The sequence below is a fragment of the Streptomyces antioxidans genome (assembly GCF_000968685.2).
In the GTDB taxonomy this organism is placed as follows: domain Bacteria; phylum Actinomycetota; class Actinomycetes; order Streptomycetales; family Streptomycetaceae; genus Streptomyces; species Streptomyces antioxidans.
This window is the reverse complement of sequence record NZ_LAKD02000005.1, coordinates 110782-167554: the sequence shown is the minus strand read 5'-3', so window position 1 is coordinate 167554 and position 56773 is coordinate 110782. Positions and strand designations below refer to the sequence as shown.

Annotated in this window: 52 protein-coding genes (2 of these 52 running past the window's edge); 34 read left to right on the top strand and 18 right to left on the bottom strand. The window is 71.3% G+C overall.

Annotated features, from left to right (window positions below):
* From mqnE to VT50_RS04670, 5 genes are all read left to right on the top strand, one after another.
* Positions 1-17 carry the 3' end of an aminofutalosine synthase MqnE gene (mqnE, locus tag VT50_RS04690; RefSeq protein ID WP_046084248.1) on the top strand. It extends 1162 nt beyond the left edge of the window, so only the last 17 of its 1179 coding nucleotides appear in the window; its start codon lies beyond the left edge, outside the window; it ends in the stop codon at positions 15-17.
* Positions 18-161: 144 nt separating this feature from the next.
* Positions 162-821: a UdgX family uracil-DNA binding protein gene (locus VT50_RS04685; RefSeq protein ID WP_046084247.1), complete on the top strand. Its 660-nt coding sequence runs from the start codon at positions 162-164 to the stop codon at positions 819-821.
* 74 nt (positions 822-895) lie between these two features.
* Positions 896-1420, top strand: a complete 525-nt coding sequence (locus VT50_RS04680; RefSeq protein WP_046084246.1) for a GNAT family N-acetyltransferase — start codon at positions 896-898, stop codon at positions 1418-1420.
* A 99-nt stretch (positions 1421-1519) separates the two neighbouring features.
* Positions 1520-1807, top strand: coding sequence for a DUF4229 domain-containing protein (locus tag VT50_RS04675; RefSeq protein ID WP_206269339.1), 288 nt, complete (start codon positions 1520-1522; stop codon positions 1805-1807).
* A 388-nt stretch (positions 1808-2195) separates the two neighbouring features.
* Positions 2196-3521: a dicarboxylate/amino acid:cation symporter gene (locus tag VT50_RS04670; RefSeq protein ID WP_107424723.1), complete on the top strand. Its 1326-nt coding sequence runs from the start codon at positions 2196-2198 to the stop codon at positions 3519-3521.
* A gap of 81 nt (positions 3522-3602) precedes the next feature.
* On the opposite strand, the gene VT50_RS04665 is transcribed toward VT50_RS04670, so the two are convergent.
* Entirely contained in the window at positions 3603-4649 is a 1047-nt protein-coding gene (locus tag VT50_RS04665; RefSeq protein WP_046084244.1) for an alpha/beta hydrolase, read from the bottom strand.
* Positions 4650-4781: 132 nt separating this feature from the next.
* On the opposite strand from VT50_RS04665, the gene VT50_RS04660 reads away from it, so the two are divergent.
* Entirely contained in the window at positions 4782-5486 is a 705-nt protein-coding gene (locus VT50_RS04660) for a TetR/AcrR family transcriptional regulator (RefSeq protein ID WP_075200246.1), read from the top strand.
* An 86-nt stretch (positions 5487-5572) separates the two neighbouring features.
* Here the strand turns inward: VT50_RS04660 and VT50_RS04655 are convergent, their stop codons facing one another.
* Both VT50_RS04655 and VT50_RS04650 read right to left on the bottom strand, forming a co-directional pair.
* Positions 5573-6742 carry a lipase family protein gene (locus VT50_RS04655; protein WP_046084242.1) on the bottom strand — a complete coding sequence of 390 codons (1170 nt, stop codon included), beginning with the start codon at positions 6740-6742 and terminating at the stop codon, positions 5573-5575.
* Between the two features lie 99 nt (positions 6743-6841).
* The gene (locus VT50_RS04650; RefSeq protein ID WP_046084241.1) at positions 6842-7933 is read right to left on the bottom strand and encodes an AraC family transcriptional regulator; all 1092 of its coding nucleotides are present in this window, start codon (positions 7931-7933) and stop codon (positions 6842-6844) included.
* 245 nt (positions 7934-8178) lie between these two features.
* On the opposite strand from VT50_RS04650, the gene VT50_RS04645 reads away from it, so the two are divergent.
* Positions 8179-8625, top strand: a complete 447-nt coding sequence (locus VT50_RS04645) for a cupin domain-containing protein (protein ID WP_046084240.1) — start codon at positions 8179-8181, stop codon at positions 8623-8625.
* A gap of 113 nt (positions 8626-8738) precedes the next feature.
* Here VT50_RS04645 and VT50_RS04640 read toward each other — a convergent pair whose 3' ends face one another.
* On the bottom strand, positions 8739-8942 hold the full coding sequence (locus tag VT50_RS04640) for a cold-shock protein (RefSeq protein WP_030834854.1): 204 nt from the start codon (positions 8940-8942) through the stop codon (positions 8739-8741).
* 302 nt (positions 8943-9244) lie between these two features.
* On the opposite strand from VT50_RS04640, the gene VT50_RS04635 reads away from it, so the two are divergent.
* From VT50_RS04635 to VT50_RS04610, 6 genes are all read left to right on the top strand, one after another.
* The gene (locus VT50_RS04635; protein ID WP_046084239.1) at positions 9245-10156 is read left to right on the top strand and encodes a menaquinone biosynthetic enzyme MqnA/MqnD family protein; all 912 of its coding nucleotides are present in this window, start codon (positions 9245-9247) and stop codon (positions 10154-10156) included.
* Positions 10157-10236: 80 nt separating this feature from the next.
* Positions 10237-12060, top strand: a complete 1824-nt coding sequence (locus VT50_RS04630) for a serine/threonine-protein kinase (RefSeq protein WP_046084238.1) — start codon at positions 10237-10239, stop codon at positions 12058-12060.
* 157 nt (positions 12061-12217) lie between these two features.
* Positions 12218-13417, top strand: coding sequence for a cyclic dehypoxanthinyl futalosine synthase (gene mqnC / locus VT50_RS04625; RefSeq protein WP_046084237.1), 1200 nt, complete (start codon positions 12218-12220; stop codon positions 13415-13417).
* Positions 13417-13866, top strand: coding sequence for an imidazolonepropionase-like domain-containing protein (locus VT50_RS04620; protein WP_046084236.1), 450 nt, complete (start codon positions 13417-13419; stop codon positions 13864-13866). Before mqnC ends, VT50_RS04620 begins: the two co-directional genes overlap by 1 nt.
* Positions 13867-13920: 54 nt before the next feature.
* Positions 13921-14613: a demethylmenaquinone methyltransferase gene (locus VT50_RS04615; protein WP_046084235.1), complete on the top strand. Its 693-nt coding sequence runs from the start codon at positions 13921-13923 to the stop codon at positions 14611-14613.
* 202 nt (positions 14614-14815) lie between these two features.
* The gene (locus tag VT50_RS04610) at positions 14816-16126 is read left to right on the top strand and encodes a geranylgeranyl reductase family protein (protein ID WP_240529038.1); all 1311 of its coding nucleotides are present in this window, start codon (positions 14816-14818) and stop codon (positions 16124-16126) included.
* 157 nt (positions 16127-16283) lie between these two features.
* Here VT50_RS04610 and VT50_RS04605 read toward each other — a convergent pair whose 3' ends face one another.
* A complete protein-coding gene (locus VT50_RS04605) occupies positions 16284-17066 on the bottom strand; it encodes a VOC family protein (protein ID WP_046084234.1) in 783 nt (260 codons plus the stop codon).
* A 274-nt stretch (positions 17067-17340) separates the two neighbouring features.
* On the opposite strand from VT50_RS04605, the gene VT50_RS04600 reads away from it, so the two are divergent.
* Complete coding sequence (locus tag VT50_RS04600; protein ID WP_046084233.1) at positions 17341-17760, top strand: CBS domain-containing protein; 420 nt, start codon at positions 17341-17343, stop codon at positions 17758-17760.
* Between the two features lie 166 nt (positions 17761-17926).
* Here VT50_RS04600 and VT50_RS04595 read toward each other — a convergent pair whose 3' ends face one another.
* Positions 17927-18742 (bottom strand): C40 family peptidase, encoded by an 816-nt coding sequence (locus VT50_RS04595; protein ID WP_046084232.1) that lies wholly within the window; start codon positions 18740-18742, stop codon positions 17927-17929.
* A gap of 755 nt (positions 18743-19497) precedes the next feature.
* Here VT50_RS04595 and VT50_RS04590 point away from each other — a divergent pair.
* The 14 genes from VT50_RS04590 (at position 19498) to nuoN (ending at position 35799) form a co-directional block, all read left to right on the top strand.
* Complete coding sequence (locus VT50_RS04590) at positions 19498-19857, top strand: NADH-quinone oxidoreductase subunit A (protein WP_046084231.1); 360 nt, start codon at positions 19498-19500, stop codon at positions 19855-19857.
* Positions 19858-19889: 32 nt separating this feature from the next.
* A complete protein-coding gene (locus VT50_RS04585; protein ID WP_020869380.1) occupies positions 19890-20444 on the top strand; it encodes a NuoB/complex I 20 kDa subunit family protein in 555 nt (184 codons plus the stop codon).
* On the top strand, positions 20441-21184 hold the full coding sequence (locus VT50_RS04580) for an NADH-quinone oxidoreductase subunit C (protein WP_046084230.1): 744 nt from the start codon (positions 20441-20443) through the stop codon (positions 21182-21184). Before VT50_RS04585 ends, VT50_RS04580 begins: the two co-directional genes overlap by 4 nt.
* Entirely contained in the window at positions 21184-22518 is a 1335-nt protein-coding gene (locus VT50_RS04575; RefSeq protein WP_046084229.1) for an NADH-quinone oxidoreductase subunit D, read from the top strand. Before VT50_RS04580 ends, VT50_RS04575 begins: the two co-directional genes overlap by 1 nt.
* Before the next feature lie 109 nt (positions 22519-22627).
* Positions 22628-23437 carry an NADH-quinone oxidoreductase subunit NuoE gene (gene nuoE, locus VT50_RS04570; RefSeq protein ID WP_046084291.1) on the top strand — a complete coding sequence of 270 codons (810 nt, stop codon included), beginning with the start codon at positions 22628-22630 and terminating at the stop codon, positions 23435-23437.
* Positions 23437-24819, top strand: coding sequence for an NADH-quinone oxidoreductase subunit NuoF (gene nuoF, locus VT50_RS04565; RefSeq protein ID WP_046084228.1), 1383 nt, complete (start codon positions 23437-23439; stop codon positions 24817-24819). Before nuoE ends, nuoF begins: the two co-directional genes overlap by 1 nt.
* On the top strand, positions 24816-27305 hold the full coding sequence (locus tag VT50_RS04560) for an NADH-quinone oxidoreductase subunit G (protein WP_046084227.1): 2490 nt from the start codon (positions 24816-24818) through the stop codon (positions 27303-27305). Before nuoF ends, VT50_RS04560 begins: the two co-directional genes overlap by 4 nt.
* A gap of 26 nt (positions 27306-27331) precedes the next feature.
* On the top strand, positions 27332-28660 hold the full coding sequence (gene nuoH / locus VT50_RS04555; protein ID WP_240529041.1) for an NADH-quinone oxidoreductase subunit NuoH: 1329 nt from the start codon (positions 27332-27334) through the stop codon (positions 28658-28660).
* Positions 28653-29306 (top strand): NADH-quinone oxidoreductase subunit NuoI, encoded by a 654-nt coding sequence (gene nuoI / locus VT50_RS04550; protein WP_075200245.1) that lies wholly within the window; start codon positions 28653-28655, stop codon positions 29304-29306. The genes nuoH and nuoI overlap by 8 nt, the downstream gene beginning before the upstream one ends.
* Positions 29303-30229 carry an NADH-quinone oxidoreductase subunit J gene (locus VT50_RS04545; RefSeq protein WP_046084224.1) on the top strand — a complete coding sequence of 309 codons (927 nt, stop codon included), beginning with the start codon at positions 29303-29305 and terminating at the stop codon, positions 30227-30229. The genes nuoI and VT50_RS04545 overlap by 4 nt, the downstream gene beginning before the upstream one ends.
* On the top strand, positions 30226-30525 hold the full coding sequence (gene nuoK / locus VT50_RS04540) for an NADH-quinone oxidoreductase subunit NuoK (protein ID WP_046084223.1): 300 nt from the start codon (positions 30226-30228) through the stop codon (positions 30523-30525). Before VT50_RS04545 ends, nuoK begins: the two co-directional genes overlap by 4 nt.
* 16 nt (positions 30526-30541) lie before the next feature.
* Positions 30542-32437, top strand: coding sequence for an NADH-quinone oxidoreductase subunit L (gene nuoL, locus VT50_RS04535; protein WP_046084222.1), 1896 nt, complete (start codon positions 30542-30544; stop codon positions 32435-32437).
* A 3-nt stretch (positions 32438-32440) separates the two neighbouring features.
* On the top strand, positions 32441-34150 hold the full coding sequence (locus tag VT50_RS04530) for an NADH-quinone oxidoreductase subunit M (protein WP_046084221.1): 1710 nt from the start codon (positions 32441-32443) through the stop codon (positions 34148-34150).
* On the top strand, positions 34147-35799 hold the full coding sequence (gene nuoN / locus VT50_RS04525; RefSeq protein WP_046084220.1) for an NADH-quinone oxidoreductase subunit NuoN: 1653 nt from the start codon (positions 34147-34149) through the stop codon (positions 35797-35799). The genes VT50_RS04530 and nuoN overlap by 4 nt, the downstream gene beginning before the upstream one ends.
* Positions 35800-36164: 365 nt before the next feature.
* Here the strand turns inward: nuoN and VT50_RS04520 are convergent, their stop codons facing one another.
* The 8 genes from VT50_RS04520 to fahA form a co-directional block, all read right to left on the bottom strand.
* A complete protein-coding gene (locus VT50_RS04520) occupies positions 36165-39020 on the bottom strand; it encodes a fumarate reductase/succinate dehydrogenase flavoprotein subunit (RefSeq protein WP_240529037.1) in 2856 nt (951 codons plus the stop codon).
* Positions 39021-39061: 41 nt separating this feature from the next.
* A complete protein-coding gene (locus tag VT50_RS04515) occupies positions 39062-39856 on the bottom strand; it encodes an ABC transporter ATP-binding protein (RefSeq protein WP_107424722.1) in 795 nt (264 codons plus the stop codon).
* Positions 39853-40806, bottom strand: coding sequence for an ABC transporter permease (locus tag VT50_RS04510; RefSeq protein ID WP_240529036.1), 954 nt, complete (start codon positions 40804-40806; stop codon positions 39853-39855). Before VT50_RS04510 ends, VT50_RS04515 begins: the two co-directional genes overlap by 4 nt.
* The gene (locus VT50_RS04505) at positions 40803-42161 is read right to left on the bottom strand and encodes an ABC transporter substrate-binding protein (RefSeq protein ID WP_046090765.1); all 1359 of its coding nucleotides are present in this window, start codon (positions 42159-42161) and stop codon (positions 40803-40805) included. Before VT50_RS04505 ends, VT50_RS04510 begins: the two co-directional genes overlap by 4 nt.
* 11 nt (positions 42162-42172) lie before the next feature.
* Positions 42173-42400, bottom strand: coding sequence for a 4Fe-4S dicluster domain-containing protein (locus VT50_RS04500; RefSeq protein WP_014054080.1), 228 nt, complete (start codon positions 42398-42400; stop codon positions 42173-42175).
* Between the two features lie 53 nt (positions 42401-42453).
* The gene (locus tag VT50_RS04495; protein ID WP_046090766.1) at positions 42454-43224 is read right to left on the bottom strand and encodes a GntR family transcriptional regulator; all 771 of its coding nucleotides are present in this window, start codon (positions 43222-43224) and stop codon (positions 42454-42456) included.
* Positions 43225-43451: 227 nt separating this feature from the next.
* A complete protein-coding gene (locus tag VT50_RS04490) occupies positions 43452-43952 on the bottom strand; it encodes a hypothetical protein (RefSeq protein ID WP_046090767.1) in 501 nt (166 codons plus the stop codon).
* Positions 43953-44012: 60 nt separating this feature from the next.
* Entirely contained in the window at positions 44013-45263 is a 1251-nt protein-coding gene (gene fahA / locus VT50_RS04485; RefSeq protein ID WP_046090768.1) for a fumarylacetoacetase, read from the bottom strand.
* 294 nt (positions 45264-45557) lie between these two features.
* On the opposite strand from fahA, the gene VT50_RS04480 reads away from it, so the two are divergent.
* The 6 genes from VT50_RS04480 (at position 45558) to VT50_RS04455 (ending at position 52945) form a co-directional block, all read left to right on the top strand.
* Complete coding sequence (locus tag VT50_RS04480; protein ID WP_240529035.1) at positions 45558-46796, top strand: carboxylate--amine ligase; 1239 nt, start codon at positions 45558-45560, stop codon at positions 46794-46796.
* Positions 46797-46818: 22 nt separating this feature from the next.
* Positions 46819-48021 carry an FAD-dependent oxidoreductase gene (locus VT50_RS04475; protein ID WP_046090770.1) on the top strand — a complete coding sequence of 401 codons (1203 nt, stop codon included), beginning with the start codon at positions 46819-46821 and terminating at the stop codon, positions 48019-48021.
* A gap of 352 nt (positions 48022-48373) precedes the next feature.
* On the top strand, positions 48374-49384 hold the full coding sequence (locus VT50_RS04470; RefSeq protein ID WP_046085964.1) for a polyprenyl synthetase family protein: 1011 nt from the start codon (positions 48374-48376) through the stop codon (positions 49382-49384).
* Positions 49385-49680: 296 nt separating this feature from the next.
* Positions 49681-50916 (top strand): LolA family protein, encoded by a 1236-nt coding sequence (locus VT50_RS04465; protein ID WP_046085963.1) that lies wholly within the window; start codon positions 49681-49683, stop codon positions 50914-50916.
* A gap of 111 nt (positions 50917-51027) precedes the next feature.
* A complete protein-coding gene (locus VT50_RS04460; RefSeq protein WP_046085968.1) occupies positions 51028-52011 on the top strand; it encodes an ABC transporter ATP-binding protein in 984 nt (327 codons plus the stop codon).
* Entirely contained in the window at positions 51998-52945 is a 948-nt protein-coding gene (locus tag VT50_RS04455; protein WP_046085962.1) for an ABC transporter permease, read from the top strand. Before VT50_RS04460 ends, VT50_RS04455 begins: the two co-directional genes overlap by 14 nt.
* A gap of 52 nt (positions 52946-52997) precedes the next feature.
* Here VT50_RS04455 and VT50_RS04450 read toward each other — a convergent pair whose 3' ends face one another.
* The 4 genes from VT50_RS04450 to VT50_RS04435 all read right to left on the bottom strand — a co-directional run.
* On the bottom strand, positions 52998-53939 hold the full coding sequence (locus tag VT50_RS04450) for a M28 family metallopeptidase (protein WP_046085961.1): 942 nt from the start codon (positions 53937-53939) through the stop codon (positions 52998-53000).
* A 196-nt stretch (positions 53940-54135) separates the two neighbouring features.
* Complete coding sequence (gene rarD, locus VT50_RS04445) at positions 54136-55257, bottom strand: EamA family transporter RarD (protein ID WP_046085960.1); 1122 nt, start codon at positions 55255-55257, stop codon at positions 54136-54138.
* A 137-nt stretch (positions 55258-55394) separates the two neighbouring features.
* A complete protein-coding gene (locus tag VT50_RS04440) occupies positions 55395-56252 on the bottom strand; it encodes an SDR family oxidoreductase (protein WP_046085959.1) in 858 nt (285 codons plus the stop codon).
* 89 nt (positions 56253-56341) lie between these two features.
* Positions 56342-56773, bottom strand: the final stretch of a protein-coding gene (locus tag VT50_RS04435; protein WP_046085958.1) for an APC family permease. 1578 nt of this gene lie beyond the right edge of the window; the window shows 432 of its 2010 coding nt (coding positions 1579-2010); its start codon lies off the right edge, out of view — the gene reads right to left on this strand; it ends in the stop codon at positions 56342-56344.

Sequence of the window (56773 nt, the reverse complement as noted above, 5' to 3'; positions counted from 1 at the left end):
AGCCGATGAGGGTGTGATCCGTACGGCGGGTGTGACCGGTACGGGGATGGTGATCCGTACGGTGGATGTGACCCCTATCGCGGGCGTACCGCCGGTGTGACCCGTACCGCCCTTCGCCCGGCGGCCTGTCTGACGGCAGCCGGGCGGGGCACTCGGGGGCCATGGCCGGTACGAAGAGCCCCGAGGACGCGTACACCGCGGCCCCCTTCGTCCCGGAGGGTGCCGACCTGAGCGCGCTCAGGGACGCCGCGGCCGGATGCCACGGCTGCCCGCTGCACCGCGACACCACGCAGACCGTCTTCGGCGCCGGGGATCCGGACGCCCGGGTCATGCTCGTCGGGGAGCAGCCGGGCGACCAGGAGGACCGGCAGGGCAAGCCCTTCGTGGGCCCTGCGGGCAAGGTCCTCGACCGGGCCCTGGACGAGGCCGGGATCGACCCGGACGAGACATACATCACCAACGCGGTCAAGCACTTCAAGTTCACCCACGTCCCCGAGCGCGGCAAGCGGCGCATCCACAAGCCGCCGAGCCTGCGCGAGCTCTCCGCGTGCGGCCCCTGGCTGGAGGCGGAGCTTGAGCTGATCGAACCCGAGGTGGTCGTGGCGCTCGGCGCCACGGCGGGGAAGGCGCTGCTGGGCTCGTCGTTCCGGGTGACCAAGCAGCGCGGCACGCGGCTGGAGGGCGCCCCGTCAGGACCCGCGCACGGCGCCCTGATCGTCCCCACGATCCACCCCTCCGCGGTGCTGCGGGCCGATGACCGGGAGGCGGTGTACGGGGGGCTGGTGGCCGATCTGAGGGTCGTGGTGGAGGCGCTGGGCTGAGCCGCCGTACCGCGGTCGGGTGCGGACCCGGGGCGTCCGGCGGCGCTGGCGGCCCCCTGGGTATCGTCGATCGCATGCCCCTGCGCTGTGAACTCGACCCCGAGATCACCCCCGCACTGCTCGACTCGGTCTGCGCCCTCTGGACCGACGTCTCGAACGCGGGGGGCGCCGTCGGTTTCGTACCGCCCGTGGTCAAGGACGACATCCGCCCCGAGCTGCTTAAGCACCTCGCCGCGATGACGGAGGGCCGGACCCGGCTCCTCCTCGGCCGTGACGAGGGGGGCGCGGTGGCCGCCACCGCCTTCTTCACCTTCAACACCCACCGGCTGATGCGCCACTGGTGCTGGCTCTACACCGTGATGGTGCACCCCTCCCACCAGGGCAAGGGATACGGCCGAGCCCTTATGGCCGCCGCCGAGGACGCCGCGCGCCATATGGACGGCATCCGGGGCATACGGCTCACCTGCCGCGGCGGCATCGGGGCGGACCTCTTCTACGAGCGGTGCGGCTACAAGGAGGTCGGACGGGTGCCCGGCGCGATCAAGGTCGCGAATGACGACTTCCGGGACGACGTCACCATGTGGCTGCCGCTGAATTGATCAGAAACCGGCCGTGGTTCACTGGGAGGACAGGTTCAGAGCTCCCCACGGAGTCCCCACAGAGCTCCCCGACAGAACTCCCAGGAGAGAGGACGAGTCGTGTCCTTCACGCCGAGCGCCGCGTTCCGCTACACCCTCATGCGCCTGGGAATCTTCGTCGGCTCGTTCCTGGCCATCTGGGCCCTGGTCTACTTCCGGGTGCTGCCCTCCGGCCTCGGCGCCTCCAACCTCTTCTGGGTGGCGCTGCTCGCACTGGTCGTCTCCGCGCCGCTCAGCTGGGTGATGCTGCGCAAGCAGCGGGACGCCATGGCCGTCGAGGTCGCCGAGAGGGTGGACCGCGCCAAGGAGCGGCTGGCGGCGAACCAGAGCCAGGAGGACGGCGCCTGACCGGCGCTGGGCTGTAACCCTCCTCACACCCTCCGCACGCGACCCCACACGCCCCACCGACGCCCCTTGGGCCAGTTTCCGTTGGCGCGAGGGGCGTTGGGGTCCTTCCGCCCCTCAGACGCCCTCACATGCCCTCAGGCACCCTCAGAAGTCAAAGATTTCCTTTGGGTTCCCCAAAGCGGCGGTGTTAACGTACTTGTCATGAAGACAGCAGCCGCGCCCCACATCGCAGCGAGCGTTCCGCTCGTGGCGCGCCTGCACATCGATCTTTGCCGCTGCCTTTCCGCGGCCTGTCGTCGCCGCTGATCCACCTCGCGCACGGCGGCCGGAGATCCCGTACGGACTCCTGGCTTTCTCCCGACCTCTTACCTCCACCGGAGTGTGTCCGTTGTCGTCCGCCCTCAAGGCGTCCCCCCAGGGGCCGTCGTCCTTCCGCCTGCCCAAGGTGCCCTTCTGGGCGCAGATCCTGCTGGGCCTCGTCCTCGGTGTGGTGCTCGGCTGGATCGCCCGCAGCGGCGATGTCGCCTGGCTGGTCACCACGCTCGACAAGATCGGCACCATCTTCGTCCAGCTGCTGAAGCTGGCCGTCGCCCCGCTGGTGTTCTTCGCGATCCTGATCTCGATCACCAATCTGCGGAACGTCAACAACGCCGCCCGGCTGGCGACCCGGACCCTGCTGTGGTTCATGGCCACCTCGCTGATCGCCGTCGCCATCGGCCTGGTGATCGGCCTGGTCACCAACCCGGGCACCGGTACCGACCTGACCCCCAAGGACGGCGCCAAGCCCGACCACGCGGGCTCCTGGCTGGACTTCCTCACCGGCATCGTGCCGACCGACGTCATCACTCCGTTCACCGAGCTGAACGTCCTCCAGATCGTCTTCCTCGCCGCCGTCGCGGGCGTCGCCGCCCTCCAGCTCGGCGAGAGGGCCCAGCCGATCCTCACCCTGAGCCAGTCGGTGCTCGAACTGCTCCAGAAGGCCCTGTGGTGGGTCATCCGCCTCGCCCCGCTGGGCACCCTGGGCCTCATCGGCACCGCCATCGCCGACTACGGCTGGAACCTGATCGGCAAGTACGCGACCTTCACCGCCGACATCTACATCGGCTGCGCGCTGGTGATGTTCGGCGTCTACCCGCTGCTGCTGGCGACGGTCGCCAAGATCAACCCCCTGAACTTCTTCAAGGGCGCCTGGCCCGCCATCCAGCTCGCCTTCGTCTCCCGCTCCTCGGTCGGCACCATGCCGCTGACCCAGAAGGTCACCGAGCGGCTTGGCGTCCCCAAGGAGTACGCCTCCTTCGCGGTGCCCTTCGGTTCGACGACGAAGATGGACGGCTGCGCCTCGATCTACCCGGCGATCGCGGCGATCTTCATCGCCCAGATCTTCGATGTGCACCTCGGCGTCGGCGACTACCTCCTGATCGCCTTCGTCTCGGTGATCGGCTCCGCCGCCACCGCCGGCCTTACGGGCGCCACGGTCATGCTGACCCTGACCCTCTCCACCCTGGGGCTCCCCCTGGAGGGCGTCGGCCTGCTGATGGCCATCGACCCGGTCCTGGACATGATGAGGACCGCCACCAACGTGGCCGGACAGTCGCTGATACCGGTGATCGTCTCGGCCCGCGAGAAGATCCTCGACCACGAGGCGTACGCCCACGCCAGCGCCTCCCCGCTGGACGACCGCGACGGACCGGAACCCCAACTGGCCGCCGCGTAACACCTGTCGGCGACAAGCGGTGCCCCCGGACCCTCCGCGGTCCGGGGGCACCGTGCTGCTCGCGCGGCGAACCTCCCCGGGTCAGCCGAGCCGGGCCGTGAGCAGGGGGAGGGCGCGGGTGAGTTCGCGCTCCCAGTAGGGCCAGGCGTGGGTGCCGGGCCCGTAGAGGCGGGCGGTGACGGCCAGGCCGTGGGCGCGGGCGCGGTCCGCGTAGCGCTGGGCCATCTCGGCGAAGCCGCGCTCCAGAGCGTCCTCGGGGCGGCCCGGCGGGTCGAGGGGGCCAGGGGCGCCGTTGCCGCAGGCGACGTAGAGCGGGTAGCCGCGGGGGAGCCGGGGGATGAGGACGTACGGGTTGTGGGCGTCCCAGAGCGCGGACTGGGCGGTGGGGTCTCCCCAGAGGGCCGTCGGGTCGGCGCCTTGGCCCGTAAGGATGTCCTGAACGCCGACGGGGTCCAGGGTGGTGTGGATGACGCCGCTGAAGGACGCCGCCGCGCGGAAGAGGCGGGGGTGGCGGGCGGCGTAGGAGAGGGCGCCGAAGCCGCCCATGGACAGACCGGCGATCGCCCGGCGGCCGTTGGCCCGCAGGGCGCGCTCCAGCAGGGGGCGCAGCTCGGCCAGGTGGAAGGTCTCCCAGGCGGGCGGGCCGTAGTGGCCGCCGTTCCACCAGTTGGAGTAGAAGCCCGCGGGACCGCCCTCGGGCGAGACGATCAGCGCCGGGGTGGCGGCCGTGATGGCCTCGACATCGGTGTTGCGGGTCCACGCCTCCCAGCCGGGGCCCGGGTCGCAGCAGCCGTGGAGCAGGTAGAGGACGGGCCAGCGGCGGTGGGGTCCGCGGTCGTAGCCGGTGGGGAGGAGGACACGGGCGTGGCCCTCGCGGCCCAGGGCGGGCGAGTCGATCGTCAGGTCCAGGACGCGCTCGTCGACGCGCTCCGCGGCGACGAGGCGTGCCCGGGTGGACGCCGCGCGTCCGGTAAGGGCTTCCGGGGAACGGGACGTCGCGGAGCGGGGCTCCGGGGAACTGGCCTCCGCGGGACCCGGCTCCGGGGCACGGGCCACCGCGCGGGCGGGGAGGAGCGGTGCGGCGGCCAGTGCGGTCAGCGCGGTGAGCGTGCGACGGCGGTTCGGCATCGTTCGTTCTCCTTCGCGGCACTGCGGTGCGGAGCTGAACGGGGCACGGTGCGTGGTCAGTTGAAACTTTGATGTCGTCGGGCGGCGGTGGCAAGAGCGCTGACGGCGGTCCCACGTAGGCTTGTCCGCGATATGTGTGCGGGGGCACGATCGAAGGGGGCGGCCTGCGTGGGCGGGGCGACGCGGAGCAAGCGCGTACCACGGGCGGTGCGGGAGCAGCAGATGCTGGACGCGGGGGTACGGGCCTTCGCGCGCAGCGGCTATCAGAACGCTTCCATGGACGACATCGCCGAGCTGGCGGGGGTCTCCAAGCCGCTGGTCTATCTCTATCTCAACTCCAAGGACGAGCTGTTCACGGCGTGCCTACGGCGGGAGGCCGCGGCGCTGGTGACCGCGATCCGGGCCGCAGTGGAGCGGGGCGCGCCCGCCGACCGGCAGTTGTGGAGCGGGCTGAGCGGCTTCTTCGCGCACACCGCCGCACACCCCGACGGCTGGACGCTGTTGCATGTGCAGGCCCGCACCCAGGGGCGGTCCTTCGCCCGTGAAGTGGTCGCCATGCGGGCCGAGATCGTGGAGTTCGTGACGCAGCTGATCGGCGCGGCGGCGCGGGAGCAGGCGCGCGGGGCGGCGCGCGCCCGGACCCTCGCGGGCCCCGAGGTGTCCGGGCTGGCGCACGCGCTGGTGGGCGCGGCCGAATCGCTCGCGGACTGGACGGCGGACCCGCGAGCGGGCGGGCCGTCGGCCAAGGAGGCCACGGCCACCCTGATGAACTTCGCCTGGGCCGGGCTGGGGAACCTGCTCCGGGGGCAGGGGTGGTCGCCCGAGCGGGTCGGCTGACGGGTGGGGCGGCGCCCTGCGGTGTCAGCCCGGCCGGTGTCGTACGGGTGTCAGCCCGGTCGGCGTCGTGCGGTGTCAGCCCGGCCTCACGCGGCGCAGTTGCCCCGCGTCGGCTCGTCCGCCAGCCGTCCGGCCATCCACTCCAGGGCCGTCGGTATCCCGGCGACCGCCGTGGTGACGTGGTCCAGCGGATAGTCCTTCCACTCCACCGCCACGCCCCGGGCGCACCAGCGGTCCCGCAGCGCCGCGCCGACCCGGTAGGGGATCAGCTCGTCCACCACGCCCTGGTAGAGGTAGACGGGGTGGTCGGGGGCGCGGGTGCCCAAGAGGGAGCCGCGCAGCGCGAGTCGCCAGGCCGGGCTGGCCAGCGGGTCCCTCACGGTCACCTCCGACCGGTGGAGGAAGAGCCCGCCGATGGTGCTGAGGGACGCGCAGTTCCGCTTCATGAAGTCCACGTAGCCGCGGCCCCGGTCGTTGAGGTACGAGTCGAGCCGCAGCGCGGGGAAGGCCGCGTCCTGTCCGGTGAGCGCCATAAGGGCGAGCCCGGCGCCCGGTCCGCCGTCGTTGTACTCCAGCGTCGTGGGGAGGTCGGCGGGCACGCCTCCGGCGACCGTGCCCTTCAGCCGCAGCTCGGGGGCGTACGAGGCGTGCAGTTCGGCGGCCCAGCCCGCCGCCTGGCCGCCCTGGGAGTAGCCCATGACGCCCACGGGCGCCTCCGGTGAGAGCCCGGCCTCCGGAAGCCGCTGGGCGGCGCGCGCCGCGTCCAGGACGGCGTGGCCCTCGGACCGGCCGGCCGTATAGGTGTGGTCGTCCGGGGTGCCCAGACCCTCGTAGTCGGTGACGGCCACGGCCCAGCCGCGACCCAGTGCGAGGGCGATCAGCTGGGCCTCGCTCGAGGTGCCCTGCGGGAACCGGCCGGACACCGCGCAGTCGTCGGCGAGGCCCACGGCGCCGATGCCCCAGGCGAGGAGCGGCCGGGGGCCCCGCGTGCCGTCGTCGGGGACGAGGACCGTGCCGGAGACGACGTCGGGGCGGCCGGTGGCGGTGGTGGAGCGGTAGGTGATGTGCCACGCCTTGGCGGCGGTCGGCACCCCGGGCTGGGTGTGGAAGGCGGTGGGGGCGGAGGTGACGATGTCGCCGGGTCTGCTGGTGCGGGCGGTCGGGGCGCCCGGCGCGGCGGCGGCCGGGGCGGCGGGCAGCGCCGAGGTCAGGGCGAAGGCGGCGAGGCTGGCGAGCACGGTGGTGCGGACGCGCATACGGCTCTCCCAACGGTGCGGGCGGTGCGCCTTGGTGGTGCTGAGTCGTTTTGTGAGGACCGTAAGGACGGGCGGGAAGACTGTGGCTGACCTCGGCGCTCAGATGCGCTGACTCCACGTCTCATGTCGGTATGCGCCCGGTGTTGTCCCGGTCCAGCGCCGGAACGCCCGGTGGAACGCCGTGTTCTCGGAGAACCCCAGCCGTAAGGCCAGCTCGGCGATGGGCTCGGCCCCCTCGGCCAGGCTGCTGACCGCCTCGTCACGCCGTACGGTGTCCTTCAGCTCCTGGAAGGACGTGCCCTCCTCGCGCAGCCGCCGCCGCAGCGTCGCCGGGCTGGCCGCCAGCCGGGCGGCGACCTCGGGCAGCTCCGGGAGCCTGGCGGTGCGCCGGGCCCGTGAGCCGTCGGCCGGGCCGCCGCGCGTCCGCAGCGCGCCGGTGAGCACGTGCCGCACCCGCTCGGCGACGGTCGTGGCGTAGTCGCGGCGGCTGAGCAGCCCGGCGGGCGCGTGCCGCAGCAGCGTCTGGAGCGTGGACTCGTCCTGGACGACGGGGGCGGTCAGCCAGCGGTGGTCAAAACCGGCCGCGGTGCGCGGTGCCCCGAAGCGGGGCGGACAGCCGAACAGCGGCTCGTAGTCCTCGGCGTACGGCGGCGGGGGATACGCGAACTGGGCCCACAGCAGCGGTATCCGACGCCCGATCAGCCAGCCCGCGACCCGGTGCCAGACGAGCATGAGCCATTCGGCGACGATATGGCTCTCGGCCGCCGTCAGGGCGTCCTTGTGCGGGCCCAGCCCGCCGCGCAGGGCGAACACGGCCTCTCGGCTCCGGCCCGCGCCGCGCTCCAGGGCCAGATTGGGGCCGCCGGGGAAGAGCCGGTAGAAGCGGGCGCCGCGCTCCACCGCCGTGCCGAGGTCGGGGCAGCCCAGCGAGGCGTAGCACATCATCGCGAAGGTGCCGGGCCGGCTGCGGATGGTGCCCAGCCCCAGGAACTCGTCGCCCGTGGCCCGGTGCAGGGCGCGCACCAGCCGGGCGAACTGCTCGGGGGAGACGCGGGCGCGGTCGTCGGTGAGCAGCAGCGGGGGTATTCGGGCCCGCTGGAGCAGGGGGACGGTGTCGAGGCCGAGCCGCTGCGCACCGCGCAGCGCGCCCCGTACATGGTGCACCGTCACCGTTCGCCGCCCGTGCCCCATGGTCAAAACGGTAGCCCCAGCGGGTGCGCCGCGTCAGCGGTGCGTCGCAGGGCCCCTACGCGGAGTGAGCACCGTGGGACGGCATGGGCACCGCACGGACGGCATGGGCACCGTAAGGCCAACACGAGCGCCGTAAGGGCGACATGAGCGCTTCAGGGGTGGTGTGAACGCCTTGAGGAGGGCGCGAGATCCCGACGGGCTATCCTCGACGGGCCTCAACCGGACGTGTGAGAGCGGGGAGCGACATGGCCACGACCCGACGGCCCGCGACGGCCGAATGGCTCGGTCTCGAGCCCCATCCGGAGGGCGGCTGGTACCGGGAGACCTGGCGCAGCGATGTCACGGTGCGGCCGCCGGGGTACGACGGCGAACGCGCGACCGCCACGGCGATCTACTTCCTGCTGACTCCCGGTGAGGAGTCCCGCTGGCATGTGGTGCGCTCGGCCGAGCTGTGGCTGTGGCACAGCGGTGGCCCGCTGCGGCTCCGGCTGGGCGGTACGGGCGACGCCCCGGAAGCGGCCCCCACGGAGGTGCTTTTGGGCCCCGATGTCGCCTCCGGCCAGCGCCCCCAGGTCGTCATCCCGCCGGGCGTCTGGCAGGCGGCCCGTCCGGAGGCGGACGAGGAGGCCCTGGTGAGCTGTGTGGTCTCCCCGGGCTTCGACTTCGCCGACTTCCGGCTGCTGGAGGACTGACCCCCCGCGGGGCGGGGTCCGAAGGAGCGCGGGCCGTGCGGCCCCAAAAGGCAGGAGCCCCGCCCCCCGCCAGGCGGGGAGCAGGGCTCCTTGGGTGGTGCGTGCTGCTGTGATCAGACGGCGCTGACGTTCTCCGCCTGCGGACCCTTCGGGCCCTGAGTGACGTCGAAGGTCACGGCCTGGTTCTCCTCGAGAGAACGGAAGCCGGTCGCATTGATCGCGGAGTAGTGAACGAAGACATCGGGGCCGCCGCCGTCCTGGGCGATGAAGCCGAAGCCCTTCTCGGCGTTGAACCACTTGACGGTTCCGGTAGCCATAAGCCCTCCTTGGGCCAAAGGGTTGCCCTGCTCCAGAACCTGCAAGAAGTCTGAAAACTACAAAAGCCTGCGGTTACATGCTCCGCAGGCTCTGTACTGCAAGGAAACCAAACTGCAACTTGCGGCGAGCCTAGCACGCTCCGTGTGCGCGAGGAAAGAGCCGAAGATCACGAAAACGAGGGGTTTCCCGGGCCTCAGACATGGATAAGATCGCAGGTCGAGCGGTTACGGGTCAGTCAGCACAAGGCTACCGGAGCACCCCGCCGCCGTTACCCGGGGCGAGCGGGGCTAGCCTCCGAGACGTGGACAATTCACCGAGTTCCCCCTCGCGGAGTACACAGGACGCCTCTGAAACCCTCAGATCGCCCGGCGCTCATCGGCTGAGTCGGCCAAAAGTGGGCCACATCCAGTACCTGAATTGCATGCCGTTGTACTGGGGCCTCGCCAGGACCGGATCCCTCCTGGATTTCGACCTCACCAAGGCGTCTCCCGACGCCCTGAACGACCTGCTGGTCCGTGGCGATCTCGACATCGGCCCGATCAGCCTGGTGGAGTACCTGCGCAACGCCGACGATCTCGTCGCGCTCCCCGACATCGCGGTGGGCTGCGACGGGCCCGTCATGTCCTGCGTGATCGTCTCGCAGCTGCCGCTGGAGCAGCTGGACGGGGCGCGCGTCGCACTCGGTTCCGCCTCGCGCACCTCCGTACGCCTGGCCCAACTGCTGCTCGCCGAGCGGTACGGACTCGCCCCGGACTACTACACCTGCCCGCCCGACCTCAGCCTGATGATGCAGGAGGCCGAGGCGGCGGTGCTGATCGGCGACGCCGCGCTGCGGGCCAACCTCCATGACGCGCCCCGGCTGGGCCTGCGGGTCCACGATCTGGGCCAGATGTGGAAGGAGTGGACCGGGCTGCCCTTCGTCTTCGCGGTGTGGGCCGCCCGCCGCGAGTACCTGGAGCGGGAGCCGGAGATCGTCCGGCAGGTCCACGAGGCGTTCCTGTCCTCGCGGAACCTCTCCCTGGAGGAGGTCGGCAAGGTCGCCGAGCAGGCGGCGCGCTGGGAGCAGCTCGAGGTGTCGGTGCTCGAGCGCTACTTCACCACCCTCGACTTCAGCCTCGGCCAGGCGCAGTTGGAGGGCATCGCCGAGTTCGCCCGCCGTACGGGGGCGACGACCGGATACCCCGAGGACGTCCGGGTCGAGCTGCTGAGCTGACCTTTCCGGCCGCACGACCCGCGGTGGATGACAGGAACACCCCCTAAGCTGGACCGGCGCACGGAGGGGGAGGCAACGCGATGGATCCGCTGGGAGCGGACGATCCGCAGGTCATCGGCGCCTACCGGCTGCTCGGTCGGCTCGGTTCTGGCGGTATGGGCAGGGTCTATGTGGGCCGCAGCGCGGGCGGGCGCACGGTCGCGGTGAAGGTCGTGCACGCCCATTTCGCGCTGGACGAGGAGTTTCGCGCCCGTTTCCGGCGCGAGGTGGACGCCGCGCGCCGGGTCGGCGGCGCCTTCACCGCGCCGGTTCTGGACGCCGACCCGGAAGCACGTATTCCGTGGGTGGCCACCGGCTATGTGGCGGGCCCTCCGCTCAACCAGGCCGTGTCCGACGAGGGGCCGCTGCCCGAGCCGTCGGTGCGGGCCCTGGGCGCCGGGCTCGCCGAGGCACTGACCGCGGTGCACGCCCTCGGCCTGGTCCACCGCGACGTCAAGCCGTCCAACGTGCTGCTCGCGCTCGACGGTCCACGGCTGATCGACTTCGGCATCGCCCGGGCCACCGAGGGCACGGTGTCGCTGACCTCGACCGGCGCCTCCATCGGCTCGCCCGGCTATATGGCGCCCGAACAGATCCTGGGCGAGAACGTCGAGGGCGCGGCCGATGTCTTCTCGCTGGGCGCGGTGCTGGCGTACGCGGCGACCGGTGAGCCGCCGTTCCCGGGCGACACCTCGGCCGCGCTGCTGTACAAGGTGGTGCACGACGAGCCCCGGTTCGGCCGCGAGCTGACCGGGGAACTGCGCGATCTGGTCGCCGCGTGCCTCGCCAAGAACCCGGCCGACCGCCCGACCCCCGAGCAGATCGTGCGGCGCCTCGCCCCGGAGGACGGCGCCTCGGGGCTGGCGCGGCCGGGCTGGCTGCCGGGGGCGCTGGTCGAGCGGGTGAGCCGACAGGTGGTGGAACTGCTCGACCTGGAGGCGGAGGCCATCGCCCCGCCGGCCGCGCGCGAGTCGTACGACACCGAGCCGTACGACGCCGGGCGGTCCGACGCGGGGCGGTCCCAGGCCGAGCGGTCCGACGCCGGGCCGTCCGTCACGGAGTCGCACCCGGCCGGGCCCTCCGACGCCGGGCCCTCCGCCGAGGACCGTCCGACCCCGCCGCCCACCCCGGCCCCGGGGCCAGGCCAGGCCGCGCCCCTGCTGGGCGCCTTCGGCCCGCCCGACCCGTCGTACGCCGGGGGGCCGCACGGGGAGGACCGGCCCGCCGCCCACCAACTCCCGGGCCCGCCGCCGTCGAAGCCGGGCGGCGGCCGCAGCGTCTCGCTCTCCGCCGCCGTCGGCGGTAAGAAGCGCCCCAAGGCGCTGAGCTGCACGCTGGTGCTGTCCGTCGCCGGCGCGCTGGCCGCCGCGACCACCGCCGCCGTGCTCTTCCAGGTGCTTCCCGGCGGCTCCGACGACGGTCCCGGCCAGAGCGCCGGGAGCCCCCGTCCGTCCGCCAGGGATCAGGAGCCGGGTAGCGGGGGCACGGAGCCGGGCACCGGAGACCAGAAGGGCGAGGTGCCCAAGGGGTTCATCGGCACCTGGCAGGGCGATCTGACCTCCGACTCGGGCGTCCCGGTGGGCACCCTGACCATCACCTTCCGGCAGGGGCACACCGGGCAGGACGTCGCCAGCGGCCGGGTCAAGCTGTCGGTGCTGCGCTGCGACAGCACCTGGAAGCTGGTCTCCGCGGCCCCGAAACAACTCCACCTCGACGCGCGCCTCAAGGGCTCCGAGCCCCAGCAGGGGTGCAGTGACGCGTCGACGGAAGAGCAGTTCACCCTCAGCTCCGACGGAACGATCAGCTACCAGGCGAAGGACGAACAGGCGGGAGATCCCACGGGCACCCTCCGCAAGCTCAAATGAGCGCGGAGCGAGGGCGGAGCGACGGATGCGGCGGCGGGGCCGCGGCCACGGCGGGTGCGGGTGGTCGCAGACGTGCCTGACACGCGCTCGTAGCGGCGTACGGGCCCTGACGTAGTCTGAGTCGGTCCACCCATAAACCTCCGAAAGGTACGCCCCGGTGACCGCACACGCAGAGGTGCAGGCAGTCCTCGACCGCGCCGCCGACGGGGCCCGGATCACCCCACAAGAGGCGCTTGACCTTTACCGCTCGGCCCCCCTGCACGCGCTGGGGGCCGCGGCCGATGCCGTCCGGCGCCGCCGTTACGCGGGCACCGAGCACATCGCGACGTACATCATCGAACGGAACATCAACTACACCAACGTCTGCGTGACGGCGTGCAAGTTCTGCGCCTTCTACGCCCCGCCGAAGGACACCGCGAAGGGCTGGACCCGCGACCTCGACGACATCCTGCGGCGCTGCGCGGAGACCGTGCAACTGGGCGGCACGCAGATCATGTTCCAGGGCGGCCACCACCCGGACTACGGGGTGGAGTACTACGAGAAGCACTTCTCGGCCATCAAGCGGGCGTTCCCGCAGCTGGTGATCCACTCGCTGGGGGCGTCCGAGGTCGAGCACATGGCACGGATCTCCGGCGTCCCGGCCGAGGAGGCCATCCGCCGCATCCACGCGGCCGGTCTCGACTCCTTCGCCGGCGCGGGCGCCGAGCTGCTGCCCGCGCGGCCGCGCAAGGCCATCGCGCCGCTGAAGGAGTCCGGCGAGCGCTGGCTGGAGATCATGGAGATCGCCCATAACCTCGGGGTGGAGTCCACCTCCACCATGCTGATGGGCACCGGCGAGACCAACGCGGAGCGGATCGAGCACCTTCGCATGATCCGGGACGTACAGGACCGGACGGGCGGCTTCCGCGCCTTTATCCCGTACACCTACCAGCCCGAGAACAACCATCTGAAGGGCCGTACGCAGGCCACCGTCTTCGAGTACCTGCGGATGATCGCCATCGCCCGGCTGTTCCTCGACAACGTGGCGCACATCCAGGGCTCCTGGCTGACCGTCGGCAAGGAGGCCGGCCAGCTGTCCCTGCACTACGGGGCGGACGACCTCGGCTCGGTGATGCTGGAGGAGAACGTGGTCTCCTCGGCGGGCGCCCGCCACCGGTCCAACCGGATGGAACTGCTCCACCTCATCCGCGCGGCCGGGCGGGTCCCGGCGCAGCGCGCGACGACGTACGAACACCTCGTGGTGCACGACGACCCGGCGAACGACCCGGTCGACGACCACGTCGTCTCGCACCTGTCCTCGACGGCGATCGAGGGTGGCACGGCCCACCCCGAGCTGACGGTGATCCGGGCGTCCTGATGCTCACGCTCCACGCGGCGCCCGTCGTACGGGTCACCCCCGGCGACGCGGCGCCGCTGCACGACGCCGCCGTCGCGGTCGACGGCGACCATATTGCGGCCATCGGCTCCCTGGAGGAGCTGCGGGCGGCCTATCCGCGGGCCCGGGTGCGGGAGTGGCCCGGGGAGCTCGGTCCGGCCCTGCTCCACGAGGGCCCGGTGCCGGACGCGCCCAGCCCGCGGGAGCGGATCCACGCCCTGCTGCGGCGGGGCGCGACCGCCGTCCTCGCCCACCACCTCGGCGACGCCGAGCTGCGCGCCGCCGCCCACCGGGGCGGCATCGCCGTCCTGGACCGGCCGCGCCCGCCCGCCCTCGCCCCGGCGGGCCGCGCCGACCTGGCCGTCTTCGACGCGGACGGGGAGTGCCTGGCCACGGTGGCGGCCGGACGGCTGGTGCACCGGCGCCGCTGAGCCACGCCGGGCCCCGGGCGGGAGCGCTGGGCGCGCGGGGTGAACAATGGGGGCGTGAGCCGAGCATCCCTGGACAAGCAGCCGCACGAAGTCGCCGCCATGTTCGACGACGTGGCGGCCAAATACGACCTCACCAACGATGTGCTGTCGCTCGGGCAGGCCCGGCTGTGGCGCAAGGCCGTGGCCCGGGCCGTGGACGCGCGCACCGGGGAGCGGGTGCTCGACCTCGCCGCCGGTACGGGGACGTCCTCGCTGCCGTTCCGGGAGGCGGGCGCGTACGTGGTGCCGTGCGACTTCTCGCTCGGGATGCTCCGCGAGGGCAAGAAGCGCCATCCGGCGCTGCCGCTGACGGCGGGCGACGCGACCCGGCTGCCGTTCGCGGACGGGGTCTTCGACGCCGTCACCATCTCCTTCGGGCTGCGGAACGTCCAGGACACGAAGGGGGCGCTGGGCGAGATGCTGCGGGTGACCCGGCCCGGCGGACGGATCGTCATCTGCGAGTTCAGCCACCCCACATGGCAGCCGTTCCGCACGGTCTACACCGAGTATCTGATGCGCGCGCTGCCGCCGATCGCGACCTCTGTCAGCAGCAACCCTGACGCGTATGTCTACCTCGCCGAGTCCATCCGCGCCTGGCCGGACCAGCCCGGCCTCGCCGCCCGGCTGCGGTCGGCGGGCTGGGAGCGCCCGGCCTGGCGGAACCTCACCGGCGGCGTGGTGGCCCTCCACCGGGCGTACAAGCCGTAAGGCCGTACAAGCCGTAAGGCGGCCATACGAGCCGTAAGGCGGCCGGGATCCGGACGGGGACGGTCCGCGGCGAAGGACCGCGGGACGGCCCTTCGCGAATGCCCGGGCGTGGCCACCCATAGACTGCAGCTGTCCAGAGGCTGCAGCCGTCCAGTGCCCGGCGCGACCGGCACGCCGTTACCGAGGCTTGGGGAGACCCCGCGTGAGCGAGACCGCACCCACCGAGAGCGCGTCCTCCGGGATCTCGGAGCGCAGCGCCGATGTGATCGTCGTCGGCGCCGGACCGGCCGGGTCCACCACCGCGTACTACCTCGCCAAGGCGGGGCTGGACGTACTGCTGCTGGAGAAGACGGCCTTTCCGCGCGAGAAGGTGTGCGGTGACGGCCTGACCCCGCGCGCCACCAAGCAGCTCGTGTCCATGGGCATCGACATCTCCGAGGAGGCGGGCTGGCTGCGCAACCGGGGCCTGCGGATCCTCGCCGGTGGGGTGCGGCTGCAGCTCGACTGGCCGGAGCTGGCCGCGTACCCCGACTACGGACTGGTCCGTAAGCGCGACGACTTCGACGAGCAGCTGGCGCGGCAGGCGCAGAAGGCCGGGGCGAGGCTGTACGAGCGCTGCAACGTGGGCGCCCCGGTCACCGACGGGCGCACCGGCCGTATCACCGGCGTCGAGGCCAGGCTGGGCGAGGAGAAGACGCCCGTCACCTTCCACGCGCCCCTGGTGGTCGCCGCCGACGGCAACTCCACCCGGCTCTCGCTCGCCATGGGGCTGCACCGGCGCGAGGACCGCCCGATGGGCGTGGCCGTCAGGACGTACTTCACCTCGCCCCGCCATGACGACGACTACCTGGAGTCCTGGCTGGAGTTGTGGGACCGGCGCGGTGCGGAGGACCGGCTGCTGCCCGGCTACGGCTGGATCTTCGGCATGGGCGACGGCACGAGCAATGTGGGCCTGGGCGTCCTCAACACCTCGTCCTCCTTCAAGGAGCTCGACTGGCGCGAGGTCCTCAAGGCGTGGTGCGCCTCGATGCCGGAGGACTGGGGCTACACCCCGGAGAACATGACCGGCCCGATCCGTGGCGCCGCGCTCCCCATGGCCTTCAACCGCCAGCCGCACTACACCCGCGGGCTGCTGCTCGTCGGGGACGCGGGCGGCATGGTCAACCCGTTCAACGGCGAGGGCATCGCCTATGCGATGGAATCCGGGCAGATCGCCGCGGACGTGATCGTCCAGGCCCATGCCCGCGCCACCGCGGCCCAGCGCGAACTGGCCCTGCAGCGCTACCCGAAGGTCCTCAAGGACACCTACGGCGGCTACTACACGCTGGGCCGGGCGTTCGTGAAGCTGATCGGCAATCCGAAGGTGATGAAGCTGGCGGCACAGCGCGGGCTGACGCATCCGATGCTGATGCGGTTCACGCTCAAGCTGCTGGCGAACCTGACCGATCCGACGGGCGGCGACGCGATGGACCGCATCATCAACGGCCTCACCAAGGTCGCCCCCCGCGCCTGACACCAGCGCCCCGAAGGGGCGCGGAGCGCCCGGCCACGACGGCGCCCCGAAGGGGCGCGGGGAACCGCGCGCCCAGCCACACAACGGCGCGGCAGCCGCCCGGACAACGCGTCGCGGCACTTCCGGACGCATGACGACGGCACTCCCAGCGGAGCGCCTACGCTCCGGGCCCGCCGCTCGCTATGACGCCGAACGGCGCCCGGCCCGCATCCGCGAGCCAGGCCATCCGGCCGATCCCCTCGGCCGACATGGCGGGCATCAACACCGAACCGCCCAGGTCCTGCCCCCGGGTCACCACCGCGTCGCAGTCCGTCACCTCGAAGTACGGCAGCCACTGCGGCGGTGTCGAATGCCCCTCCTGGAGCTGGGCGACGCCGCCGAAGGAGCCCTCCCGGCCGGCGCCCGACGTCATCAGCACCGTGTACGACCCTCCGGGGAAGGACATCTCCTCGGTGTCCCAGCCGAAGATCTTGCGGTAGAAGGCGAGATCCTTCGCGGGATCGGGGGAGTGCAGCTCGGTCCAGCACAGCGTGCCGGGGTCGGTGACCGCGTCCAGCCCCGCCGTCCTGCCGGGCTGCCAGACGGCGAAACGGGCGCCGCCGGGGTCGGTGAACTGGGCCATCCGGCCTTCCTCGAAGACGTCGAACGGAGCGAGCCGCACCGTGCCGCCCGCCTGCTCGACGGTCTTCGCGGTCGCCTCGGCGTCGGGCGTGTGGAAGTACGGCGTCCAGGCGGAGCGCGAGCCCTCCTCGGTGAGCGGCCCGACGGCCGCGACGGTCCTGCGGTCCAGGGTGAAGAAGCCGTACCCGCCCGCTTCGGGGCCCGCCGACTCGAAGCGCCAGCCCAGCAGCGAGCCGTAGAAGGCCACGGCCGCTTCGGTGTCGGGGGCGCCCAGATCGAGCCAGTTGGGGGCGCCGGGAACGTAATCGGTGGTGAGCATGGGGCGCTCCTTCGACGGTCGGCGCGAAGACGCGGGGGGCACGGAAGACTACGGAAGACGTCTGCCGGAGATTGCCCCGTTCTGTACGGGACTGCCTCGTTACTCAGTCTGGCACCGGCCACCGACAGCCGCCGCCGGGCTCGACATGACGCCGCCGTGCGCCGGTGGTGACAATGAAGGCAGGGGGCGCCGTGTGCGCCAGCCGCGGCGACGCCGGACCGATGGGGCCCACGGGGCCGGATCCACCGCCGGTGGGCCTGGCAGGAGGTACACCATGACGAAGGCAGCGGACATCATGCACCCGGGTGCGCAGTGGGTATCGGAGCACGAGACGGTGCTGCGCGCCTCTCAGCTGATGCGGGAGTTGGGCGTGGGGGCCCTGCCGGTCAGCGACGCCAACGAGCGGCTGTGCGGCATCGTGACCGACCGCGACATCGTCGTGGGATGCATCGCGGAGAGCGCCGACCCCTCGGGGACCCCCGTCGGGGCGCTCACCAAGGGCACCCCGCGCTGGATCCCCGCGGAGGCCGATGTCAGGGACGTCCTGCGGGAGATGGAGGAGCACAAGATCCGCAGGCTTCCGGTGATCGACCAGGACAAGCGGCTGGTCGGAATGATCTCCGAGGCGGATCTGGCCCACCACCTCAGCGACGACCTCCTCGGCGAGTTCCTGGAGAAGGTCTACGCGCAGTAGCGCCCGCAGCGCAGTAGCGCCCGCAGTGCCGCAGCGCCCGCGGCGCAGTAGCGCCGCAGCGAATCAGCGCAGCGGGGAAGGAAGAAGGAAGGACGTGAGGCCGCCGTCCACGGCGGGAACGGCGGCCCCGGGGATCCCAACGTGACCAAAGTGACGGGCGGGCGTCCTACAGGACGCGCACGGCCCCGGTGGGCATGTCGTAGTCCAGCGGGCGCTCGACGATCCCGGTGCTCGAGTTCTGGGCGCCGATGAACTTTCCGCCGCCGACGTAGACGCCGACGTGGTACGCGCTGCCCGCGCTGCCCCAGTAGAGCAGGTCGCCCGGCTGCAGGGAGTCCAGCGAGACCGCGGTACCGGCGGTGGACTGGTCCTGCGAGACCCGCGGCAGGCTCACCCCGACCTGCTTGAAGGCGGCCTGGGTCAGCCCGGAGCAGTCGTAGGAGGACGGACCGCTGGAGCCGAGCACATAGGCCTTGCCCAGCTGCGCCTTCAGGAAGCTGATCAGGGCCGCGGCATTGCCGGTGGCGTCGCTGACGCCGGTGGTGGAGAGCGTGGTGCGCTCGGCGGAGCGCGACGCCTTCGCCGCCTGGGCCTTGGCCTCGGCCGCGCGCTTGGCGGCCGCCTTACGGGCCGCCTCCCGGGCCTCCTTCGCCTTGCGGTCGGCCTCCGCCTTGGCCTTCTTGGCGGCGGTCTTCGCGTGGGCGGCCGCCTGGTCCTTCTGGGCCTGGAGCTCGTAGTCGGACGCCGCCTGCTGGGTGGCGTCCGCGGTCTGGGCGGCCGTGCTCGCCAGCGTGGCGCTGACGGTCGGCATCTCCTGCGTGGACTCGGCGGGAGCGGCTTTGTTCTCCGCGGCGGAGGCGGGCACGGCGGCACCGGCCACCGCGAGGGTGAGGAAGCCACCGGTCATCCCTGCGCGGAGCGCACGCGTCGACGTGGCACGGCGGGGCTTCCGGTGGCTGGGTATGTGTGCGACTGGGGACATAGGTCACTGGCTACCAGGGCCCTAAGGCCCAGATCAACAAAAGTGGGGTGCGCCACATTTGGCGTGCACACGCTCAAAAACCGGGCCAAATGATCTCCGCGGCCCACTCGGCCGGCTTGCCCGAAATTCGCGATCATGTGCCTACGCACGGCATTTGGCGGCCAAACCGGGGCACCGCGGGACCTACCACCGATGCAGCCCGCATACCAAGGATTCCCGTGAAATCCAGCTCCACAACCCGTCCGGGCGTGGGATACCTCACTCGCTCCGACCCGCTCGTGAACGCGTGCGCGGAGCGGTGATCGCGATCGCGCGCGAGGCCGTGATCGATCGTGCGCGAGGCCGTGATCGATCGATCCGGGGCGACGGACCTTCGTCCCGGGACGAAGGTCACTCATGAGGATGGAAGGCGCATATCAGCTGACATTGCCCCGAGCAAATTTGCATGTATGTACCATGTCTTGGTAGGAGCGCAACGCGCTCACCTGTGACGATGTCTTCGAATGTCACTTCTCGTGTTCGTTCGGATGCTTCATGTACAAGATCACCGCTCATCCGACTTCATGATCCTTCGTCAGGTGGTGGAGATCACAAAGTCGTTGTCGTACCCCGTGTCGCAGATCACAGACCGACGGGCATAGGATGCAGGCGAAACGGGCTTGTGAACTGCCTCACATGTACGCGATCTTCGTGGGGTGACGGCATGTCCGTGCGGTCCGCCAAACAGTCATCGTCGACTGAAGGGAGCGAGGACGGTGAACGCATACGCGCCCATCCTCGTACTGGGAGCCCTCGGGGCAGGTTTTGCGATCTTCTCGGTTGTGATGGCCGCGATCATCGGCCCCAAGCGCTACAACCGGGCCAAGCTCGAAGCCTATGAGTGCGGCATCGAGCCGACTCCGCAGCCGGCCGGCGGTGGGCGCTTCCCCATCAAGTACTACCTGACGGCGATGCTCTTCATCGTCTTCGACATCGAGATCGTCTTCCTCTACCCCTGGGCCGTCACCTTCGACGCCCTCGGCCTGTTCGGGCTCGTGGAGATGCTCCTCTTCGTGCTCACGGTCTTCGTCGCCTACGGCTATGTCTGGCGGCGCGGCGGCCTGGAGTGGGACTAAAGGGGCTCTAGAGGAGATAGGGGAAACATCGCATGGGTATCGAAGAGAAGCTCCCGAGTGGGTTTCTGCTCACCACCGTGGAACAGGCCGCCGGGCTGGCCCGTAAGTCCTCCGTCTTCCCGGCCACCTTCGGCCTGGCCTGTTGCGCCATCGAAATGATGACCACCGGCGCGGGGCGCTATGACCTCGCGCGCTTCGGCATGGAGGTCTTCCGCGGCTCGCCCCGCCAGGCCGATCTGATGATCGTGGCCGGGCGCGTCAGCCAGAAGATGGCCCCGGTGCTGCGCCAGGTCTACGACCAGATGCCGAACCCGAAGTGGGTCATCTCCATGGGCGTCTGCGCCTCCTCCGGAGGGATGTTCAACAACTACGCGATCGTGCAGGGCGTCGATCACATCGTCCCGGTCGACATCTACCTGCCCGGCTGCCCGCCGCGGCCCGAGATGCTCATGGACTCGATCCTCAAGCTGCACGAGAAGATCCGCGAGGAGAAGCTCGGCGTCAACCGCGAGCGTGCGGCCCGCGAGGCGGAGGAAGCGGCGCTGAAGGCGCTGCCGATGATCGAGATGAAGGGGCTTCTGCGTTGACCGAGGCCAATGGATCCAACGGGGTCAACCCGGACAAGGACCTCAACGCCGAGAACCTCCCCGGCCGCCGCGGCGACCAGGGCGAGCCCATCCGCGTCCAGCGCGGGATGTTCGGAGCCAACAACGGCGGCGACACCACCGGCTACGGCGGGCTGGTGCGCCCCGTACGGCTGCCCGGCCAGGCCACCCGGCCGTACGGGGGCTGGTTCGACGAGGTCGCCGACGAGCTCGAGGGCGCGCTCGAGGAGCAGTCGCTGCTCCCGGAGAACGCGATCGAGAAGACCGTCGTGGACCGCGGTGAGCTGACCTTCCACATCGCCCGGGAGCACCTTCCGCGGGTCGCCCGGACCCTGCGCGACGACCCGGCGCTCCGCTTCGAGCTGTGCACCGGCGTCAGCGGAGTCCACTTCCCCGGCGACAAGGGCCGCGAGCTGCACGCCGTCTACCACCTGCGGTCGATCACCCACAACCGGATGATCCGGCTGGAGGTGAGCGCTCCGGATGACGACCCCCACATCCCGTCGATCGTCGACGTCTATCCGACCAACGACTGGCACGAGCGCGAGACCTACGACTTCTTCGGCCTGATCTTCGACGGTCATCCCGCACTGACGCGGATCATGATGCCCGACGACTGGCAGGGCTTCCCGCAACGCAAGGACTACCCGCTCGGCGGCATCCCCGTCGAGTACAAGGGCGCCCAGATCCCGGCTCCGGACCAGCGGAGGTCGTACAGCTGATGACTGCCCCCCATGCAACGCCTTCCGCCTCCGCGCGCGAGACGACCGAAGGCACCGTCTACACCGTCACCGGCGGCGACTGGGACGAGGTCGTGGCCGCCGCGGCGAAGGCCGACGACGAGCGGATCATCGTCAACATGGGTCCGCAGCACCCCTCCACCCACGGGGTGCTCCGGCTGATCCTGGAGATCGACGGTGAGACGGTCACCGAGGCCCGCTGCGGAATCGGTTATCTGCACACCGGAATCGAGAAGAACCTCGAATTCCGGAACTGGACGCAGGGCACCACCTTCGTGACGCGCATGGACTACCTGACGCCCTTCTACAACGAGGCGGCGTACTGCCTGGGCGTCGAGAAGCTGCTCGGCATCGAGGACCAGGTCCCGGACCGCGCCTCGGTGATCCGGGTGCTGCTGATGGAGCTCAACCGGCTCTCCTCGCACCTGGTGGCCATCGCCACCGGCGGTATGGAGCTCGGCGCGACCACGATCATGATCTACGGCTTCCGGGACCGCGAGCTGATCCTGGACATCTTCGAGCTGATCACCGGTCTGCGGATGAACCACGCGTACATCCGGCCCGGCGGGCTCGCCCAGGACCTGCCGCCGGGGGCGGTCGACCAGATCCGGGCCCTGCTGAAGACGATGCGGAAGAACCTGCCCGAGTACGACAAGCTCGCCACCGGGAACCCGATCTTCAAGGCCCGGCTGCAGGACGTGGGCTACCTCGACATCGCGGGCTGCATGGCGCTCGGGGTGACCGGTCCGATACTGCGGGCCACCGGGCTGCCGCACGATCTGCGCAAGTCCGATCCGTACTGCGGCTATGACACCTACGACTTCGAGGTGCCGACCGCCGAGAGCTGCGACGCCTACGGCCGGTTCCTGATCCGGCTGGAGGAGATGCGCCAGTCCCTGCGGATCGTCGAGCAGTGCCTGGAGCGGCTGGAGCCGGGCCCGGTGATGGTGGCCGACAAGAAGATCGCCTGGCCCGCGCAGCTCGCGCTCGGCCCGGACGGCCTCGGCAACTCCCTGGACCACATCAAGAACATCATGGGCACCTCGATGGAGGCCCTGATCCACCACTTCAAGCTGGTGACCGAGGGATTCCGGGTCGCGCCCGGACAGGCGTACACGGCGATCGAGTCGCCCAAGGGCGAACTGGGCGCCCATGTGGTCAGCGACGGCGGCACCCGCCCGTATCGCGTCCACTTCCGGGACCCGTCCTTCACCAATCTGCAGGCCGTGGCGGCGATGTGCGAGGGCGGCCAGGTCGCCGACGTGATCGTCGCTGTCGCGTCCATCGACCCCGTGATGGGAGGAGTGGACCGGTGACCGACGCACGCGCGGCCACCGGGCCGCAGATGACGACGATGGCCGCACCTCTGCGCCGCGTGGGCGGAGAAGGGAACGATGAGGCACAGTGACTGATGTCCAGCTGGGGATGCCGGAACTGCCGGCCCCCGACTACCCGGCCGAGGCGCGCACCCGGCTCGAGGAGGACGCCCGGGAGGTGATCGCCCGCTACCCGGACAGCCGCAGCGCGCTGCTGCCGCTGCTGCACCTGGTGCAGTCCGAGGAGGGCCATGTCACCCGTACCGGCATGCGGTTCTGCGCCGAGATGCTGGGCCTCACCACCGCCGAGGTCACCGCGGTCGCCACCTTCTACACGATGTACCGGCGCAAGCCCTCCGGCGACTACCAGGTGGGGGTGTGCACCAACACCCTGTGCGCGGTGATGGGCGGCGACGCGATCTTCGAGGAGCTGCAGAGCCATCTGGGGGTGGGCAACGGGGAGACCACCGAGGACGGCAAGGTCACCCTGGAGCACATCGAGTGCAACGCGGCCTGCGACTACGCACCCGTGGTGATGGTCAACTGGGAGTTCTTCGACAACCAGACCGTCGAGTCCGCCAAGGCGCTGGTCGACGAGTTGCGGGCGGGCCGGACCGTGGAGCCGACCCGGGGCGCGCCGCTGTGCACCTACAAGGAGACCGCCCGGATCCTGGCCGGCTTCCCCGACACCCGTCCGGGCGCCGTCGAGGCCGGTGGCTCCGCGGGGCCCGCCTCGCTGGTCGGGCTGCGGCTGGCCAAGGGTGAGGTGGCCCCCGGCCGGGTCGTCTCGCCGAGGTCCGCGGACGCCCCGCAGGACGAGGCGCCGCCGGCGCATCCCAGCTCGCATGACGCGCCGCAGCGGACCTCCGCCTCCGATCCGCACCACCCGGCCGGTCCGGTCGCCGAGGAGGGGGAGTGATGACCGTGACAACCGAGATCAATGGGCACAGCCCCGAGAAGCTGCTGGCACCCGTGCTCTCCGCGTTCTGGGACCAGCCCAACTCCTGGGCCCTGCGCACCTATCTGCGGCACGAGGGCTACCAGGGCATGCACAAGGCCCTCGCGATGGAACCCGACGCGGTGATCGCGCTGGTGAAGGACGCGGGTCTGCGCGGTCGCGGCGGCGCGGGCTTCCCCACCGGAATGAAGTGGCAGTTCATTCCGCAGGGCGACGGCAAACCGCACTACCTCGTCGTCAACGCCGATGAGTCGGAACCGGGCACCTGCAAGGACATCCCCCTTCTCTACGCCAATCCGCACTCCCTGATCGAGGGCATGATCATCGCCTGTCATGCCATCCGCTCCGAGCACGCCTTCATCTATCTGCGCGGCGAGGCGGTCCCCGTACTGCGGCGGCTGCACGAGGCCGTGCGCGAGGCGTACGAGGAGGGCTACCTCGGCACCGCGGAGCAGCGGCGGCGGAAGCTCGGGGTGGACGGACTGCCCGGTCTCGACATCACCGTGCACGCGGGCGCCGGTGCGTACATCTGTGGTGAGGAGACCGCGCTGCTGGACTCGCTGGAGGGCCGCCGCGGCCAGCCCCGGCTGCGGCCCCCCTTCCCCGCGGTCGCCGGTCTGTACGCGTGCCCCACTGTTGTCAACAACGTGGAGTCCATCGCCTCGGTTCCCGCGATCCTCAACAAGGGCAAGGAATGGTTCCGTTCGATGGGCAGCGAGAAGTCCCCGGGCTTCACGCTCTACTCGCTGTCCGGCCATGTGGCCAACCCCGGACAGTACGAGGGTCCGCTCGGCATCACCCTGCGCCAGCTGCTGGAGATGAGCGGCGGGATCCGCCCGGGCCACCGGCTGAAGTTCTGGACCCCGGGCGGCTCGTCCACCCCGCTGCTCACCGATGAGCACCTCGACGTCCCGCTGGACTACGAGGGCGTGGGAGCGGCCGGGTCGATGCTGGGCACCAAGGCGCTCCAGTGCTTCGACGAGACCACCTGTGTGGTGCGGGCCGTGACCCGCTGGACCGAGTTCTACGCGCATGAGTCCTGCGGCAAGTGCACACCCTGCCGCGAGGGCACCTACTGGCTGGTCCAGCTGTTGCGCGACCTCGAGGCCGGTAAGGGCCGCAGGGAGGACCTCGACAAGCTGGCGGACATCGCCGACAACATCAACGGCAAGTCCTTCTGCGCCCTCGGCGACGGCGCGGCCAGCCCCATCTTCTCCTCGCTGAAGTACTTCCGCGAGGAGTACGAGCAGCACATCACCGGCGGGGGCTGTCCGTTCGACCCGGCCAAGTCGACCGTCTGGGCCGACGAGCCGCGCTCCACTCACCTGGGGGTGAACGCATGACCGTGACCACCAACGCACCCTCGTCGGGCGGGGAGGCGGCGGTGCCGCGAGAAGATCTGGTCTCCGTCACCATCGACGGGATCGAGATCTCGGTCCCCAAGGGGACGCTGGTCATCCGCGCCGCCGAACTGCTCGGCATCGAGATCCCGCGGTTCTGCGACCATCCGCTCCTCGACCCGGCCGGCGCCTGCCGCCAGTGCATCGTCGAGGTGGAGGGCCAGCGCAAGCCGATGGCCTCCTGCACCATCACCTGCACCGACGGGATGGTGGTCAAGACGCAGCTCACCTCGCCGGTGGCCGAGAAGGCCCAGCGCGGGGTGATGGAGCTGCTGCTGATCAACCACCCGCTGGACTGCCCGGTCTGCGACAAGGGCGGTGAATGCCCGCTGCAGAACCAGGCGATGAGCGCCGGACAGGCCGACAGCCGGTTCGAGGGCCAGAAGCGGACGTTCGCCAAGCCGGTCCCGATCTCGGCCCAGGTGCTGCTGGACCGCGAGCGCTGTGTGCTGTGCGCGCGCTGCACCCGCTTCTCCAACCAGATCGCGGGCGACCCGATGATCGAGCTGCTGGAGCGGGGCGCGCTGCAGCAGGTGGGCACCGGCGAGGGCGACCCCTTCGAGTCGTACTTCTCCGGGAACACCATCCAGATCTGCCCGGTGGGCGCCCTGACCTCGGCGGCGTACCGCTTCCGCTCCCGCCCCTTCGACCTGGTCTCCTCGCCGAGCGTGTGCGAACACTGCGCGGGCGGCTGCGCCACCCGCACCGACCACCGCCGCGGCAAGGTCATGCGGCGGCTGGCCGCGGACGACCCCGAGGTCAACGAGGAGTGGATCTGCGACAAGGGGCGCTTCGGCTTCCGCTACGCCCAGCTGCCGGAGCGGCTTACCACCCCGCTGGTGCGCGACCGCGAGACGGGGGAGCTGGCGCCGGCGAGCTGGCCCGAGGCGCTGGACGCGGCGGCCGGGGGGCTCAGCACGGCGCGCGGCCGCACCGGGGTGCTCACCGGCGGCCGGCTGACCGTCGAGGACGCCTACGCCTACGCGAAGTTCGCGCGGCTCGCCCTGGACACCAACGACATCGACTTCCGGGCCCGTCTCCACAGCGACGAGGAGGCCGACTTCCTGGCCACCCACATCGCGGGCCGGGGGCGTGACCTGGACGGCGGTGGACTCAGCTACAGCGCGCTGGAGAAGGCCCCGGCCGTACTGCTGGTCGGCTTCGAGGCCGAGGAGGAGTCGCCCGGCGTCTTCCTGCGGCTGCGCAAGGCGCACCGCAAGCACGGACAGCGCACCTTCTCACTGGCCACCCACGCCACCCGGGGCCTGGAGAAGGCGGGCGGCACCCTGCTGCCCGCCGCCCCCGGCACCGAGACCGAGTGGCTGGACGCCATCGCGGGCCGCACCGGTCTGGACGAGGGCGGGGAGCGGGCCGCGGAGGCGCTGCGCGAAGAGGGCGCGGTGATCATCGTGGGCGAGCGGCTGGCGTCCGTGGCCGGCGGGCTGACCGCCGCCGTACGGGCAGCCGCCGCCACCGGGGCCACCCTCGTCTGGATTCCGCGCCGGGCGGGGGAGCGGGGCGCGATCGAGGCGGGGGCGCTGCCCGGGCTGCTGCCCGGCGGCCGCCCGGCCCATGACCCGCGGGCCCGCGAGGAGGTCTCCTCCGTCTGGGGCGCCGTCGACCTGCCGCACCAGGTGGGCCGGGACACCGGCCAGATCATCGAGGCCGCGGCGGTCGGCGGGATCGGCGCGCTGCTGGTCGCGGGCGTCGAGGTCGCCGATCTGCCCGATCCGGCGCGGGCCCTGGAGGCCCTGGACGCGGTGGACTTCCTGGTCAGCCTGGAGCAGCGGCCGTCGGAGGTCACCGAGCGGGCCGATGTGGTGCTGCCGGTCGCGGCGGTCGTCGAGAAGTCCGGCACCTTCCTCAACTGGGAGGGCCGGGCCCGGCCGTTCGAGGCCGCGCTCAAGCCCGACCAGATGACCCGCCGCCATACGCTTCCGGACGCCCGGGTGCTGCACATGCTGGCCGACGCGCTGGACGCGCCCCTGGGCCTGCCGGATGTCGAGGCCGTACGCGCCGAGCTGACCCGGCTGGGCACCTGGCAGGGCCCGCGCGCCACCGCCTCGCTGGAGACGGGCGGTCCGCTGCCCCGCCCGGCCGAGGGCGAGGCGGTCCTCGCCGGCCACCGGCTGCTGCTCGACCAGGGCCGGCTGCAGGACGGCGATCCAGCGCTGGCCGGGACCCGGCACGCGGCCGTGGCCCGGCTGTCGGCGGCCACGGCGGACGAGGCGGGGGTCAAGGACGGCCAGATCCTCCGGGTCAGCGGCCCGGCCGGCGCCGTCCAGCTGCCGCTGAGCGTCACCGCGATGCCCGACCGGGTGGTGTGGCTGCCGCTGGACTCCGTCGGCGGCGGTGTCCAGCGCGATCTGGGGGCCCGCCCCGGCGATGTCGTGACGATCACTGCCCCCGCGACGGAGGTGGCCCAGTGAGGTATCTCGCCGCAGAGGACCTGTCGATGTTCGGCCGCGACCCGTGGTGGCTGATCGCGATCAAGGCCGTCTTCTGCTTCGCGTTCCTGATGGTGACCGTGCTCATCTCCATCGTCATGGAGCGCAAGGTGGTCGGCTGGATGCAGCTGCGCATCGGCCCCAACCGCCACGGCCCCTGGGGCATGCTGCAGTCCCTCGCGGACGGCGTGAAGCTGATGCTCAAGGAGGACGTGGTCGTCAAGGGCGCGGACAAGGTGGTCTACGTCCTGGCGCCGGTCGTCGCGGCCATCCCCGCCTTCATGGCGGTCGCGGTGATGCCGTTCGGCCCGGCCGGCGGCGAGGTCTCGGTCTTCGGCCACCGCACCGCGATGCAGCTGACCGATCTGCCGATCGCCGTGCTCTACATCCTCGCCACCGCCTCGGTCGGCATCTACGGCATCGTGCTGGCGGGCTGGTCCTCCGGATCGACGTATCCGCTGCTGGGGGGCCTGCGCTCCTGCGCCCAGATGATCAGCTACGAGATCGCGATGGGGCTCTCCTTCGCGGCGGTCTTCCTCTACTCCGGGTCGATGTCGACCTCGCAGATCGTGGAGTCGCAGCAGGACCGCTGGTACGCGGTGCTGCTGCCGGTCTCGTTCCTCATCTACATCGTCTCGATGATCGGTGAGACCAACCGGGCGCCGTTCGACATGCCGGAGTCCGAGGGCGACCTGGTCGGCGGCTTCAACACCGAGTACTCCTCGATCAAGTTCGCGATGTTCATGCTCGCCGAGTACATCAACATGGTCACCGTCTCGATGGTCGCCGTCACCCTCTTCCTCGGCGGCTGGCGGGCGCCCTGGCCGATCAGCACCTTCTGGGCGGGCGCCAACCACGGCTGGTGGCCACTGCTGTGGTTCGTCGGCAAGGTCGTGACATCGCTGTTCGTCTTCATCTGGGTGCGCGGCACGCTTCCGCGCGTCCGCTACGACCAGTTCATGAAGCTGGGCTGGAAGGTGCTCATCCCGATCTCGATGGTCTGGCTGATGCTGGTCGCCACCGTACGGGCGCTGCGCAACGAGAACTACGACTACCAGGACATCGTGCTCTACGTGGGCAGCGCGGTGATCGCGCTGCTGCTGCTGTCCTTCGTGGTCGACTTCTTCCGCGACCGGTCGGCGCAGGCCGACGAGGCCGGAGCGGAACAGGGACCGGAGCCCGCCTTCGATCCGATGGCGGGAGGTTTCCCGGTGCCGCCGCTGCCCGGCCAGACCTTGCCGCCCGTCCCCCGCCGACGTCCGCGCACCGAGCGCGAGTTGATTGTCAGTGGTGGCCCCGACACTGTAAGTGACGGAAAGGAGGCCGACGGTGTCTGACTTCCAGAATCCGGTGGCCGGCTTCGGCGTGACCTTCAAGGCCATGTTCAAGAAGCGGCTCACCGAACAGTACCCAGAGGTGAAGAAGCCCACCGCGCCCCGCTTCCACGGACGCCACCAGCTCAACCGGCACCCGGACGGGCTGGAGAAGTGCATCGGCTGTGAGCTGTGCGCCTGGGCCTGCCCCGCCGACGCGATCTACGTGGAGGGCGCGGACAACACCGAGGAGGAGCGCTACTCCCCCGGGGAGCGCTACGGCCGCGTCTACCAGATCAACTACCTGCGCTGCATCCTGTGCGGCCTGTGCGTCGAGGCGTGCCCCACCCGGGCGCTCACCATGACCAATGAGTACGAGCTCGCCGACCGCAGCCGCGAATCGCTCATCTACACCAAGGAAGAGCTGCTCGCGGGCCTCGAGGACGGGATGGTCGACTCCCCGCACGCCATCTACCCCGGCACCGACGAGCAGGACTACTACCGGGGTCTGGTGACCGAGGCCGCGTCCGGCACCACCCCTCAGGTCGCGGTCAGCAAGGGCGAGACCCTGTCAGACCAGGCCGCGGGGAACGAGGAGTTGTCGCAGGAGCGGCAGCGGGAGCCGGAGGAGCGGGAGTCGCAGGACCGGCAGCGGGGGGTGCAGGCATGAGCGGCGGCGCTCTGGCCGCGGCGGCCTCCACCACCTCCACCGGTGAGGCCCTCCAGTTCTGGGTGCTCGGCACCGTCGCCGTGATCGGCGCGCTGTGCACGATCCTGATGCGCAAGGCCGTGCACAGCGCCCTGTGTCTGGCGGGCACCATGATCGTCCTGGCGGTCTTCTACCTCGCCAACGGCGCGTACTTCCTGGGCGTCGTCCAGATCGTCGTCTACACCGGCGCGATCATGATGCTCTTCCTCTTCGTGGTGATGCTGGTCGGTGTCACCGCCGCCGACTCCCTCAAGGAGACCCTGAAGGGGCAGCGCTGGCTCGCCGCCCTGTGCGGGCTCGGCTTCGGCATCCTGCTGTGTGCCGGGATCGGCAATGCCTCGCTGACGACGTGGAACGGCCTGGGCCAGGCCAACTCCGGCGGCAATGTGGAGGGCCTGGCGTCGCTGATCTTCACCAAGTACGTCTTCGCCTTCGAGATCACCGGCGCGCTGCTGATCACCGCGGCGGTCGGCGCGATGGTGCTGACCCACCGCGAGCGCACCGAGCGGGCCCGCACCCAGCGCGAGCAGTCCGAGGCGCGGGTGCGCAGCGGGCGGAACGTGCCGCCGCTGCCCGCACCCGGTGTGTACGCGCGGCACAACGCGGTGGACATCCCCGGTCTGCTGCCCGACGGCACCCCGTCCGACCTCACGGTCAACGCCACGCTGCGCGGCCGCGGTCAGATCCGGGACGTCTCCAGCGAGGCGCTGGCCGAGCTGGCGGCGTTGGAGCAGCGCTCCCAGCGCTGGCTGGGCCGGAAGGGCAACGGGACCGGCAAGCCGTCCGGGGGCGCCGGGAAACCGGGCGCGTCCGAGAACGGTGAGAACGGTGAAGACGGCGAGAGCGCGGGCAGTGCGCCGAATCCGAGGGGAGTCGCCAAGTGAATCCGGTCAACTACCTCTATCTGGCCGCGCTGTTGTTCACCATTGGTGCGGCCGGCGTCGTCATCAGGCGGAACGCGATCGTCCTCTTCATGTGCGTCGAGCTGATGCTGAACGCGTGCAACCTGGCGTTCGTCACCTTCTCCCGGCTGCACGGCAATCTCGACGGCCAGATCATCGCCTTCTTCACGATGGTCGTGGCCGCGGCGGAGGTTGTGGTCGGTCTCGCGATCATCGTGACCATCTTCCGCTCCCGCCACTCGGCCTCGGTCGACGACGCCAGCCTGATGAAGCTCTAGAAGGGGTCGCGTTCACGTGGAGAACCTCATCGGATTGCTTGTCGCGGTCCCGCTGCTCGGCGCGGCCCTGCTGCTGTGCGGAGGGCGGCGGCTGGACGGCAAGGGCCACTACATCGGCACGGTGCTCGCCGCCGCCTCCTTCGCCATCGGCGCGGTGCTCTTCGCCGACATGCTCGGCCGCGGCGAGCACGACCGGGCCCTGCACAGCAAGGTCTTCAGCTGGATCCCGGTGGGCGGCTTCCGCGCGGACGTCGCCTTCCAGCTCGATCAGCTGTCCATGACCTTCGTCCTGCTGATCACCGGTGTGGGCACGCTGATCCACATCTACTCGATCGGCTATATGGAGCACGACGAGCGGCGCCGCCGCTTCTTCGGCTATCTCAACCTCTTCCTCGCGGCGATGCTGCTGCTGGTCCTCGCCGACAACTACCTGCTGCTGTACGTCGGCTGGGAGGGCGTCGGCCTCGCCTCGTACCTGCTGATCGGCTTCTGGCAGCACAAGCCCAGCGCGGCCACGGCGGCGAAGAAGGCGTTTATCGTCAACCGCGTCGGCGATGTGGGCCTGTCGATCGCGATCATGCTGATGTTCACGACCTTCGGGACCTTCGCCTTCGCCCCGGTGCTGAGCAACGCGGGGGACGCGGGCGAGGGCAAGGTCACCGCGATCGGGCTGATGCTGCTGCTCGCGGCCTGCGGCAAGTCGGCCCAGGTGCCGCTGCAGTCCTGGCTCGGGGACGCCATGGAGGGCCCGACCCCGGTCTCGGCCCTGATCCACGCGGCGACCATGGTGACCGCGGGCGTGTACCTGATCACCCGCTCCGGCGCGATCTTCAACGCCGCGCCGGACGCCCAGGCCGCGGTGGTCGCCGTCGGCGCGGTCACGCTCCTCTTCGGTGCGATCGTCGGTTGCGCCAAGGACGACATCAAGAAGGCCCTGGCCGGGTCCACCATGTCCCAGATCGGCTATATGATCCTGGCCGCCGGGCTCGGTCCGATCGGCTATGTCTTCGCGATCATGCACCTGGTGACCCACGGCTTCTTCAAGGCGGGGCTCTTCCTCGGGGCCGGTTCGGTCATGCACGCCATGAACGACGAGGTCGACATGCGCAAGTACGGCGGCCTGCGGAAGTACATGCCGGTCACCTTCGTCACCTTCGGGCTCGGCTATCTCGCGATCATCGGCTTCCCCGGGCTGTCCGGCTTCTGGTCCAAGGACAAGATCATCGAGGCGGCGTTCGCCAAGGGCGGCACCGAGGGCTGGATCCTCGGCGGCGCGGCCCTGCTGGGCGCGGCCATCACCGCGTACTACATGACGCGGGTGATGCTGCTGACCTTCTTCGGCGAGAAGCGCTGGGTGCCGGACGAGGAGGGCCACGAGCCGCATCCGCACGAGTCGCCCTCGTCCATGACCATCCCCATGATCGTCCTGGCCGTGGGATCGGTCTTCGCGGGCGGGCTGTTCAGCCTCAACGACGCGTTCCTGAAGTGGCTGGAGCCGGTCACCGGGCACAGCCACGGCGACTCCCCGCTGAGCGCCGCGGCGGTCACCGGCGGGACGATGGTGGTGCTGCTGATCGGTGTCGCGCTCGCCTGGGCGCAGTACGGACGCCGCCCGGTGCCGCGCACCGCCCCCCGCGGATCGCTGCTCACCCGGGCCGCCCGGCGTGATCTGCTCCAGGACGACTTCAACCATGTCGCGCTCGTCAAACCCGGCCAGTATCTGACCCGCGGTCTGGTCTATGTCGACCACAAGCTGGTCGACGGGGTGGTCAACGGCACCGCGGCCTCGGTCGGCGGGCTCTCCGGCCGGCTGCGAAAGCTGCAGAACGGCTATGCCCGTACGTACGCGGTCTCGATGTTCGGCGGTACGGCGGTGCTCATCGCCGCGACCCTGCTGATGAGGGCGGTCTGAGTCATGTCATTTCCCCTGCTGACGGCCACGGCCTTGGTGCCCGCGCTCGGCGCGGTGGCCACCGCCGCCGTGCCCGCCGCCCAGCGCGCCGCCGCCAAGTGGGTGGCGCTGGGCTTCTCCCTGGTCACCCTCGCCCTCGCGGCGGTCGTGCTGGTCCGCTTCGACCCCGGCGGCGCCCACTTCCAGCTCACCGAATCGCACCCCTGGATCAAGGACTTCGGCGTCCGCTACGAACTGGGCGTGGACGGGATCGCGGTCGCGCTGATCGCGCTCACCGCGGTGCTCATCCCCTTCATCATCCTGGCGGGCTGGCATGACGCCGATCCGCTGGAAGGCGCCCGCCCCAACCGCCGCTGGCGGCCGACCCAGGGCTTCTTCGCGCTGATCCTGATGGTCGAGGCGATGGTGGTGATCTCCTTCGAGGCCACCGACGTCTTCCTCTTCTACATCTTCTTCGAGGCCATGCTGATCCCGATGTACTTCCTCATCGGGGGCTTCGGGGACCGGGCCGGGGGCCGCTCCGAGGAGGAGACGGCCACTCAGCGCTCGTACGCCGCGGTGAAGTTCCTGCTCTACAACCTGGCGGGCGGGCTGATCATGCTCGCCGCGGTGGTCGGTCTGTACGCGGTCACCGCCGACCAGCTCGGCACCGGCACCTTCTCGCTGCAGGAGATCGTCCAGGCGCGGACGGGCGGCCATCTCGACATGGCGACCAGCACCGAGCGGCTGCTGTTCCTCGGCTTCTTCTTCGCCTTCGCGGTGAAGGCGCCGCTGTGGCCGCTGCACACCTGGCTGCCCAACGCGATGGGGGAGTCCACCGCCCCGGTCGCCGTGCTGATCACCGCGGTGGTCGACAAGGTCGGCACCTTCGCGATGCTCCGCTTCTGCCTCCAGCTCTTCCCGGAGGCCAGCAAGTGGGCCACCCCGGCGATCCTGATCCTGGCGCTCATCAGCATCATCTACGGCGCGCTGCTGGCGATCGGCCAGCGGGACATCAAGCGGCTGATCGCCTATGCCTCGATCTCCCACTTCGGCTTCATCATCCTGGGCATCTTCGCGATGACCACCCAGGGCCAGGGCGGCGCCACCCTCTACATGGTCAATCACGGGGTCTCCACGGCCGCGCTGATGCTGGTGGCCGGGTTCCTGATCACCCGGCGCGGTTCGCGGCTCATCGCCGACTACGGCGGGGTGCAGAAGGTGGCGCCGGTGCTCGCCGGGACCTTCCTGATCGGCGGGCTCGCCACTCTCTCGCTGCCCGGGCTCGCGCCGTTCATCAGCGAATTCCTGGTCCTGGTCGGCACGTTCAGCCGCTACCCGGTGTTCGGCGTGATCGCGACCGTCGGAATAGTGCTGGCGGCGCTCTACGTCCTGATCCTCTACCAACGCACCATGACCGGTCCGGTGAAGGACGAGGTGCGGTCCATGCCGGATCTGCGGGTGCGTGAGCTGGTCGTCGTGGCCCCGCTCATCGCCCTGCTGATCTTCCTCGGGGTCTATCCCAAGCCGCTGGCCGACATCGTCAATCCGGCGGTCGACCACACGATGTCCGTGGTGGACAAGAAGGATCCCAAGCCCGATCATCCCGTGACCGACGCGGGCTGGTTCAGCTACAGCCCGAAGTCCGAGGGCGCCAGCCATGGCGGTGCTCAGCACGAGGGTGCTCACCACAACGGTGCCCACCACGACGGTGCTTCTGGAGGTGCCAAGTGACCCACGCGGCCACTGTCCACAGCCTGTGGACAACAGCGGCGGCGGCGCCCGACAAGATCCCGTCGCCCCATGTCGAGTACGGACAGCTGTCGCCCACGCTGATCGTCCTCGGCGCCGCGATCGTCGGCGTCCTGGTCGAGGCGTTCATTCCGCGCCGCCAGCGGTACGTGGCGCAGCTGTTCGTCTCCGTGGTCGCCCTGGCCGCGGCCTTCGCCGCCGTGATCGGCCTCGCCGCCGGGGGCTACGGCACCAGCAAGGCCCGTGTCGCGGCCATGGGCGCGATCGCGGTCGACGGACCGGCGCTCTTCCTGCAGGGGACCATCCTCCTGGTGGCGCTGGTGGCGGTGTTCACCTTCGCCGAGCGGCGGCTGGATCCGGTGGTGCACGGCAACCGCGTCGACTCCTTCGCGGCCCAGGCCGCCGCCGTGCCCGGCGGCGACGCCGAAAAGGCCGCCGTCAAGGCGGGGTTCACCACCACCGAGGTCTTTCCGCTGGTCCTCTTCGCGGTCGGCGGCATGCTGGTCTTCCCGTCCGCCAACGATCTGCTGACGCTCTTCGTGGCGCTGGAGGTCTTCTCCCTGCCGCTGTACATCCTGTGCGCGCTGGCCCGGCGCCAGCGCACGTTGTCGCAGGAGGCCGCGGTCAAGTACTTCCTGCTCGGCGCCTTCTCCTCGGCGTTCCTGCTCTTCGGCATCGCCCTGCTGTACGGCTATGCGGGCACGGTCTCCTACTCCGGGATCGCGGACGTCGTCGACGGCCAGGTCAGGAACGTCACCCCCGCGCTCGCCGGGACCATGGGCAATGACGCACTGCTGCTGATCGGCGGCGCGATGGTACTGATGGGGCTGCTGTTCAAGATCGGCGCCGTGCCGTTCCACATGTGGACCCCCGACGTCTACCAGGGCGCCCCGACCCCGGTGACCGGCTTCATGGCGGCGGCCACCAAGGTCGCGGCCTTCGGCGCGCTGCTGCGGCTGCTGTACGTCGTGCTGCCGGGGCTGCGCTGGGACTGGCGGCCGGTGATGTGGGGCGTCGCCATCGTCACCATGCTGGGCGGCGCGATCGTGGCCGTCACCCAGACCGATGTGAAGCGGCTGCTGGCGTACTCCTCGATCGCCCACGCCGGGTTCATCCTGGCCGGTGTCATCGCCACCACGCCCGACGGCATCTCCTCCGTCCTCTTCTACCTCGCCGCGTACTCCTTCGTGACCCTCGGCGCCTTCGCGGTGGTCACCCTGGTACGGGACGCGGGCGGAGAGGCCACCCACCTGTCCAAGTGGGCCGGTCTCGGCCGCCGTTCACCCCTGGTGGCCGCCGTCTTCGCTGTCTTCCTGCTGGCCTTTGCCGGTATCCCGCTGACCAGCGGCTTCGCCGGGAAGTTCGCGGTCTTCAAGGCGGCGGCCGACGGTGGGGCGGGCCCGCTGGTGGTGATCGGTGTGATCTCCTCGGCGATCGCCGCGTTCTTCTACATCCGGGTGATCGTGCTGATGTTCTTCAGCGAGCCGCGCACGGACGGTCCGTCCGTGGCCGTGCCGAGCCCGCTGACCTCGTCGGCCATCGCGATCGGCGTAGCGGTCACACTGGTCCTCGGCGTCGCCCCGCAGTACTTCCTGGACCTGGCGAGCCAGGCGGGAGTCTTCGTCCGCTAACCATCCCCCTACGCGGCTCCACCGCACATCAGGGGGCTTCGCCCCCTGACCCCCGGCCGGGCGTGGACACCAAACCGGTGCCCGCGCCCGGCCGGAGCCAATTCCCCCGCCCCTCCCCGAAACCAGGGGCTGCGCCCCTGGACCTCGCCCTGGCTCGGAGTTCGGTAGGGACACCGTGATTGTGGGGCAGGGTGCGCGGGTTCCGGGGCGGGTGGCGTCATTCCAGCCCCTCCGGCGATTGAGGAGCGGGGTCCGGGGCGGAGCCCGGCGGGGGCAGGGGTGGAGCCCCCTGGTTCGGGAAGGGGCGGGGTGGGGCAAGCCCGCCGCAGGCGCCGACGCGAGACCGTCGCCCTGTGCGCCAGACCCTAGGCCCTCGCCCTGGCCGCGTACGCCCGGACATCCGCATCCGGATCGGAGCGAACCAAGGACAGCGCCTCCCGAGCCCCCAACTCCCGCTCCGCCAACGGCAACAGCGCCAGTACCGCCGCCTTACGGACATCGGCGTGCGGATCCCCCAGCGCACCCCGCAGCGCCGGAACCCCAACCCCCGTCGCCGCCCCAGAGAGCGCCGTCGCCGCCCCCTTGCGCACCTGCCACGCGGCATCCCCCAGCCCCGCCACCGCCTCGGCGTCCAGCGGTGCCGGGCACCCGGCCGAGGCCAGGGCCTCCAGGGCGGCGGCCCGGACGAGGACGTCCGGGTCCCGCAGCAGCGGGGCGAGCAGCCGCCGGGCGTCCGCCTCCCGGCCGCCGGGCGCCAGGGTTCCCAGGGCCCCCGCCGTCGCCACCCTCACCTCGCGCGACGCGTCCACCGCTCCCGGCTCCAGCGCGGTGAGCGCGTCCACCGACACCAGCCCCCGCACGGCCTGGATACGGACCCCGACCGCCGCGTCCGCCAGCGCCCGCGCGAACAGTTCGGCGTCGCCGATGCCCAGCGCACGCAGGACGTCCAGCGCCGCGGCCCGCACCACCGGATCGCCCGCGTTCAGCCCGTGGACCAGGGGTTCGCGCAGAGCGGGTTCCGGGGGCAGCACCTCGACCAGCTCGCGCAGCGAGGCCGCGGCGTCGGCGCGTACGCCCGCGTCCGCGTCGGCCAGGGCGACCGCGAGGGCCGGACCGGTGCCCGGCGGCGCGGTCTCGGTCAGGGCGGCGACGGCGGCCCGGCGCACCGCGGGGTCGGGGTCGGCCAGATAGGGCCGCAGCGCGGCTAGTTCGGGCTGCTCCTCGGCGAGGGCGAGCAGTTCGAGGATGCGCGGTGAGGCGGCGCTGTGGGCCGTACGGGCGGCCGAGGCGTCCATGACCTCCTTACGGCTTTCATCGGCCTTACGGACATCGCCTTCCTTACGGCTCTCATCCGTTCGTCCCGCCCCCGCCCGCGGCGCGTTCTCACGCGGCCCGGCCGTCGCCACCTGCTCCGGCCGCACCTCGCCGAGGGCGCGGGACGTCCCGCCCGTGGGCGCGTACTCCGCCACCGGGACGAGATACGGGGCGACGGGACGCGCGGTGAACTCCATAGCCCCGGACGCCGACTTGCGCAGATCCAGATGGTGGAGCCAGAGCTTGTCATCACGCAGCGGATGGTCGGTCCGCTCGTGGTAGAGCCCCCACCGGCTCTCCGTCCTGGCCAGCGAGGAGCGCGCGGCCATCTCCGCGCAGTCGCGGATGAAGCTCACCTCGGCGCAGCGCATCAGCTCATGCGGCGTATGGGCGCCCATCCCGGCGATGTCCCCGCGCATCCGCTCGAACGCCTCGATGGCGAGCGACAGCCGGGCGCCGCTCTTGGGCGGCGCCACGTAGTCGTTGACCAGGCGCCGGAGCTTGTACTCGACCTGCGGCTGCGGCGGGCCCCCGGGGTTCCGCAGCGGGGCGTAGATCAGCTCATGCGCCTCGGCGAGCTGATCCGGGGGCAGTTCGCCCCGGTACGCCGTCCGGCGGGAGGCGTCCTCGCCCGCCAGATCGCCGAAGACAAAGGCGCCGATCATGTAGTTGTGCGGTACGCAGGCCAGGTCACCGGCCGCGTACAGCCCGGGAACGGTGGTCCTGGCGTGGTCGTCCACCCGTACTCCCGAGGCCGAGTGGCCGCCGCACAGCCCGATCTCGGAGATGTGCATCTCCACGTCATGGGTGCGGTAGTCATGGCCGCGCCCCGCGTGAAAGGTGGCGCGGGTGGGGCGTTCGGTGGAGTGCAGGATGGACTCCAGCGCGGCCACCGACTCCTCCGGCAGATGGCTGAGCTTGAGGTAGACGGGGCCGCGCTCGCTCGCCACCTCCGCCGCGAACTCCGACATCATCTGCCCCGACCAGTAGTCGGAGTCGACGAACCGCTCACCGTGCCGGTTGACCTGGTAGCCGCCGAAGGGATTGGCGACATAGGCGCAGGCAGGGCCGTTGTAGTCCTTGATCAGCGGATTGATCTGGAAGCATTCGATCCCGGTCAGCTCGGCGCCCGCGTGATACGCCATGGCATAGCCGTCGCCCGCGTTGGTGGGGTTCTCGTACGTTCCGTAGAGATAGCCGCTCGCGGGCAGGCCGAGCCGCCCGCAGGCGCCGGTGGCCAGGATCACCGCCCCGGCGCGCACGGTGACGAACCGGCCGGTGCGGGTGTGGAATCCGGCGGCGCCGACGGCCCGGCCGCCCGCGGTGAGCACCCGGACCGGCATCACCCGGTTCTCGACGCGGATGCGCTCACGCATCTCACGCCGCCGCAACTGCCGGTACAGGACCTTCTTGACGTCCTTGCCCTCGGGCATCGGCAGGACGTACGAGCCGGAGCGGTGCACCTGGCGGACCGCGTACTGGCCGTGCTCGTCCTTCTCGAACTTCACGCCGTACCGCTCCAGCCGCTGGACCATGGCGAAGCCTCGGGTGGCGGTCTGGCGCACGGTGGACTGGTCGACGATGCCGTCGTTGGCGCGGGTGATCTCGGCCACGTAGTCATCGGGTTCGGCCCGGCCGGGGATGACGGCGTTGTTGACGCCGTCCATGCCCATGGCGAGCGCGCCCGAGTGACGGACGTGCGCCTTTTCGAGGAGGAGGACGGAGGAGCCGTGCTCGGCGGCGGTGAGCGCCGCCATGGTCCCGGCCGTGCCGCCGCCGATGACGAGGACGTCGCAGGTCAGCTCCTCGGCCGTGATGAGGGCGGGGATCTCCACGGCCGCGGCGTCCGCCCGGTTCTCCGGAGGCTCCCCGTCCGCTCCGTCCGCCCCGTTCTCCGGGTGCTCCATGTGCGACGCACGCTCCCTGTTGTTCACGCCAGTTGGGCCTTTCACATGCCGAGGGATTCGAGGACCTGACGGCGCAGCGCGACCGTCGCCGCGGCGTCGTGGGCGGCGCGCTCGCGCGGATGCGGGATGTCCAGCACCCGGCCGCCGCCCTGCGCGCCGCCGCCCAGCAGCACCACCCGGTCGCCGAGGAACAGCGCCTCGTCCACGTCATGGGTGACGAAGACGACGGTGGCGCGGGTGCCCCGGAGCACTTCGACCAGCAGCCCCTGCATCCCGGCGCGGGTCTGTGCGTCGAGCGCGCCGAACGGCTCGTCCATCAGGACGGCGCGCGGCTCGCCGACGAGCGCCCGGGCGAGCTGGGCGCGCTGCCGCTGGCCGCCCGAGACCCGGTGCGGCAGCCGCCCGCTGTGTTCGGCGAGCCCGACGCGCTCCAGCCACACCTCGGCCCGGCCGCGGCGCTCCGCACGCGGTACGCCCCTTATGGCGAGCGGGAGTTCGACGTTGGCGCGGAGGGTGCGCCAGGGCAGCAGCGCGTCCTCCTGGAAGATCAGCGCCCGGTCGGCGTGCGGCCGGGTGATCGGGGCGCCGTCCTGGCTGACGCGCCCGCCGAGGGGCGGCAGCAGCCCGGCGAGGGTGCGCAGCAGGGTGGATTTGCCGCATCCGGACGGGCCGACGACCGTAAGGATGTCACCGGACGTGACCTCCAGGTCGAGACCGTGGAGGACGGGTGCGCCGGGGCGGCCGAGTGCGGCGTCCTCCAGGCGCAGTCGTACGCCCGGCGGGGCGGCTTCGGCGACCGGCGCGGCCGGGGTGGTGGTGACGTCGGATGTGCTCATGGGGCGACCGCCTCCTTGCGTACGGGCGCCGACCTGCCCGTGGCCCCCGACCGGCCTGTGGTCGCCGTACGGCCCGTGGTCGCCGCACGGCCCGTGGTCTCCGTACGGGGTAGCCATTGGGTCAGCCGCCGTCCGGCCAGCTCGACCGCCGTGGAGGTGAGCCAGCCGAGCACGCCGATCGTGGTCATGCCGACGAAGACGCCCGGATAGTCGACGATCGTGTAGTCCTGCCAGGTGCGGTAGCCGACCCCGTAGGCGCCCGAGATCATCTCGGCGGAGATCACACAGATCCACGAGACGCCGATGCCGACGGAGAGCCCGCCGAGGATCCCGGGCAGCGCCCCCGGCAGGACGACGGACACCAGGACGCGTCCGCGTCCGCCGCCCATGGTCAGCACCGCCTCCTCCCAGACGGGGGCCAGCGCGCGGACCGCGTGCCGGGTGCTCACCATGACCGGGAAGAAGGCGGCGGTGAAGGTGATGAAGACGATCCCCTGCTCATTGCTGGGGAACATCAGGATCGCCACCGGCACCAGCGCGATGGCCGGGATCGGGCGGCACACCTCGAGGACGGGGCCGAGCAGATCGGAGACGAGGGGCGAGCGGGCGATGGCGGTGCCGACCGATACGCCCAGGACGGCGGCCAGCGCGAATCCGGTGAGGATGCGGCTGAGGGAGTCGGTCAGGTCCTGCCAGTAGGCGCCGGTGCCGAGTCGGTCGGCGAACTCCCGGACCACATCGGTGGCGGACGGGAACTGCGCGAAACGCAGCCATAGGTTGACGTCGAGTGCGGTGAGCAACTGCCACAGGCCGAGCGCGGCCAGCAGCGAACCGGCGCGCAGGGTGTAGCGGGCCCAGGGGCGGCGCAGAAGCGGCCGGGGCGCGGCGGCCGGGCCGCCGGGGGCCTCCGGGGCCGGGCGGGGCCGTACGGTCGGAGCGGGCGCGTTCATCGGGCCGCCGCCAGGGCCGCGGGGTAGCTGAGGGTACGGGCGCCGGGGTGATCCGCGATCCAGGTGCGGGCGTTGTCCGGGGTGACGAACGCCCGCAGCTCGTGGCCGTCGCGGACCCAGACCGCCCGGTCCGCGAACCACCGGGTGCCGGTGGCCGCGTCGGGCACATAGGCCGCCCGGACGCGGTCGCGGTGGCTTCGGGCGAAGCGCAGCAGCTCGGTGGGGGTGGCGAAGGTGCGGAGCCGGTTCTCGCCCTTGAGCCAGAGCTGGTTCGGGGAGGCGGGCGGGGTGGCGCGCAGCGCCTTGGCATAGGCGTCCGCGCTTCCGTACGCCCGTTTGAGATAGCGGTCGTCGACAAAGGACGACACGTCGACCGGGCCGACCAGTTTGGCGTCCCGCAGCACCGGCACGTCCTTCTTGAGCGCGGCGGTCAGCCGCGGCTTGAGGGTGGGGTCGAAGGTCGCGATGCCGCCGGTGCCGTTGTAGAGATAGACCACTTCGGGCGGCAGCCCGGTCGCGGTGGCGACCTTACGGGCGGCGTCGAGCGGATGGGCGCGCAGATGGCGGGTGGCGTCGAGCTGGGCGGCGAGGAACGCCTGGACGACGGCCGGGCGCTCGTCGGCGAACGCCTTGCGGGTGGCGACCCCGTGGAAGGTGGGGAGGTTCAGCCGGGCGCCGTCGTACAGCGCCCTGGCCTTGCCCTGGAAGGCGAGCAGCCCCGGCCAGGCCACGAACTGCGAGAGCGCGTCCGCGCTGCCCGCCTCGAGGGCCGAGGCGCCCACGGCGGGCTGCTGGTTGAGCTTGTGGACGCCGCTCTCGGGGTCGATGCCCGCCCGCTGTAGGGCGCGCACGAGTGTGCCGTCCGCGGCTGAGCCGACGCTCGTGGAGACGTTCTTTCCGCGCAGCCCGGACAGGGCACGCAGGGAGGAACCGGGCGCGGTGAGCACCGTATTGAGGCCGCCGCGCAGGTTGTAGCCGGTGACGGAGACCAGACGGGTCGGCGCGTTGAGCTGGGTGCCGCGGCCGGAGTTGATCAGGAGCGGGAAGTCGCCCATCGAGCCGATGTCGACCTTGCCGGCGACCATCTGGGCGGTGATGGGCGCTCCGGTGGCGTAGTCCTCCCACTTCACCTTGTACGTATGTCCGTCGCGGCGGCCGAGGGCCCGCAGCTCGTGTTCGAAGGCGCCGAGGGAGCGCAGCAGGGTGCCCGCGGTCACGGTGTTGATGGTCTTGGACTGGTAGCCGACGGTGACGGTCACGGTCTTGCCGTCCGCGTCCGCGTCGCCGCCGCAGCCGGTGAGGGACAGCAGCAGGGCGCCGGCGGCGAGGGCCGACGGAAGGGTCGTGCGCTGCATCGAGGGGCCTTTCACCTCAGGAGATAGGGCATGTTGACCGTGACCGCGCCGGTGGGACAGCGGGCGGCGCACGGGCCGCAGTACCAGCACTCGTCGACGTGCATGTACGCCTTACCGCTGTCGGGGTGGATCGCGAGGGAGTCGAGGGGGCACATGTCCACGCACAGGGTGCAGCCGTCGATGCACTTGGACTCGTCGATCGTCACCGGCACATCGGCACGCTGGGGCGCAAGAGGCATGGCGGTCTCCAGGGAAGGGCGTGAAGGGGCGGAGGGTGTGGTGTGGGCGGGTCTCAGGCGGTGCGGCGCAACTGGCCGCTCATGGTGATCCGGTCACCGCGGAACCGGATGAACTCCAGGTCCACCGGGCGTCCGTCGCACAGATGGGTGAGCCGCTCCAGCATCAGGACCGCCGCACCGCGCGGGGCCTGCAGAACGGCGGCCGAGTGGGCGTCGGCGTTGACGGCCTCGAGGGTGATCTCGGCGGTGCCCAGGGGCCGTCCGGTGATCTTCTCGATCAGCCGGAAGACATCGGTGTTCTCCAGGTCGGCGCCGACGAGGTCGGTGCCGATGTCCATCGGGAGGTAGGTGAGGTCGAGGGAGAGCGGGAGTCCGCCGAGCCGGCGCAGCCGCTCGACGTAGAGGACATCGGAACGGGCCGGGACGCCCAGCCGGTCCGCGACCAGGGCGGGCGCGGGGACCGGGCCGACGGTGCGCACCTCATTGGTGACCCGGCCGTGCTCGTGAAGGGTCTCGGCCAGGCCCATCAGCCGTTCCAGGCCGTGCGGGTACTTCTCCGCGACCACGACCGTGCCCACCCCGGGCTGCCGCTCCACCAGGCGCTCGGAGCGCAGCAGGTCGAGCGCCTGGCGCACGGTGTTGCGGGAGGCGCCGTAGTCCTGGCCGAGCGCGTCCTCCAGGGGGAGCACGCCCCCGGGGAAGCCGCCGGTGAGGACCTGGTGGCGGAGCAGATCGGCGAGTTGCCGTGCCCGGTCGGCACGGAGCCGGCGGCGGCGCGCGGCGGCGACCGGCGGGGCGTGCTCGCGGGGGCGTTCGGCTGGCATCGGCCGGCTCCGGGGGTGTGCTGGTCGGTGGGTCGTACCGGGACCATACCGACGGGGTCCGGCCGATGGTGTTGCCGAAGTGTTGCGCCACCTGGCGGTGGCATTCCCACCGCCTCTGCCTGCGGCTCCGTGTCCGCGGCGGCAAGATCTGCCACTGTGCGCGGCGGGCCCCCGGCGCGCGGGCGCGCCGGGGGCCCGGGGTGCCGGAGGGGGTTCGGCGCCGTGGCTCAGCCGGTAGGGAGGTCGGTCGGCAGATCGGTCGGGAGACCGGAGGGCAGCGATGACGGAAGGCCCGAGGGGAGGTCGCTCGGCGAGGTCGTCTTGACGAAGGTGTCGTTCTTGGCGAGCGCGTCCCAGTCGACCGTGAGGGTCTTGCCGTCCGCGCTCGCGGTGACCTTGCCCGCGCTGCGGTCGGTGTTGCCGTCGGCGCACTTGAGCATGAGCATCTTCCCGCCCATGTCGGCGTATTCACCGTTGCAGATGTGCTTGTCGGCCATCAGGACGGCCTTCTCGCCGCTGATGGACAGGATGACGGCCCCCTCACCGGCCTTCGCCACATAGGTGCCGGAGACCTTCGTGTCCGCGCCCCCCTCCGCCGGGGCGCTCGACGCGGAGGAGGGGTCCTTGGAGGTGTCCTTCTTGTCGTCGTCGCCACCGTCACTGCCGCATGCGGTCAGCAGCAGGGCGGCAGCCGCCGCCGTGCCGACGACGCTCACTGCCTTCTTCACGTGCTTCTCCTCGATCGTCCGGGATCGTCAGGGCAGGAGCACGACAAATTAGCAGCCGCGTCAGGGCGTGGCCGGAACGACCTGGCCGGTCACCTCGCCCAGGCCGATACGGGTCCCCCGCGGGCCCGGCGCCCAGGCCGTGATGGTCACCTCGTCGCCGTCCTCCAGGAAGGTACGGGTGCCGTCGGGGAGCCGCAGGGGGTCGCGGCCGCCCCAGGTCAGTTCGAGGAGAGAGCCGAGCTCGTCCGGGCGCGGACCGCTGACCGTGCCGGAGGCGAAGACGTCGCCGGTGCGCAGCGAGGCGCCGTTCACCGTGAGGTGGGCGAGCTGCTGGGCCGCGGTCCAGTACATGGCGGAGAAGGGCGGGCGGGAGATCGTGTGGCCGTTGAGGGCGACCTCCAGGCGCAGATCCAGCCCGCCGGGCTCGGCGGAGCTGTCGTCCAGGTACGGGAGGGGCGGGACGTCGCGGGCGGGCGGGCTGGTACGGGCCGCGGTGAGGGCGTCCAGCGGGGTGACCCATGCGGCGAGGGAGGTGGCGAAGGACTTGCCGAGGAAGGGTCCGAGCGGGCGGTACTCCCACGCCTGGATGTCGCGCGCGGACCAGTCGTTGAGCAGACAGACGCCGAAGACGTGGTCGTGGAACCCGGAGAGCGGCACCGGTGTATTCACAGTGGAAGGGGCGCCGACGACGAAGGCCACCTCCGCTTCGAAGTCGAGGCGCAGGGAGGGGCCGAAGACCGGAGTGGGGGAGGAAGCGTGTGGTGCGGAGGTATCGGCCGGGGGCAGATGCTGGCCCTGCGGGCGGACGATGGGCGTGCCCGAGACGAGGATGGTGCCGGCCCGGCCGTGATAGCCGATCGGCATGTGCTTCCAGTTGGGGGTGAGCGCATCGCCGCCGGGGCGGAAGATCCTGCCCGTGTTGGTGGCGTGGTGCTCGCTCGCATAGAAGTCGGCGTAGTCGGCCACCTCGAAGGGGAGGTGGAGCGCCACGGTGGGGAGGGGGTGCATCAGGGGTTCGATGGTCGAGCGGTGCGCCGGGTCGGTGAGCCAGTCGAGCACTTCGGCGCGCACGGCCTGCCAGACCGGGGGGCCCGCGGCCATCAGCGGGTTGAGGGTGTCGGCGCCCAGCTGCTCGGCGTGCGGAGAGGCGGTGGCGGCCGCGGCGGCGCCCATATCGAGCACATGGTTTCCGTAGCGCACCCCGATTTTCCGCAGATGAGGAGCGTGCGGCGCGGTGAAGACGCCATAGGGGAGGTTGTGGGGGCCGAAGGGGTCGCCTTCGGGCAGGTCCAGCGGGGATCGCTGCGGCATCGGGGCTGCCTCGCCTTCTCCTCGTCACTGTGGGACGCAGCACACCTTAAGGCGCGGGGAGTGCGGAGAAGGCCCGGGGCAATGCCGGTGGCCGGGCCCGGGCAATCCGGAAGATCGGAGACAAGAAGGATGAAAAGTGGGATGACACGGAGAATGACACGACGTCGGCTACTCCCTAAAGAGCTGGCAATGTCCGGAAAATCCTTGCTGGAGGCGGCGATTCCGAAGTAGCGTCCTTCATCAGGGTCACGCACAGTGGGGGGGCCACTGCGCTGCGGTGACCGAGGGGGACTCGTGGCGAGCAGTGCCGTGCCGTTCGCGCTGGACCGTTCCGTGCCCGCTCTTATCGTGAAGATCGGCCACTATCCGCTGCACCACGGTGGCGTCGGAGCCATTCGGTCCCTGGGGCGTCTCGGTGTCCCCATGTACGCGGTCACCGAGGACCGTTGGACCCCGGCGGCGCTCTCGCGCTATCTGAGGAGGGCCTTCGTCTGGCCGACCACCGGCGAGGAGCGGCCGGAGCGGCTGGTGGAGGGGCTGCTGCGGATCGGCCGTGCGATCGGTCGGCCGACGGTGCTGCTGCCCACCGACGAGGAGGCGGCGGTGCTGATCGCCGAGCACGCGGACCGGCTCGCCGGGGAGGGCCGCTTCCTCTTCCCGCGCACCGAGCCCGAGTTGCCCCGGCGGCTGGCGAGCAAGCGGGGGCTGCACGAGCTGTGCGTCAAGCACGGGGTGCCCACGCCCGAGAGCGCCTTCCCGGACACCTACGCCGATGTCAAGGCGTTCGCGGCCGGTGCCCGGTTCCCGGTGGTGGCCAAGAACCGGGAGGCGTTCGAGCGGCGGAAGAAGCCCGCGGTGGGCGGCACCACCCGGATCGGGGGCCCTCGGGAGCTGATGGAGCTGGCGCGGCGGTGGGGGCCGCGGCCGGGGGTGGTCCTGCAGGAGTATCTGCCGAGAGAGGAGGCCGAGGACTGGATCGTGCACGCGTACTTCGACGCCCGGAGCACACCGCTGGCCATGTTCACCGGGGTCAAGGTGCGGTCCTGGCCGCCGCACGCGGGCATGACGGCGTGTGCCTATGTGGTCGAGAACGAGGAACTGGCGCGGATGGCGGCCCGGTTCGTCCAGCGGATCGGCTTCAGCGGCACGGTCGATCTGGACTGGCGCTTTGACCGGCGTGACGGACGGTACAAGCTGCTGGACTTCAATCCGCGGATGGGCGCCCAGTTCCGGCTCTTCGAGAACGCGGCGCGGATCGATGTCGTACGAGCCCAGCATCTCGATCTGACCGGGCGCGCGGTGCCCGGGGCCGGGCAGCGGCCGGACCGGCGGTTCCTGGTCGAGAACATCGACCTGCCCGCGCTGCTCGCCTACCGCCGCAGCGGCTACACCACCCCGCACGCCCCGGCGCGGGCGAGCGGGACCGAGCTGGCCTGGGCCGCGCGGGACGACATGAGGCCGTTCTTCACCATGCTGGCCCGCTCGCTGCGGCCCGGTGCGGCACAGCTGTACCGGCTGTGGCGCGCCAAGTGAACGCGACACCTTGGGGGGATTCATGAACGATCCGGTAGCGGTCATCGGCGCCGGTCCATACGGTCTGTCGACCGCCGCGCACCTCCGCGCCCGCGGGCTGCCGGTCCGTGTCTTCGGGGAGCCGATGGTGAGCTGGCGGGAGCAGATGCCCGCGGGCATGCTGCTCAAGTCCACACCGGCCGCCTCGACCATCGACGCGCCGCAGCCGGGCCACACCCTGCTCGACTTCTGCCGTGCGACGGGCGGCCCGCGCTATGAGTCCGATTGGGACATCGTCCCCGTGGAGACCTTCGCGGCCTATGGGCTGTGGTTCCAGGAGCGGCTGGTGCCGGAGTTGGAGCGGGTCCGGGTGGTGGCGGTGGACCGGCGGGGCGGCCGGTTCGAGCTGAAGCTGGACTCGGGGGAGCAGTTCACCGCGCGGGCCGTCGTCGTCGCCAGCGGGCTCAGCGGGCTCGCCCACCTCCCCCGGGAGCTGGCCGCCGCCGTACCGGGCGGACCCGCTCCGGGCGGCCCCGTCTCCCACAGTTCGCACCATCGCGACCTGGGCCGCTTCCGGGGGCGTGAGGTGGTGGTCGTGGGGGCCGGGCAGTCGGCGCTGGAGAGTGCGGTGCTGCTGGCCGAGGCGGGCGCCGCCGCGGTGCGGGTGGTGGCCCGCGGGCCGCGCGCGGTCGCCTTCGGCACCCCGCCGGACCGGCAGCCCAGGCTGCGGCCCGAGTCGCCGTTCGGCCGCGCCTGGTCGCTGTACGCGCTGTCGTACCACGCCGTGGGCTTCCGGCGGCTGCCCGCACCGGCCCGGGAGTATCTGGTGCGCAGGGTGCTGGGGCCCAAGGGGGCGTGGTGGCTGCGGGACCGGTTCGCCGGGCGGGTGCGGGTCACCCAGGGGCGGCGGATCAGCCGGGTCACGGTGGGGGACGACGGCCGGCCGGTGCTCACCCTGCGCGGGGACGGCCGGGTCGGTGAGCTGGCCGCCGACCATGTGATGGCCGCGACGGGCTATCGGATGAGCGTCGCGGCGCTGGACTTCCTCGGGCCCGGGCTCCGCTCCGAGCTGGTCACCGGAGCCGGCGGACCCCGGCTCGACGCCGGTTACGGCTCCTCGGTCCCGGGGCTGTACTTCACCGGGCTGCCCGCGGCGGCGAGTTTCGGCCCGGTGATGCGATTCGTCTGCGGTACGGAGTACGCGTCGCCGCGGTTGGCGAAGGCGGTGGCAGCCATGCACGGATAAGCGACCGTCACCCACGGCCACCGGCCACCGGCCGCCCCGGTCACGGCCACCGGTCCCCCTCTTTACGGCCGGTCCGGCGGCCGTAAAGAGGGGGACCGGTGGGCCCTCCGGCGATTCGGTCGGCCGAACCCTCCGGCGGTTCGGCTGACCGGCCGGGTGGCGGCGGGGCATGAATGATCTGCTGCGATCGCGGTACTGCGATGTGAAGCGGTCGGTTCGGGAGAGAACGGTGAGAGGCGCACAAGGCGGGAAGGCGCCCACAGTGATCGATACCCGACCGGATACGCTGCCTGTTGGTGGAGGCAGCGACACATCGACATTCGCGTCATTCGTAGGCAGACAGGAGTACCCCGTGAGCTTCGTCGGGCCCTTGGGGCTGAGCGTGCGGGACCGGACTCTGGAAGCCGACACCCAGGCCGGGCTGACGGCGGTCGAAGAGGGGCTGCTGGAGGCCACCAAGAGCGATGTGCCCTTCATCACGGAGGCCGCCCAGCATCTGGTGCGGGCCGGGGGGAAGCGGTTCCGGCCCCTGCTGGTGCTGCTGGCGGCGCAGTTCGGCGACCCCCACGCGCCCGGAGTGGTGCCCTCGGCGGTGGTCGTCGAGCTCACCCATCTGGCGACGCTGTACCACGACGATGTGATGGACGAGGCGGAGGTGCGGCGCGGCGTCTCCAGCGCCAACGCCCGCTGGGGCAACTCGGTGGCCGTCCTCACCGGCGACTTCCTCTTCGCCCGGGCCTCGCACATCCTGGCCGACCTCGGACCCGAGGCGGTGCGGATCCAGGCCGAGGCGTTCGAGCGGCTGGTCACCGGTCAGATCCTGGAGACGGCCGGCCCCCGCGATGGCCGCGACCCCGTCGAGCACTACCTGGACGTGCTGGCCGGTAAGACGGGCTCGCTGATCGCCGTCTCCGGCCGGTTCGGCGCGATGATGTCGGGCGCCGACGAGAGCATCGTCAGCATCCTCACCCAGTACGGCGAGCGGCTCGGCATGGCCTTTCAGCTCGCCGACGACGTGCTGGACATCGCCAGCGACAGCCATGAGTCCGGCAAGACCCCCGGCACCGATCTGCGCGAGGGCGTGGCCACCCTGCCCGTGCTCTATGTGCGGGAGCAGGCTGCGGCGACCGGTTCCGCCGAGGACCGTGAGCTGTGCGAACTGCTCGCGGGCGATCTCACCGATGACGCGCGCCATGCCGAGGTGCTGCGGCGGCTGCGCGCCCATCCGGCGCTGGAGCGGGCCCGCCGGGTCACGGTCCGCTATGCGGCGGAGGCCCGTTCGATGCTGGCGCCGCTGCCCGAGGGCCCGGCGAAGAAGGCCCTCGAGGGGCTGTGCGACGCGGTGGTCCACCGAGCGGGCTGACGCCCGCCCCGGCCCCCCGGCCCTGCCCTGCGGGGCCTCGGCCCCGCCTCGGCTCCGGTGGCGGGCCGGGCCTCCCGGGAGTCGGCCCTGAGTCTTGGGGTACGCGGCCCCTGACTCCCGGTGGAGCGGCGTCATACCCGAGCAGTACGCCGAGGTGATCCTGCGGGCTGACGCGCCTCGTCAAACGATTTGGTGGGATGAAAAGACCACCACATGGCGGGATCGGGTGACAATGGCTCGAGAGGTGGACGAGTGCAAGCTGACGAACCGCCGCCGACGACGGAGGTAGAGCACACATGGCACGGATCCGACCGACACAGGTCGCCGACGACGGCTTCTGGGATGAAGAACGGCCAGCACGGGGGAAGAAGGCCGCCCGGTACGCCGCTCCGGTCGCCGTCGCGGGCATCGCGGCGGCGACCATAGGACTGGTCCCGGCGCTCGCCAGCACCGGCGACCCCGATCTGCCGAAGATCTCGGCGCAAGAGCTGATCAGCAAGATGGCGGCATCGGACGCCCAGCAGATGTCCGGTTCGGTGAAGATCACCACCGATCTGGGCATCCCCTCGCTCCCCGGCGGCGGCTCCCTCGCCGACCTCGGCGGTGAGCGCAGCGGCGACGCGTCCGCCGCGCCCGAGTCCAAGCTGATGGAGCTGATCTCCGGCTCCCACACCCTGCGGGTGGCCACCGACGGCCCCGACAAGCAGCGGGTGTCGATCGTCGAGAACGCCGCCGAGTACAGCATGATCCACAACGGCGAGGAGGTCTGGGCGTACGACAGCGGGAGCAATTCCGCCTACCACGCCACCGCCCCCAAGGACGCGAAGGCCAAGGGCGACCACCGGCAGGAGGTGCCGAAGGACCTGCGGGACGCCACGCCCCAGAAGATCGCCAAGACGGTGCTCTCCTCCGTGGACGACACCACCGATGTGAGCGTCGACGGCACCTCCAGGGTCGCCGGGCGGGACGCCTACGACCTGCTGATCAAGCCCAAGCAGAACAGCGACTCCACGATCGGTTCCGTCCGTATCGCGGTGGACGCGGAGAACGGTGTCCCGCTGAAGTTCACGCTCTCCCCGAAGAGCGGCGGCAAGGCGATCATCGACGTGGGCTTCACCAAGGTGGACTTCGGCAAGCCCAAGGCGGCCACCTTCGACTTCCACCCGCCCAAGGGTGCCAAGGTCACCGAGGAGCCCAAGGCCGACCGTAAGGACGCCCCGAAGGACTTCGGCGGCAAGGACTTCACGGACGCCCAGGGCGCCCTGTCCGGGCTGAAGGTCGTCGGAGACGGCTGGGACAAGGTCGCCCGGCTCGACACCCCCGGCGGCGCCGCGGCGCCCGGCGGCGACAACGGCCCGGGCGTGGCCTCCGGCCTCCTCGGCGGCTTCGGCAAGGAGGTCAAGGGGAAGTTCGGCTCCGGCACCGTGGTCAGCACCCGGCTGGTGAACGCGCTGCTCACCGACGACGGCAAGGTGTTCGTCGGCGCGGTCGACAAGGACGCCCTGGTCAAGGCCGCCAACGCGGCCAAGTGAGCCCACCGGGCGGATAACGCGCGGTGACGGACGGCGCAGGGTGCGTTGACGCCGCAGGGGTGCGTTGACGACGCGGAACGCGCGGTGACGACGCAGAACGAAGGGGAGCCCGTGGAGCAGCGGTCCACCGAGGGGGATGACGCCGCGGTGGAGACCCGCGGGCTCACCAAGCGTTATCGGGGCGGGCAGCTCGCGGTCGACGCGCTGGAGCTGTCCGTGCCGCGGGGCAGTGTCTTCGGCTTCCTCGGGCCCAATGGCTCGGGGAAGACGACGACCATCCGCATGCTCATGGGCCTGATCGAGCCCACCTCGGGCAGGGCGAGACTGCTCGGCGAGCCGATGCCGCGCGCCGCCCGGAGCGTGCTGCCCAGGGTGGGGGCCCTCATCGAGGGCCCCGCCCTGTACCCCTTTCTGACCGGCCGCGACAATCTGCTGCGTTACGACGCGGCCGACCCCACCGCCGACCCCCGCACCCGCGCCCCCCGCGTGGCGGCCGCCCTGGACCGGGTCGGGCTGGCCGCCGCGGCCGGGAAGAAGGCCCGGGCGTACTCGCTCGGCATGAAGCAGCGCCTGGGCCTGGCCGCCGCGCTGCTCCAGCCGCGTGAGCTGCTGGTGCTGGACGAGCCGACCAATGGCCTCGATCCGCAGGGCATGCGCGAGATCCGCGCCCTGGTGCGTGAGCTGGCCGAGGAGGGCACCACCGTCTTCCTCTCCTCCCATCTCCTCGATGAGATCGAACAGGTGTGCACCCACGCCGCCGTGATGGCCCAGGGCCGTCTGATCGCCCAGGGCACGGTGGCCGAGCTGGCGGCGGGCAGCCGCGGCCGACTGGCCGTCACCACCCCGGACCCGGTGGACGCGGTCCGGGTGCTCAAGGAGCACGGGGTGACGGATCTGGTGGTCCTGGACGAGCGCGTCTCCGGCGAGCTGCCGTTGCCCGGCGCCGCTGTGGACGACCCACCGCTTGAGCTGGCCGATCTCAATGCCGCCCTCGTACGCGCCGGGGTGCGGGTCAGGGCCTTCGGGGCCGAACGCGCCTCGCTCGAGGACGCCTTTGTCGCGCTGACCGGAGAGGGCTTCGATGTCGCGGGCTGAAGAAACGGAGGCGCCCGACACCGGCGTACCGGAGACGGCCGACACCGGCGTTCCCGCCGAGAAGGCCGCGCGCCCGCCCCGCGCCAACCCCCTGTGGGCCCTGGCGCTCTTCCGCTCCGAGCTGACCATCACCCTCCGCCGCTGGCGGACCCTGGCCCTGCTCGGGGTGCTCGCGCTGATCCCGATCCTCATCGGCATCGCCGTGAGGATCGAGACCAGCGACGGCGGCGGCTTCGGCGGCGGCCGTGGGGGAGAGGGGTCGGGCCCCGCCTTCTTCCCGCAGATCACCAACAACGGGATCTTCCTGGTCTTCGCGTCGCTGGCGGCGACGCTGCCGGTCTTCCTGCCGATGGTGATCGGCGTGATCGCCGGTGACGCCATCGCCGGTGAGGCGGGCTCAGGGACGCTGCGCTATCTGCTGGTCGCCCCCGCCGGGCGGACCCGTCTGCTGCTGGCCAAATTCACCACCACCATGGCCTTCTGCCTGATCGCGACCCTGGTGGTGGCCCTCTCGAGCCTGGTGACGGGGGCGCTGCTGTTCCCGCTCGGCGATGTCACGCTGATCTCGGGCATCACCGTCTCGTTCGAGGAGGCGCTGCTCCGGGCGCTCGGCGTGGCGGCCCTGGTGGCCCTGTCGCTGGTGGGGATCGCCACGGTGGGGCTGTTCATCTCCACCCTCACCAACAGCGGGATCGCGGCCATGGCCACGACCGTGGGGCTGGTGATCACCGCGCAGATCCTCGACACCATCCCGCAGCTGCACGCGATCCACCCGTATCTCTTCCCGCACTTCTGGCTCAGCTTCGCCGATCTCCTCCGCGAGCCGGTCTACTGGGACGAGCTGGTCAAGAACCTGGGGCTGCAGGGGCTGTACGTGGCCGTGTTCGGCTCGGCGGCCTGGGCCCGGTTCACCGCGAAGGACATCACGGCCTGAGGCTCGGGCCGCGCGGCGGAGCCGAACACGGCACGTCGTCATCCGTCCGGGGTCAGGCGCCGCCGAGCGTCCAGACCGCGTAGGCGATGGCGTCGCTGTTGCGGTCCAGGGCGGTGTCGTCGATGTTGGCCGAGGTGTCGCAGGAGCGGTGGTAGCAGCTGTCGAACGCCTGGCCGGAGGTGCCGCCCCACTTCTGGGCCTGGGCGGCGGTCTTGGTGTAGTCGGCGCCGCTGAAGAGACCGCCCACCGGGATGCCCCTGTTCTTGAACGGCGCGTGGTCGGAGCGGCCGTCGCCCTCGGTCTCGATCTCGGTGGGCACGCCCTTGGCGGAGAAGAACGCCTTGAAGACCGACTCGATCCCGGGGTCGTCGTCGTACACGAAGTAGCCGGGGTTGGGCGAGCCGATCATGTCGAAGTTGAGATAGCCGTCGATCTTCGCCCGTTCGGATGAGGGCAGGTTGTTGATGTAGTAGGTGGAGCCGACCATCCCCCGCTCCTCGGCGCCCCACCAGGCGAACCGCAGATGCTTGGTGGGCTTCGCGCCCTGGCGGGCGACGGTGAGCGCGGTCTCCAGTATTCCGGCGGAGCCCGAGCCGTTGTCGTTGATCCCGGGGCCCGCGGTGACGGAGTCGAGATGGGCGCCGGAGAACACCACGTTGTCGGTGTCGCCGCCGGGCCAGTCGGCGATGAGGTTGTAGCCGGTGGCACCGCCGGAGGTGAACTGCTGCACGGTGGTGGTGTATCCGGCGGCGTCCAGCTTGCCCTTGATGTAGTCGAGCGACGCCTTGTAGCCGGGGCGGCCATGGGCGCGGTCGCCGCCGTTGGCGGTGGCGATGGACTGCAGCTGGGCCAGGTGGGCCTTCACATTGGCCAGCGGGACATCCGGTGCCGCGAGGGCGGTACGGGCGTCCGCGGTGTGCCGGGCCGATGCGGCGGCGGAGGTGGCCGGAGCCGCCGAGACCAGGGCGGCGACCGCCGTACCTGCGGCGGCCATCGCGGCCGTACGGCGTATCAGGGATCTTCGGGGGCGGGCTTGCGCACATGAGGACATGGGGGGCTCCGATTCCGAACGGGGATGGTACGGAATGACGTGACGCTGTGTGGTGCACGTGCCCGTGGGGGCGGTGGAGCGGTGAACGTGCTGATGCTCGGGGCGTGGCTGACTCCGCGTCAAGGGCGGAAACCGGACTTCAGCCGCCGGATATCGGTCCCGGCCGGGCCTCGGGCACGGCGGCGTCCGGGACGTCGACGTCCGGGATGGCGCCCGATGCGGCGACCTCCGGCACGACCGCCTCCGGCACAACGGCCTCCGGCACAACGGCCTCCGGTGCGACGTCAGCCCCCCGCACGACGTCGGCCTCCACTGTCGCCGACCGCGCCCCCGCCCGCGCGGCGGCGTCCGCCAGTGCCCGCCGCGCCCGTCGGGCGGTGCGCAGCGCGTCCCAGGTCAGCAGCGCGAGCGCGAGCCAGACGAGGGCGAAGCCCGCCCACCGTTCGGGTGGCATCGACTCGTGGAAGACGGCGAGCCCGAGGACGAACTGGAAGGTGGGCGCCACGTACTGGAGCATCCCGATCGTCGACAGCGGCAGCCGCACCGCCGACGCCCCGAAGCAGATCAGCGGCACCGCCGTGATGAAGCCGCAGCTCGCCAGCAGCACCGCGTGCCCGGCGCCCTCGCTCGCGAACGTGCTGCCGCCGTGCCCCCCGAGCCAGATCAGAAAGCCGAGCGCGGGCAGGAACTGCACGGCGGTCTCGGCGGCCAGTGACTCCAGCCCGCCGAGACCGACCCGCTTCTTGGCCAGGCCGTACGTCGCGAAGGTGAAGGCGAGGGTGAGCGCGATCCACGGCAGCTTGCCGTAGCCCACCGTCAGCACGGCCACGGCCACCGCCCCGACGCCGACCGCCGCCCACTGCGCGGGCCGCAGCCGCTCACGCAGCAGCAGCACCCCGAAGGCGATGCTGACCAGCGGGTTGATGAAGTATCCGAGCGCGGTCTCCACCACATGTCCGCTGTTGATGCCCCAGATGTACATGCCCCAGTTGACCGAGATCACGGTCGCGGCGAGCGCGATCACGCCCAGCCGCCGGGGCTCCCGCAGCAGTGGCCGTATCCAGCTCCAGCGGCGCAGCACCAGCAGCACCAGACCGACGGCCGCCAGCGACCACACCATCCGGTGGGCGAGGATCTCCACCGCCCCGGCGGGCTCCAGCAGCGGCCAGAAGAGCGGCACCAGACCCCAGATGGCGTACGCCGCGAAGCCGTAGAGGAGCCCGGTGCGATCGACGCGGTCCTGCTGGTCCTCCGGCGTCACGGCACCCTCCCCGACGGCATGACAAGCCCCCGGCGGGCCCGTTCCGAGGCTCCGAAGGTAGCGCTGGCGGAGCCCGCCTGTCATTTCCGTATCGGAATACGGTCATGACAGGCGGGCCGTGGTGGGTACGGGGCCGGTCAGCCCTTCAGGGCGGCCGCCACCGAGTCCGCGATGGGCGTGGTCGGACGGCCTATGAGACGGGACAGCTCACCCGGGGTGGCGTCCAGCCGGCCGCGCTCGATGGCCGCCTCGACATCGGAGAGGATCACGGCGAGCGGTTCGGGGACGCCGGCGCCGGTGAGGATGGCCTGGTACTCCGCGGGGGAGACGGCGCCGTAGACGATCTCCTTGCCGGTCTGCCGGGCGACCACCCCGGCGTACTCGGCGAAGCCCCACGCGGTGTCGCCGGACAGCTCGTAGGCCTTGCCCTCGTGGCCCTCACCGGTCAGGACGGCGACGGCCGCCGCCGCGTAGTCGGCGCGGGCGGCGGAGGCGACCCGGCCCTCGCCCGCGGCGCCCACGACGGCGCCGTGCTCCAGGACGGTGGGGAGGTTGTCGGTGTAGTTCTCGTTGTACCAGCCGTTGCGCAGCAGCACGTACGGCAGACCGGAGTCGATGATCGCCCGCTCGGTGACCTTGTGCTCATCGGCCAGGGAGAAGTCGGCGGCGGGGCCGCCCAGGACGCTGGTGTAGGCGAGCAGCGCGACACCGGCCTCCTTGGCGGCGTCGATCACGGCCTGGTGCTGCGGCCCGCGCTGCCCGACCTCGCTGCCGGAGATCAGCAGCACCTTGTCGCCCGCGGCGAAGGCGCCGGAAAGCGTCTCGGGCCGGTTGTAGTCGGCCACGTGCAGCCGCACCCCGCGGTCGGCGAGTGCTGCGGCCTTCGCGGTGTCGCGTACGACCGCGGTGATCTGGTCGGCGGGAACCTTCTCCAGCAGCCCCTCGACGACGAGGCGGCCGAGGTGGCCGGTGGCTCCGGTGACGACGATGCTCATATCCGTGACTCTCCTGGCTAGGGATCGGTACACCCACCCTAAGGGAAGCGCTAACCAGAAGAAAGGTACTTCCGGTTGAGTAAGCGTGGTCATTCGGAGCCGGGCCGCTCCTGGGGCCCCCGCTCCCCGGACCCTCGCCCCCCGGGCCCCCGCTCCCGCGCCGCGAGGCTGACGGCGAACGGCAGGATCGTCACCGCGACGCCCGGCAGCCACTCCAGCGCCTTGGCCAGCGACTCCGCCGTGCCCCTGTGCAGCAGCTTGCCCAGCGGGGAGGCATAGGTGCGGCGCGGCACCAGCAGGGTCAGCGCGGTCCGCCCGTCCCCGGTGGTACGGGCCGCCAGCTCCACCACGGCGTGGCGCAGCCGCCGGTCCGGGCACTCCACGACCTCCAGCGGCACCGTCACCCCCGCCGTGGCCTCCCACCGCGCCATCAGCCGCCGGGCATGGGTCTCGTCCACCATGAAGTGCACCGCGCGTACCTCGTCGGGCCGCAGCTCGTGCGCGTACCGCAGCGCCTTGAC

What these genes read in the sequence shown, in the direction of transcription:
- VT50_RS04500 (WP_014054080.1), bottom strand. Translation starts at nt 42,400, where the DNA reads ATGCCTCTTGCGCCCCAGCGTGCCGATGTGCCGGTGACGATCGACGAG.
- VT50_RS04495 (WP_046090766.1), bottom strand. Translation starts at nt 43,224, where the DNA reads ATGCCAGCCGAACGCCCCCGCGAGCACGCCCCGCCGGTCGCCGCCGCG.
- VT50_RS04655 (WP_046084242.1), bottom strand. Translation starts at nt 6,742, where the DNA reads ATGCGCGTCCGCACCACCGTGCTCGCCAGCCTCGCCGCCTTCGCCCTG.
- VT50_RS04440 (WP_046085959.1), bottom strand. Translation starts at nt 56,252, where the DNA reads ATGAGCATCGTCGTCACCGGAGCCACCGGCCACCTCGGCCGCCTCGTC.
- VT50_RS04465 (WP_046085963.1), top strand. Translation starts at nt 49,681, where the DNA reads ATGGCACGGATCCGACCGACACAGGTCGCCGACGACGGCTTCTGGGAT.
- VT50_RS04545 (WP_046084224.1), top strand. Translation starts at nt 29,303, where the DNA reads ATGAGCGGCGGCGCTCTGGCCGCGGCGGCCTCCACCACCTCCACCGGT.
- VT50_RS04515 (WP_107424722.1), bottom strand. Translation starts at nt 39,856, where the DNA reads ATGAGCACATCCGACGTCACCACCACCCCGGCCGCGCCGGTCGCCGAA.
- VT50_RS04685 (WP_046084247.1), top strand. Translation starts at nt 162, where the DNA reads ATGGCCGGTACGAAGAGCCCCGAGGACGCGTACACCGCGGCCCCCTTC.
- VT50_RS04575 (WP_046084229.1), top strand. Translation starts at nt 21,184, where the DNA reads ATGACTGCCCCCCATGCAACGCCTTCCGCCTCCGCGCGCGAGACGACC.
- VT50_RS04650 (WP_046084241.1), bottom strand. Translation starts at nt 7,933, where the DNA reads ATGGGGCACGGGCGGCGAACGGTGACGGTGCACCATGTACGGGGCGCG.
- VT50_RS04680 (WP_046084246.1), top strand. Translation starts at nt 896, where the DNA reads ATGCCCCTGCGCTGTGAACTCGACCCCGAGATCACCCCCGCACTGCTC.
- VT50_RS04530 (WP_046084221.1), top strand. Translation starts at nt 32,441, where the DNA reads ATGTCATTTCCCCTGCTGACGGCCACGGCCTTGGTGCCCGCGCTCGGC.
- VT50_RS04455 (WP_046085962.1), top strand. Translation starts at nt 51,998, where the DNA reads ATGTCGCGGGCTGAAGAAACGGAGGCGCCCGACACCGGCGTACCGGAG.
- VT50_RS04600 (WP_046084233.1), top strand. Translation starts at nt 17,341, where the DNA reads ATGACGAAGGCAGCGGACATCATGCACCCGGGTGCGCAGTGGGTATCG.
- VT50_RS04630 (WP_046084238.1), top strand. Translation starts at nt 10,237, where the DNA reads ATGGATCCGCTGGGAGCGGACGATCCGCAGGTCATCGGCGCCTACCGG.
- VT50_RS04475 (WP_046090770.1), top strand. Translation starts at nt 46,819, where the DNA reads ATGAACGATCCGGTAGCGGTCATCGGCGCCGGTCCATACGGTCTGTCG.
- fahA (WP_046090768.1), bottom strand. Translation starts at nt 45,263, where the DNA reads ATGCCGCAGCGATCCCCGCTGGACCTGCCCGAAGGCGACCCCTTCGGC.
- nuoH (WP_240529041.1), top strand. Translation starts at nt 27,332, where the DNA reads ATGTTCGGCCGCGACCCGTGGTGGCTGATCGCGATCAAGGCCGTCTTC.
- VT50_RS04665 (WP_046084244.1), bottom strand. Translation starts at nt 4,649, where the DNA reads ATGCCGAACCGCCGTCGCACGCTCACCGCGCTGACCGCACTGGCCGCC.
- VT50_RS04450 (WP_046085961.1), bottom strand. Translation starts at nt 53,939, where the DNA reads ATGGCCGCCGCAGGTACGGCGGTCGCCGCCCTGGTCTCGGCGGCTCCG.
- nuoF (WP_046084228.1), top strand. Translation starts at nt 23,437, where the DNA reads ATGACCGTGACAACCGAGATCAATGGGCACAGCCCCGAGAAGCTGCTG.
- VT50_RS04620 (WP_046084236.1), top strand. Translation starts at nt 13,417, where the DNA reads ATGCTCACGCTCCACGCGGCGCCCGTCGTACGGGTCACCCCCGGCGAC.
- VT50_RS04640 (WP_030834854.1), bottom strand. Translation starts at nt 8,942, where the DNA reads ATGGCTACCGGAACCGTCAAGTGGTTCAACGCCGAGAAGGGCTTCGGC.
- VT50_RS04645 (WP_046084240.1), top strand. Translation starts at nt 8,179, where the DNA reads ATGGCCACGACCCGACGGCCCGCGACGGCCGAATGGCTCGGTCTCGAG.
- VT50_RS04505 (WP_046090765.1), bottom strand. Translation starts at nt 42,161, where the DNA reads ATGCAGCGCACGACCCTTCCGTCGGCCCTCGCCGCCGGCGCCCTGCTG.
- VT50_RS04595 (WP_046084232.1), bottom strand. Translation starts at nt 18,742, where the DNA reads ATGTCCCCAGTCGCACACATACCCAGCCACCGGAAGCCCCGCCGTGCC.
- VT50_RS04605 (WP_046084234.1), bottom strand. Translation starts at nt 17,066, where the DNA reads ATGCTCACCACCGATTACGTTCCCGGCGCCCCCAACTGGCTCGATCTG.
- VT50_RS04560 (WP_046084227.1), top strand. Translation starts at nt 24,816, where the DNA reads ATGACCGTGACCACCAACGCACCCTCGTCGGGCGGGGAGGCGGCGGTG.
- nuoE (WP_046084291.1), top strand. Translation starts at nt 22,628, where the DNA reads ATGCCGGAACTGCCGGCCCCCGACTACCCGGCCGAGGCGCGCACCCGG.
- VT50_RS04510 (WP_240529036.1), bottom strand. Translation starts at nt 40,806, where the DNA reads ATGAACGCGCCCGCTCCGACCGTACGGCCCCGCCCGGCCCCGGAGGCC.
- VT50_RS04520 (WP_240529037.1), bottom strand. Translation starts at nt 39,020, where the DNA reads ATGGAGCACCCGGAGAACGGGGCGGACGGAGCGGACGGGGAGCCTCCG.
- VT50_RS04585 (WP_020869380.1), top strand. Translation starts at nt 19,890, where the DNA reads ATGGGTATCGAAGAGAAGCTCCCGAGTGGGTTTCTGCTCACCACCGTG.
- VT50_RS04660 (WP_075200246.1), top strand. Translation starts at nt 4,782, where the DNA reads ATGTGTGCGGGGGCACGATCGAAGGGGGCGGCCTGCGTGGGCGGGGCG.